Origin of the sequence: Streptomyces sp. BR123, from assembly GCF_013401435.1 — a bacterium.
GTDB lineage: Bacteria > Actinomycetota > Actinomycetes > Streptomycetales > Streptomycetaceae > Streptomyces.
On sequence record NZ_JACBGN010000002.1, the window covers coordinates 1 to 57,671 of the forward strand.

At 75.5% G+C, this 57,671-nt stretch carries 5 protein-coding genes (1 of these 5 running past the window's edge); all 5 read right to left on the bottom strand.

All coding sequences use genetic code 11. The annotated features are described in order from the left end of the window. Positions 1-13,188, bottom strand: a 13,188-nt coding sequence (locus tag HYE82_RS00540) for a type I polyketide synthase (RefSeq protein ID WP_256986796.1), incomplete at its 3' end; no start/stop codon positions are given. Positions 13,189-13,233: 45 nt separating this feature from the next. Further along, entirely contained in the window at positions 13,234-22,899 is a 9,666-nt protein-coding gene (locus HYE82_RS00545) for a type I polyketide synthase (protein WP_179171882.1), read from the bottom strand. A gap of 123 nt (positions 22,900-23,022) precedes the next feature. Further along, a complete protein-coding gene (locus HYE82_RS00550; RefSeq protein ID WP_179171876.1) occupies positions 23,023-39,387 on the bottom strand; it encodes a type I polyketide synthase in 16,365 nt (5,454 codons plus the stop codon). Between the two features lie 88 nt (positions 39,388-39,475). Then, positions 39,476-55,234, bottom strand: coding sequence for a type I polyketide synthase (locus HYE82_RS00555; protein WP_179171877.1), 15,759 nt, complete (start codon positions 55,232-55,234; stop codon positions 39,476-39,478). Between the two features lie 264 nt (positions 55,235-55,498). Then, positions 55,499-57,671: the final stretch of a type I polyketide synthase gene (locus HYE82_RS00560; protein WP_179171878.1), read on the bottom strand. It continues 2,810 nt past the right edge of the window; 2,173 of the gene's 4,983 nt are visible here — the last part of the coding sequence; the start codon falls outside the window, past its right edge; it ends in the stop codon at positions 55,499-55,501.

The following is a 57,671-nucleotide window of genomic DNA, read 5'->3' on the forward strand; positions in this document are numbered from 1 at the left end:
ATAAGAGACAGTTGCCGGGGTGGCGGGGATTTCCGGGGTTTCCGCGGGCTCCGGGAGTTCGACGATGGCGTGGGCGTTCGTACCGCTCATGCCGAAGGAGGAGACGCCTGCGCGGCGCGGGCGGCCGGTCTCCGGCCAGGGGCGCTGTTCGGTGAGCAGGGAGACGGCTCCCGCGGACCAGTCGACGTGCGGGGAGGGCTCGTCCACGTGCAGGGTCTGCGGCAGCACGCCGTGGCGCATCGCCATGACCATCTTGATGATGCCGGCGACACCGGCGGCGGCCTGCGTGTGGCCGAAGTTGGACTTGATGGAGCCCAGCCAGAGCGGGCTGTCCGCGGGCCGGTCCTGCCCGTACGTGGCGAGGAGGGCCTGTGCCTCGATCGGGTCGCCGAGGCGGGTGCCCGTGCCGTGTGCCTCGACCGCGTCGACCTCGGCGGCGGTCAGCCGGGCGTTGGTGAGGGCCTGCCGGATCACGCGCTGCTGGGAGGGGCCGTTCGGGGCGGTGAGGCCGTTGGAGGCGCCGTCCTGGTTGACGGCCGTACCGCGGACGACCGCGAGCACCTGGTGGCCGTTGCGGCGGGCGTCCGACAGCCGCTCGACGAGAAGCATGCCGACGCCCTCGCCCCAGGCGGTGCCGTCGGCGGCGGCTGCGAAGGGCTTGCAGCGGCCGTCGGCGGCGAGGCCGCGCTGGCGGCTGAACTCGGTGAAGACATCGGGCGTGGTGATGATGGTGACGCCGCCCGCGAGGGCGAGCGAGCACTCGCCGGAGCGCAGGGCCTGCGCCGCGAGGTGCAGGGCGACGAGCGAGGACGAGCAGGCGGTGTCGACGGTGACGGCCGGGCCCTCGAAGCCGAAGGTGTAGGAGACGCGGCCGGAGGCGATGCTGCTGGAGCCGCCGGTGCCGAGGTAGCCCTCGACGCCTTCGGGGACGGTGTTCAGCCGGGACACGTAGTCGTTGTGCATCTGGCCGACGAACACGCCGACCTGCCGGCCGCGCAGGCCCGTCGGGTCGATCCCGGCCCGCTCGAAGGCCTCCCAGGAGGTCTCCAGCAGCAGGCGCTGCTGCGGGTCCATGGCGAGGGCCTCGCGCGGGTTGATCCCGAAGAAGGCGGGGTCGAAGTGGTGGGCGTCGTAGACGAAGCCGCCTTCCCGGGCGTACGAGGTCCCGGGGTTGTCCGGGTCGGGGTCGTACAGCGCGTCGGTGTCCCAGCCGCGGTCCTCCGGGAGGTGGGCGATGCCGTCGCGGCCTTCGGCGAGCAGCTGCCACAGCTCCTCGGGGCTGCGGACACCGCCGGGGAAGCGGCAGCTCATGGCGACGATGGCGATGGGGTCGTCCGCGTCGGCGGCGGCGCCGACCGGGTGCCGCGGGAGGGCGGCCGCGGCAGCGGCGGCCTCGGAGCCGAGGAGCTCGTCCTTGAGGAAGCCGGCGAGGGCCGTGGGCGTCGGGTAGTCGAAGACGAGCGTGGCGGGCAGGCGGATGCCGGCGGCGGCGCCGAGCCGGTTGCGGAACTCGACGGCGGTGAGCGAGTCGAAGCCGAGGTCCTTGAAGGCGCGGCCGGGCTCGACCGCGTCGGGGGTGGCGTGGCCGAGGACGGCGGCGACCTGGTCGCGGACCAGGTCCAGGAGCAGGGTGTCGCGCTCGTTCCCGGGGAGCCGGACGAGCTGCTCCACCAGCGGGGTTCCGGTGCCGGCGGCGGTGGTCTCGACGGCGCGGCGGGCCGTGGTGCGCACGAGGCCGCGCAGCAGGGCGGGGACCGTGCTCGCGTCGGCCTGGCGCAGCGGGGCGAGGTCGAGCTGCATGGGGACGAGGTGGGCGTCGCCCGTGCGGTGCGCGGTGTCGAGGAGGGCGAGGCCCTCCTCGGAGGAGAGGCCGAGGACGCCGGAGCGCGTCATGCGGTCCTTGTCGGCGGTGTCCAGCTCGCCGGTCATGCCGCTGGCCTCGGCCCACAGGCCCCAGCCGAGGGAGGTGCCGGGCAGGCCGTGGGCCTGGCGGTGGCGGGCGAGGGCGTCGAGGAAGACGTTCGCGGCTGCGTAGTTGGCCTGGCCTGCGCCGCCGAAGGTGCCGGCGGCGGAGGAGAACAGGACGAAGTCGGCCAGGTCGAGCCGGCGGGTCAGCTCGTGCAGGTGCAGGGCGGCGTCCGCCTTGGGCCGCAGGACGCGGTCGACCCGTTCGGGGGTGAGGGCGGTGGTGATGCCGTCGTCGAGGACGCCCGCCGTGTGGATGACGGCGGTCAGCGGGTGTTCGGCCGGGATGCCGGCCAGGAGGGCGGCGAGTGCGTCGCGGTCGGCGGCGTCGCAGGCGGCGACGGTGACCTCGGCGCCCAGGGTGCGCAGCTCGGCGGCGAGTTCGGCGGCGCCGGCGGCGGCCTCGCCGCGGCGGCTGGTCAGGATCAGGCGGCGGGCGCCGCGGACGGTGACGGCGTGCCGGGCGACGAGGGCGCCCAGAGTGCCGGTGCCGCCGGTGACGAGGACGGTGCCCTCGGGGTTCCAGTCGGCGGGCACGCTGAGGACGATCTTGCCGGTGTGGCGGGCCTGGCTGAGGTAGCGGAAGGCCTCGGGGGCCTGGCGCAGGTCCCAGCAGGAGACCGGGATCGGGTGCAGGGCGCCGGACTCGAAGAGGCCGAGGAGGGCGGTGAGCATCTCCTGGATGCGGTCGAGACCGGCCTCGGTGAGGTCGAAGGCCCGGTACGTGACACCGGGGTGGGCGGCGGCGACGTCCTGCGGGTCGCGGACGTCGGTCTTGCCCATCTCGACGAAGCGTCCGCCGCGCGGCAGCAGCCGCAGCGAGGCGTCGACGAACTCGCGGGCCAGGGAGTCCAGGACGACGTCGACGCCGCGTCCGCCGGTGGCGGTGCGGAAGGTGTCCTCGAAGTCGAGGGTGCGGGAGGAGGCGATCCGGTCGTCGGTCAGGCCGAGTCCGCGCAGGGTGTCCCACTTGGCGGGGGCGGCGGTGGCGTACACGTCGGCGCCCCAGTGGCGGGCCAGCTGGACGGCGGCCATGCCGACGCCGCCGGCCGCGGCGTGCACGAGGAGGGTCTCGCCCCGGCGGAGGCCGGCGAGGTCGTGGAGGGCGTAGTACGCCGTCATGAAGACGATCGGTACGGCTGCGGCCTCGGCGAAGGTCCAGCCCTCGGGCATCGGCGCGATCATGCGGCGGTCGACGACGGCGAGCGGGCCGAACGCGCCGGGCAGCATGCCCATGACGCGGTCGCCGGGGGCGAGGTCGGTGACGCCGGGGCCGGTCTCCAGGACGGTGCCGGCGCCTTCGGAGCCCATCAGGCCCGGGTCGCCGGGGTACATGCCGAGGGCGTTGAGGACGTCGCGGAAGTTGAGGCCGGCGGCGCGTACGGCGACGCGGACCTGGCCGGGCTCCAGCGGGGCTTCGGACTCCGGGCTGGGCAGGAGGGTGAGGTGGTCGAGGGTGCCCTTGTCCTCGATGTCCATGCGCCAGGCGGAGCCGTCGGCGGGCGGGGTGAGCGGGGTGCCGGCCGGGACCCGGGCGAGGCGGGGGGCGTGGACGGTGCCGCGGCGGACCGCGAACTGCGGTTCGCCGGTGGCGAGGGCGGCGTCGAGCAGTCCGGGCAGGGTGTCGTCGTCGGTACCGGTGGCGGTGCCGTCGAGGTCGGCGAGGACGAACCGGTCGGGGTTCTCCGCCTGCGCGGTCCGGACCAGGCCCCAGACGGGGGCGTGGACGGGGTCGGCGAGGTCCCAGTCGCCGTGGACGGCGACGGCGCCGCGGGTGACGAACACCAGGCGGGACTCGGCGAACCGGTCGTCGGCGAGCCAGCCCTGGACCAGGGCGAGGGCCCGGTGGGTCGCGGCCCGGACGGTGTCCGGGGTGAGCGCGCCCTCGGCGCCGACGGCGGCCGAGCAGGGGGCCAGGACGTACGCGGGGGCCGGGGCGCCCGCGTCGACGGCGGCGGCCAGGGCCGCCAGGTCGGCGTGGGTGCGGCCGGGCAGACCGGTGCCGTCGCCGAGGACGGCCCAGCCGTCGCCGGGCTGCTCGTCCGGGGTGCCGGTCGGCAGTGGCAGGGTGGCCCAGTCGATGCGGAACAGGGAGTCGTGGTGCGCGGTGCGGGCGGCGCCGGCCAGGCCGTCGGCGGAGACGGGCCGCACCGTCAGGCGCTCGACGGCGGCGACGGGCGCGCCGGTGGTGTCGGCGACCTGGAGGGAGAGGGTGTCCTCGCCGCCCGGGGTGAGGCGGACGCGCAGCGCGGCGGCGCCGACGGCGTGCAGGGACACGCCCCGCCAGGAGAACGGCAGCCCGGCCCCGCGGTCGCCGTCGGGGGACGGCTGGACGAAGGTGGCGTGCAGGGCGGCGTCGAGGAGGGCAGGGTGCAGACCGAACCGGGCGGCGTCGGCCTGCCGGTCGTCGGGCAGGGCCACCTCGGCGTACACGTCGTCGCCGAGGGTCCAGGCGGCCCGCAGGCCCTGGAAGACCGGGCCGTAGGCGAAGCCGCCCTGGCCGAGGTGCTCGTACAGGCCGTCGACGGTGACGGCCTCGGCGCCGGGCGGAGGCCAGGCGGTCAGGTCGAACGCGGGCCGCGGGGCGCCGGTCGCGAGGACGCCGGTGGCGTGGCGGGTCCACGGCTCGTCGTCGGCGGCGTCCGGGTCGCCGGAGTACAGGTCCAGGGTGCGGCGGCCGTCCCGGCCGGGGGCGCCCACCACGATCTGGAGGCGGACCGCGGCGTGCGGGGCCAGGAGCAGTGGGGCTTCGAGGGTGAGCTCCTCCAGCACGTCGCAGCCGGCCTGGTCGCCGGCCCGGACGGCGAGCTCGACGAAGGCGGTGCCGGGCAGCAGGACGGTGCCCATGACGGCGTGGTCGGCCAGCCACGGGTGGGTGTCGAGGGAGATCCGGCCGGTGAGCAGGAAGCCCTCGCCGTCGGCGAGCGGCACGGCGGCGCCGAGCAGCGGGTGGTGGGCTGCGCCCAGACCGGCCGACTCGACGTCCCCGACGAAGCCGGCGGGGGCTTCGAGCCAGAACCGGCGGCGTTGGAAGGCGTACGTGGGCAGGTCGGTGCGGCGGGCGCCGGTCGCGGCGAAGTACGCGCTCCAGTCGACGGGGACGGTGCGGGTGTGGAGGGCGGCGATCGCGGCGGCCAGCGCCTCGGTCTCGCCGCGGTCGCGGCGCAGGGCCGGGACGAACACGGCGTCGGTGCTGCTGTCGGTGTCGGTGTCGCTCAGGCAGTCGCGGCCCAGGCCCGACAGCACGCCCTGCGGGCCGAGTTCGAGGTAGGTGGTGACGCGCTCGGCGTCCAGGGTGCGGATGCCGTCGAGGAAGCGGACGGCCTCGCGGACGTGGGCGACCCAGTGCTCGGGGGTGCGCAGTTCCTCGCCCGCGACCTCGCCGGTGAGGTGGGTGACGACGGGGAGGGCGGGCGCGTGGTAGGTGAGGGAGGCGGCGACCTCGCGGAAGGCGTCGAGCATGCCGTCCATCAGCGGGGAGTGGAAGGCGTGGCTGACGGTGAGCCGCTTGGCCTGCCGGCCGCGTGCCTCGAACTCGGCGGCGATCTCCAGCGCGAGGTCCTCGTCGCCGGAGATGACCACGGCGGAGGCGGAGTTGACGGCGGCGATGCCGATCCGGTCCTCCCGGCCGGCGAGCAGCGGCCGGACCTCGTCCTCGGTGGCGGCGAGCGCGATCATCGCGCCGCCTTCGGGCAGCTGCTCCATGAGCCGGCCGCGGGCGGCGACGAGCGTGCACGCGTCGTCGAGGGACAGCACGCCTGCGACGTGCGCGGCGGTGATCTCGCCGATGGAGTGGCCGGCGACGAAGTCGGGGCGCACGCCCCAGGACTCGACGAGCCGGTAGAGCGCGGTCTCCAGGGCGAACAGGGCGGGCTGGGTGTAACCGGTTCGGTTGAGGAGTGCGCCGTCCTCGGCGAACAGGACGTCCTTGAGGGGCTGTTCGAGGTGCGGGTCCAGGGCCGCGCAGACCTCGTCCAGGGCGGCCGCGAACACGGGGTGGGCGGCGTACAGTTCGCGGCCGGTACCGGGGCGCTGGCTGCCCTGTCCGGTGAAGAGGACGGCGAGCCGGCCGTCGGAGGCGTCGTGCCGGACGAGCCGGGCGTGGTCGCGGCCCTCGGCGAGTGCGGCGAGCCCGGTGAGCAGTTCCTCGCGGCCGGCGGCGACGACGGCGGCCCGGCGGTCCAGGGCGGTACGGGTGGTGGCCAGCGAGTACGCCACGTCGGCGGGCGCCGCATCCGGCCAGCCGGCGAGGTGGGCGGCGAGCCGGGCGGCCTGGGCGCTCAGCGCGTCGGGGGTCCGGCCGGACAGGACGAAAGGCAGCGGGGTGCCGGCGAGGACGACGGACTCGGGGGCGGAGGATTCGGGGGCGCCGGCTTCGGTGTCCCCGTCGGCGGGCGGCTGCTCGATGATGACGTGCGCGTTGGTACCGCTGACGCCGAAGGAGGATATGCCCGCGCGGCGCGGGCGGCCCGTTTCGGGCCACTGCGTCTGCTCGGTGAGGAGGGAGACCGCGCCGGCGGTCCAGTCGATGTGCGGGGACGGCTCGCCGATGTGCAGGGACGCCGGCAGGACGCCGTGGCGCATGGCGAGGACCATCTTGATGATGCCGGCGGCGCCCGCGGCGGCCTGGGTGTGGCCGATGTTGGACTTGATGGAACCCAGTCGCAGCGGCTGGTCCGCGGGCCTGTCCCGGCCGTAGGTTGCGAGCAGGGCCTGCGCCTCGATCGGGTCGCCCAGGGTCGTGCCGGTGCCGTGGGCCTCGACGGCGTCGACGTCGGCGGCGGTCAGACCGGCGTGGGCGAGGGCCTCTCGGATGACGCGCTGCTGGGACGGGCCGTTGGGGGCGGTGAGGCCGTTGCTCGCACCGTCCTGGTTGACGGCCGTGCCCCGGACGACGGCCAGCACCGGGTGGCCGTTGCGCCGGGCGTCGGAGAGCCGCTCTACGAGGATCATTCCGGCACCCTCGGCCCAGCCGGTGCCGTCGGCGTCGGCGGAGAAGGACTTGCAGCGGCCGTCGGTGGACAGGCCCCGCTGGCGGCTGAAGTCGATGAAGGTGTCCGGGGTGGACATGACGGTGACACCGCCGGCCAGCGCCATGTCGCACTCGCCGCTGCGCAGGGCCTGCGCGGCCAGGTGCAGGGCGACGAGGGAGGAGGAGCAGGCCGTGTCGATGGTGACGGCGGGTCCTTCGAGGCCGAAGGTGTACGAGATGCGGCCGGAGGCGACGCTGCCGGCGGTGCCGGTGCCGAGGTAGCCCTCCAGGCCCTCGGGGACGGCCGGGAGCCGGGTCAGGTAGTCGTGGTACATGACGCCCGCGAACACGCCGGTGCGGCTGCCGCGCACGGCGGCCGGGTCGATTCCGGCGCGTTCGAAGGCCTCCCAGGAGGTCTCCAGCAGGAGCCGCTGGTGCGGGTCCATGGCGAGGGCCTCGCGCGGGTTGATACCGAAGACGTCGGGGTCGAAGTCGGCGGCGTCGTGCAGGAATCCGCCCTCGCGGGTGTACGAGGTCCCGGCGCGGCCGGGGTCGGAGTCGTACAGCGCGTCGAGGTTCCAGCCGCGGTCGGTGGGGAACGGGGAGATCGCGTCGACGGAGCCGGCGACGAGCTGCCACAACTCCTCGGGCGTGCTGACGCCGCCGGGGTAGCGGCAGGCCATGGCGACGATGGCGATGGGCTCGTCGGTGACGGCCGGGACGTGGGCGGTGGCGCCGGTGCCGCCCGCGGGCGCGGCCCGGTCGCCGAGGAGTTCGGTGCGCAGGAAGGCGGCGAGCGCGTTCGGGGTGGGGTAGTCGAAGACGAGGGTGGCGGGCAGCCGGACTCCGGTGGCCGATCCGAGGCGGTTGCGCAGTTCGACGGCGGTGAGCGAGTCGAAGCCGAGTTCCTTGAAGGCGCGGCCGGGGTCGACGGCGTCGGGGCCGGGGAAGCCGAGGACGGCGGCGACCTGGACGCGGACGGTGGCCAGCAGCAGCCGGTCGCGTTCGGCGGCTGTCAGCGGCAGCAGCCGCTCGGCGAGGCCGTCGGCCGGGGCGGGGCCCTGCGCGGCGGCGGTGCGGCGGGCGGCGGGCCGGACCAGGCCGCGCAGCAGCGGCGGGACCATGCTCGCGTCGGCCTGGCGCAGGGCGGCCAGGTCGAGGTGCATGGGGACGGCGGTCGCATCCCCGGTCTCGCGGGCGGTGTCCATGAGGGCGAGGCCCTCGGCGGAGGACAGTGCGGCGACGCCGGCGCGGGAGATCCGCTCCAGGTCGGTGTCGGCGAGGTCGCCGGTCATGCCGCTGCGTTCGGCCCACAGGCCCCAGGCGAGCGCGGTGGCGGGCAGGCCTTCGGCGCGGCGGCGCTGTGCGAGGGCGTCGAGGAAGGTGTTGGCGGCGGCGTAGTTGGCCTGGCCGGCCGCGCCGAGGGTGCCGGCGGCGGCGGAGAACAGCACGAAGGCGGCGAGGTCGAGGCTGCGGGTCAGCTCGTGCAGGTGGACGGCGGCGTCGACCTTGGCGGGCAGGACGTGGTCGATCCGCTCGGAGGTGAGCGCTTCGAGGATGCCGTCGTCGAGGACCCCCGCCGTGTGCACGACGGCGGTCAGCGGGTGCTCGGCCGGTACGGAGGCCAGCAGCGCGGCGAGCGCCTCGCGGTCGGCGGCGTCGCAGGCGGCGAGGGTGACCTCGGCGCCCAGCGCGCGCAGTTCCGCGAGGAGTTCGGGGGCGCCGGCGGCGGCCTCTCCGCGGCGGCTGGTCAGCAGCAGGCGGCGGACGCCGTGCGCGGTGACCAGGTGGCGGGCGACGAGCCCGCCGAGGGTGCCGGTGGCACCGGTGACCAGGGCGGTGCCGTCGGTGTCGAGCGGGCGGGCCTCCCGCCCTTCGGCTGCGGGGACGGCGGGGACGCGGGCGAGCCGGGGTGTGACGGCGCGGCCCTCACGGAGGGCGAGCTGCGCCTCGCCGGTGGCGAGTGCGGCGGGCAGGGCGCGCAGGGACTCCTCGCGGTCGTCGAGGTCGAGCAGGACGAACCGGTCGGGGTGTTCGGACTGGGCCGACCGCAGCAGGCCCCACAGCGGGGCGTGCTCCAGGTCGGGCACGTCGGATCCGGCGGTGGTGGCGACGGCGCCGTGGGTGGTGAACACCAGTCGGCAGCCGGCGAAGCGGTCGTCGGCGAGCCAGGCCTGGGCCAGCTCCAGGGCGTGGTGCAGGGCGTCGGCGACGGCGGCGGGCAGCGCGGCATCGACCGGGGTGGCCGGCGCGCCGCCGACGGCGGGGCCGGACACGGGGACGACGACGGCCTGCGGCACCGGGGCCCCGGCCTCGACCGCAGCACCGAGGGCCGCGAGGTCGGCGTACGTGGCGGCCGTCGGCAGGACGCCGGTGAGGCGGGTGAGGCGGGAGCCGGCGGCGGCGTCGCCGAGCAGCGCCCACTGGCCGGGGGCGACGGTGGTGGCGGCCGGAAGGGGCAGCGGAGTCCAGTCGACGCGGAACAGCGCGTCGTGGAAGGCTGTGCGGGCGGCCCGGACCTGGTCGGGGCTGACGGGGCGGAGCAGCAGGGCGTCGACGGAGGCGACGGGCGCGCCGGTCTCGTCGGCGAGGTCGACGCAGACGGTGTCCCGGCCGGCGGGGGCCAGGCGGACGCGGACGGCGCGGGCGCCGACGGCGTGCAGGGCGACGCCGCTCCAGGAGAACGGCAGCCGGCCGTGCTCGGTGTCCTCCAGCAGGGAGCCCATGCCGACGGCGTGCAGGGCTGCGTCGAGCAGGGCCGGGTGCAGGCCGAACAGGGCGGCCTCGGCGTGGGCCTGCTCGGGCAGGCGGACCTCGGCGAAGACCTCGTCGCCGCGCTGCCAGGCGCCGGTCAGGCCCTGGAAGACGGGCCCGTAGGCGAAGCCGGTGCCGGTGAGGTACGTGTACAGGCCGTCGACGGGGAGGGCGGTGGCGCCCTGCGGCGGCCAGCTGGCCAGGTCGGTGGCGGTCCCCCGGCCGTCCCGGGCGGCGGCCGGGGCGAGGAGGCCGGTGGCGTGCCGGGTCCAGGCGCCTTCGCCCCAGGTGTCGTCGGCGGCGTCCTCTGGCCGGGAGTGCAGGGTGAGCGGGCGCCGTCCGTCGGCGTCGGGCGCGCCGACGGCGAGCTGGATCTGGATGCCGCCGTGCGGGGGCAGGACCAGGGGGGCTTGGAGGGTGAGCTCTTCGAGGAGTTCGCAGCCGGTGTGCTCGCCGGCCTGGAGGGCGAGTTCCACGAAGGCGGTGCCGGGCAGCAGCACGGTGTCCATGACCGTGTGGTCGGCGAGCCAGGGGTGGGTGGCCAGGGAGAGGCGGCCGGTGAACAGGTGGCCGTCGCCGTCGGCCAGGGCGATGGCGGCGCCGAGCAGCGGGTGCTCGGCGGAGCCTATGCCGGCGGCGGTGACGTCGCCGGTCCAGGCGGTGGGCTGCTCGGGCCAGTACAGGCGGCGCTGGAAGGCGTACGTGGGCAGGTCGACGCGGGTGGCGCCGCGGCCGGCGAAGACGGCGGACCAGTCCACGGCGACGCCGTGGGCGTGGGCCCGGGCGACCGCGGCGGCGAACGCGGCCGGCTCGGGGCGGTCGGCGCGCAGGGCGGGCACGAACACGGCGTCGGCGTGGTCGGCGAGGCAGTCCTGGGCGAGGGCGGTGAGGACGCCGCCCGGGCCGACCTCGACGAAGGTGGTGACGCCGAGCGCGCCCAGGGCGCGTACGCCGTCGAGGAAGCGGACGGCCTCGCGGACGTGCCGCACCCAGTAGTCGGCGGTGCAGATCTCCTCGGCGGTCACGGAGGCGCCGGTGAGGTTGGAGACGATCGGGATGACGGGCGGCGCGTAGGAGACGGCTTCGGCGGCTTCGCGGAACGCGTCGAGCATGCCGTCCATGAGCGGCGAGTGGAAGGCGTGGCTGACGGTGAGCCGCTTGGTGCGGCGGCCGCGGGCGCGCAGGGCCTCGGCGACCGCGCCGGCCGCCTCCTCGTCGCCGGAGACGACGACGGAGCGGGGGCCGTTGACGGCGGCGATGGACACCCGGTCGGTGAGGAGCGGGGTGACCTCGTCCTCGGTGGCCTCGACGGCGATCATCGCGCCACCGGAGGGCAGGGCCTGCATCAGCCGGCCGCGGGCGGCGACCAGGGCGGCGGCGTCGGGGAGGGTGAAGACGCCGGAGACGTGGGCGGCGGCGAGTTCGCCGATGGAGTGCCCGATGAGGAAGTCGGGGGCGAGACCCCACTGTTCGAGCTGCCGGTGGAGGGCGACCTCGACGGCGAACAGGGCGGCCTGGGTGTAGGCGGTCTCGTCCAGCAGCGTCGCCTCGGGGGTGCCCTCGGCGGCGAACAGGACGTCGTACAGGGGGCGTTCGAGGTGCCGGTCGAGTTCGTCGCGTACGGCGTCCAGGGCGCGGGCGAAGCCCGGGTGGGTGGCGTACAGGTCGCGGGCCATGCCGGGGCGCTGGCTGCCCTGGCCGGTGAACAGGAAGGCGGTGTTGCCCTCGCCGACGGCGCCGACGACGGCGGTGGCGGGCTGCTCGCCGGCGGCGAGCGCGTCGAGGTCGGCGAGGAGTTCCTCCGCGCCGTCGGCGAAGAGGACGGCGCGGCGGTCCAGCGCGGCGCGGCCGGTGGCGAGGGAGAAGCCGAGGTCGGTCAGGGCCGCCTGGTCGGCGGCGAGTGCGGGGTGGGCGCGCAGGTGGCCGGCGAGGCGGCCGGCCTGGGCGCGCAGGCCCTCGTCGCCGTGGCCGGAGACGGGCAGCGGGACGGGCCCGGTGGCGCCCTCCGCAGCGGCGGCGGCTGTGGCGCCGGTGTTCGTGGTGCCGGTGCCGGTGTCCCCGGGTGCGGCGGGGGTGTCGGCGGGCGGGGCCTGCTCGATGACGGTGTGGGCGTTGGTGCCGCTGACGCCGAAGGAGGAGATGCCGGCGCGGCGCGGCTGTCCGGTCTCGGGCCAGGGCACGGCCCGGGCGAGGAGCTCGACGTCGCCGGTGGTCCAGTCCACGGCGGTGGACGGCCGGTCGATGTGGAGGGACTCGGGAAGGACGCCGTGCTGCATCGCGAGGACCATCTTGATGATGCCCGCGACGCCGGCGGCGGCCTGGGTGTGCCCGATGTTGGACTTGATGGAGCCGAGCCACAGCGGCCGGCCCTCGGCGCGGTTCTGGCCGTAGGTGGCGAGGATGGCCTGGGCCTCGATGGGATCGCCCAGTGTGGTGCCGGTGCCGTGCGCCTCGACGGCGTCGACCTGTGCCGGGGTGAGTCCGGCGTTGGTGAGGGCCTGCCGGATGACGCGCTGCTGGGAGGGCCCGTTGGGGGCGGTGAGGCCGTTGGAGGCGCCGTCCTGGTTGATGGCGCTGCCGCGGACCACGGCGAGCACCGGGTGCCCGTTGCGGCGGGCGTCGGCGAGCTTCTCCACGAGGAGCATGCCGACGCCCTCGCCCCAGCCGGTGCCGTCGGCGCCCTCGGCGAACGGCTTGCACCGCCCGTCGGGGGCGAGTCCGCGCTGTCGGCTGAACTGCACGAAGGCGCGCGGGCTGGACATGACGGTGACACCGCCGGCGAGGGCCAGGGAGCATTCGCCGTTCCGCAGGGCCTGCACGGCGAGGTGCAGGGCGACGAGGGAGGAGGAGCAGGCGGTGTCGACGGTGACGGCCGGGCCTTCGAGCCCGAAGGTGTACGAGAGGCGGCCGGAGACGACGCTCGCCGCGTTCCCGGTGAGGAGGTACTGCTCGACGCCCTGCGGGACGCCGTCGCGCAGCAGGTCGGGGTAGTCCTGGCCGTTCGTGCCGATGAACACGCCGGCCTTGCTGCCCCGCAGGGTGCCCGGATCGATGCCGGCGCGTTCGAAGGTCTCCCAGGAGGTTTCGAGCAGCAGGCGCTGCTGCGGGTCCATGCCGAGGGTCTCGCGCGGGCTGATCCCGAAGAAGGCGGCGTCGAACTCGCCCACCCGGTCGAGGAATCCGCCCTCCCGGGTGTACGAGGTGCCGCTGCGCCCGGGGTCGGCGTCGTACAGGGACTCGATGTCCCAGCCGCGGTCGGTGGGGAAGTCGGTGATGGCGTCCCGGCCGCCCGCGACCAGGTCCCACAGGTCCTCCGGCGACTCGATGCCGCCGGGGAACCTGCAGGACATGCCGACGATCGCGATGGGTTCGGGCTCCTGGGCCTCGACCTCGCGAAGGCGCTGCCGCGTCTGGTGCAGATCGGCCGTCACCCGCTTCAAGTAGCCGAGGATCTTGTCCTGATCCGACGCCTGACCCGCCATTGGAACCTCACCCATGTTCGTCACAAACCCTTGTGCTGCTACTGCCTGCTGTCCGCTGCGCTAGATCCCGAGCTCGTTCTCGATGAAGTCGAAGAGCTCGTCGGGCGTGGCCTCCTGGAGCTTGTCGGCCACGGCCCCGTCCCTCGAATGGGCCTGCGGTTCACCCCATTTCGCCAGGAGGGCCTGCAGGCGCGAGGCGATGTCGGCACGCGTCCCGTCGTCGGGGTCGAGGACGGACAGCGCGGATTCGAGCTTCTCGAGTTCCGCGATGCCGGGGGCTGCCGCGGTGCTGCCGTCCTGGACGATCTCGGCGCGCAGGAACTCGGCCAGGACGGCCGGCGTCGGGTGGTCGAAGACCAGCGTCGCCGGAAGCTTCAGCCCGGTGGCGGCGTTCAGCCGGTTGCGGAGCTCCAGCGCGATCAGGGAGTCGAAGCCGAGTTCCTTGAACGCGCGGCCCGCGCCCACCTCGTCGGTGGTGGGGTGCCCGAGCGCGGTCGCCGCGTGGGAGCGGACGAGTTCCAGGACCGCCAGGCCCTGTTCGGCCTGCGGCATCACCGACAGCCTCCGGCGCAGCGCCTCGCCCGGGGCGCCCTGCGCTTCGGCGCCGGGCCCTCCGCCGTCGGCGGGGGCGGTCTGCGCGAGCCTGCGCACCTCGGGGAGGTCGCCGAGGAACGGGCTGGGCCGTACGGCGGTGTAGCCGGGGGTGAAGAGCTCCCACCGGATGTCGGCGACGGCGACGGCCGGCTCGGCGTGGTCGAGGGCCTGCTGGAGGGCGCTGATCGCTGCGGCCGGGGCCATGGCGGGGACGCCGCCGCGGTCGAGGCGTTCCCCGATGGCGCCGCCCGCGGCCAGGCCGCTCTCGCCCCAGCGGCCCCAGGCCACGGAGGTGGCGGGCAGGCCGTCGGCGTGCCGCTGCTCGGCGAGGGCGTCGAGGTAGGAGTTGGCGGCGGCGTAGTTGGCCTGGCCGGCGTCGCCGAGGGTGCCGGCGACGCCGGAGAACAGGACGAACGCCGACAGGCCGAGTTCGCGGGTCAGCTCGTGCAGGGTGTGCGCCGCGTCCGCCTTGGGGGCGAGTACGGTCGCGAACCGCTCGGGGGTGAGCCCGTCGATGACTCCGTCGTCCAGGACTCCGGCGGTGTGGAACACGGCGGTGAGCGGCCGTTCGGCGGGGACGGCCGCGAGGAGCGCGGCGACGGCGTCCCGGTCGGCCATGTCGCAGGCGGCGATGGTCACCTCGGCGCCGAGTGCGGTGAGCTCCTCGCGCAGTGCGTCCGCGCCGGGGGCGTCGGGGCCGCGGCGGCTGGTGAGGATCAGCTGCTCGGCGCCGTTCTCGGCGAGCCAGCGGGCCACGTGCGCGCCGAGCGCGCCCGTACCGCCGGTCACGAGGGTCGTCCCGCGCGGCTTCCAGGCGGGGGCGGCCGGTGCGTCGGCGAGGGGGGCGTGGGCGAGCCGCCTTCCGTGGAGCCCGGAGGGCCGTACGGCGACCTGGTCCTCGGCGCCGTCTCCGGCCAGGACCCCGACGAGCCGTTCGAGGGTGCGGTCGTCGGCCTGCGGGGGCAGGTCGAGCAGGCCGCCCCAGCGGTCGGGGTGCTCCAGTGCGACGGTCCGGCCGAAGCCCCACAGCAGGGCCTGCGCCGGGTCCTGGAGCCGCTCGGAGCGGGCCACGGCGACGGCGCCGCGGGTGACGCACCACAGCGGGGCGGCCACGCCGGCGTCGCCGAGGGCCTGCACGAGCGCGGCAGTGGCGAGCAGCCCGGCGTGGGCGCGCAGCCCGCCGCCCTCTTCGGTGCCGTCGCCGAGGGCGAGGAGGGAGAGGACCCCGTTCGGGGCGGTCGCCGCGTCCTCGGCGGCCTCGATGGCGGCGGTGAGCGTGCCCCGGTCGGCCGCGTCGGCCGCCACGGTGAGGGTGCGGACCTCGGCGCCGCGGTCGGCGAGGGTGCGCAGGACGGCGGCGGCCGTGTCCCCGGCCGGACCGGACAGTGCCTCGGGCACGACGACCAGCCAGGTCCCGGACAGCCGGGTGGCGGTGGTGTCGGCGAGGGCCTTCCAGGTGATGCGGTAGCGCCAGCCGTCGACCGTGGCCTGCTCCCGGCTCTGGCGCCGCCACGAGGACAGCGCGGGCAGCAGGTCGGTGAAGGGCTGGTCGCCGTCGACGTGCAGCTCGGCGGTGAGCGCGGCGAGGTCCTCGCGTTCGACGGCGTCCCAGAAGCGGGCGTCGACCGTGCTCTGTGCCTGCGGCGCGGCCGGTTCGGCGGGGGCCGCCTCCGGCCAGTACCGCCGGGACTGGAAGGCGTAGGTGGGCAGCTCCGTACGCTGGGCGCCCGTGCCCGCGTACACCGCGTCCCAGTCGACCGCCACACCGCGGACCCAGGCCTCGGCGAGCGACAGCCAGAACCGCTCCAGGCCGCCCTCGTTGCGGCGCAGGGAGCCGAGGACGGCGGCCTCACGGCCGGAGTCCTCCACCGTCTCCTGGATGCCGACGGTCAGCACCGGGTGCGGGCTGGACTCGACGAACACGCCGAAGCCCTGGTCCAGAAGGGCACGGGTGGCGTTCTCCAGCTCCACCGTCTGCCGCAGGTTGCGGAACCAGTACCCCGCGTCCAGTTCCGGACCCTTGACCCACTCACCGGTGACGGTGGACAGGAAGGGAACCTCGGCGGCCCGGGGCTCGATCGGCGCCAGCAGCTCCGCGAGTTCCTCGCGCAGCAGGTCGACCTGCGCGGAGTGCGAGGCGTAGTCCACCGCGATCCGCTTGGCCCGCACACCGTCGGCCTCGCAGGCGGCCAGGAACTCGTCCAGGGCCTGGACCTCACCCGACACCACCACCGAGGACGGCCCGTTGGCGGCGGCAACGGAGATCCGCTCCTCACCCCACGCCGCAATCCGCTCCCGCACCTCACCGGCCGGCAGCGGCACCGACACCATGCCGCCCAGACCGGCCAGCACCCGCCCGATCGCCTGACTCCGCAGAGCCACCACCCGCGCCGCATCCTCCAGGGACAAGATCCCCGCGACGCACGCGGCGGCGATCTCGCCCTGGGAGTGGCCGATCACGGCGCCGGGACGCACGCCCGCGGCGCGCCAGACGTCGGCCAGAGACACCATCACCGCGAACAGGGCCGGCTGCACCACGTCGACGCGGTCGAGCGAGGGCGCGCCCCCGACACCGCGCAGGACATCCGTCAACGACCAGTCGGTGAAGGGCTCCAGCGCCTTCGCACACTCATCCACCCGGGCTGCAAACACAGGTGAAGCGTCCATCAGCATCTCGGCCATGCCCACCCATTGCGACCCCTGTCCGGGGAACACGAACGCGGTCTTGCCCCCGATGACCGACCCCTGCACCAGCAGGGGTGCGGTGCCTCCGGCGGCGAGGGTGGCCAGGCCGGCGAGGTGTTCCTCCCGGTCCCGGCCGATCACCACGGCACGCCGGTCGTGTGCCGTACGGGTGGTGGCCAGGGAGTGGCCGATGTCGGTACGTCGCAGGTCAGGGCTGGCGGCGAGGTGGTTCAGCAGGCGTTCGGCCTGGCCGTGCAGTGCCTTCTCGGTCTTGGCGGTCAGCGGCCAGGGCAGTGGAATCCGCGGATCGGAGTCGGTGCCGCCGGTCGGCGTCGCGGTCAGTAGGGGGTGGGGGGCCTGGGGTGCAGGGGTCCCCTGCCCGTCCGCCCCCTGTCCGTCGGACCCCTGCGCGGCGGGGGCCTGCTCGATGATGGCATGGGCGTTGGTGCCGCTGAACCCGAACGAGGAGACGCCCGCGCGCCAGGGGCGGTCACCGGTGTCGGGCCAGGCCCGCTGCTCGGTGAGCAGGGCGACCTCGCCCGCGCTCCAGTCCACGTGCGGGGTGGGCTCCGTGATGTGGAGGCTCTGCGGCACCACGCCGTGCTGCATGGCCAGCACCATCTTCATCACACCGGCGACACCGGCGGCGGCCTGGGCGTGGCCGATGTTCGACTTGACGGAGCCGAGCAGCAGCGGGCGGTCGGTCGGTCGGTCCTGCCCGTACGTCGCCAGCAGGGCCTGTGCCTCGATCGGGTCGCCGAGGGTGGTGCCGGTGCCGTGGGCCTCGACGACGTCCACCTCGGCGGCCGTCAGGCGGGCGTTGGCGAGGGCCTGGCGGATGACGCGCTGCTGGGAGGGCCCGTTCGGGGCGGTGAGGCCGTTGGAGGCGCCGTCCTGGTTGACGGCCGTACCGCGGATCACGGCGAGGACCGGGTGCCCGTTGCGCCGGGCGTCCGACAGGCGCTCCACCAGCAGCATGCCGACGCCCTCGGCCGGGCTGAAGCCGTCGGCGTCCGCGGAGAACGCCTTGCAGCGGCCGTCGGTGGACAGGCCGCGCTGGCGGCTGAACTCGATGAAGGTGCCGGGCGTGGACATGACCGTGACACCGCCGGCGAGGGCCATGGTGCACTCCCCCGCCCGCAGCGCCCGCACCGCCAGGTGGAGGGCGACGAGGGAGGAGGAGCAGGCGGTGTCGACGGTGACGGCCGGGCCTTCGAGGCCGAAGGTGTAGGAGAGGCGGCCGGAGACGACGCTGCCCGCGCTGCCGGTGGCCAGGTGCCCTTCGAGGCCGTCTGCGGAGCCGCGTACGAGGTGGGAGTAGTCGGAGCCGTTGGTGCCGACGAACACGCCGGACTGGCTGCCGCGGAGGGTTTCCGGGTCGATGCCGGCCCGTTCGAACGCCTCCCACGTGGTTTCCAGCAGGAGCCGCTGCTGCGGGTCCATGGCGAGGGCCTCGCGCGGGGATATCCCGAAGAACGCGGGGTCGAAGGCGGCCGCGTCGGTGAGGAAGCCGCCTTCGCGGGTGTAGGAGGTGCCCTGGGCGTTGGGGTCGGGGTTGTAGAGCGCCTCGACGTCCCAGCCGCGGTCGGCGGGGAACCCGGAGAGGGCGTCGCCGCCGGAGGCGAGCAGCTGCCACAGTTCCTCGGGGCTGCGGACGCCGCCGGGGAAGCGGCAGCTCATGGCGACGACGGCGATCGGTTCGGCGTCGGCCCCGGTGGCGGCGGCCGTGGGCGCGGGGGTGGTGGCCGCGGGGCTCTGGCCGGCGAGTTCGGCGCGCAGGTGCCGGGCGAGGACGGTGGGCGTCGGGTAGTCGAAGACGAGGGTGGGCGGCAGCTTGAGGCCGGCGGCCGCGTTGAGGCGGTTGCGCAGTTCGACGGAGGTGAGGGAGTCGAAGCCGAGTTCCTTGAAGGCTCGGCCGGCCTCGACGGCGTCGGGCCCGGCGTAGCCGAGGACGCCGGCGACGGCAGTGCGGACCAGGTCCAGCAGCAGGCGTTCCTGTTCGGCCTCGGGCTGCCCGGCGAGCTGCCGGAGCAGCGGGGCGGCGCTGCCGCCGTCCTCGGCGGCCTCGGTGCGGGCGCCGTCCATGACCTGGCGGGCCTCGGGCAGGTCGTGCAGCAGCGGCCGGGCACGGCCGGAGGTGAAGGCGAGGACGAAGCGCTTCCACTCCATGTCGGCGACGGTCAGGGTGGTCTCGTCGCGGTCCAGGGCGTGCTGGAGCGCGTTGACCGCCCGGCTCGGGGCCATTTCGATCACGCCGTGGCGGCGCATGCGGTCGCCGACGGCGCCCTCGGCCATGCCGCCGTCGCCCCAGGGGCCCCAGGCGAGGGAGGTGGCGGGCAGGCCGGCGGCCCGCCGGTGCTCGGCGAAGGCGTCGAGGAAGGCGTTGCCCGGCGCGTAGTTGCCCTGTCCGGGAGCGCCGAAGGTGGCGGCGAAGGAGGAGAAGAGGACGAACGCGGACAGGTCCAGGTCCCGGGTCAGCTCGTGCAGGTGCCGGGTCGCGTCGACCTTGACCCGCAGGACCCGCTCGATCTGCTCGGGCGTCAGCGCTTCGATGACTCCGTCGTCGAGGACGGCCGCCGTGTGCACGACGGCGGTGAGCGGCCGGTCGGCGGGGACGGTCGCGAGGAGTTCGGCGAGGGCGTCGCGGTCGCTGACGTCGCAAGCGGCGATCGTCACCTCGGCGCCGAGCGCGGTGAGTTCCCCGGCCAGTTCGGCGGCGCCGGGGGCGTCGGGGCCGCGGCGGCTGGTGAGGATCAGGTGCTCGGCGCCGTTCGCGGCGAGCCAGCGGGCCACGTGCGCGCCGAGCGCGCCCGTACCGCCGGTGACCAGCGTCGTGCCGCTCGGCCGCCATGCGCGTACCGGCGGCGTGTCGGCCAGGCGGGCGCGGACGAGGCGCCGTACGAGGATCCCGGAGGGCCGGACGGCGACCTGGTCCTCGGCGGCGTCCCCGGCGAGGACGCCCACCAGCCGGGCCAGCGCCCGGTCGTCCACGGCATCCGCGTCACCGGGCAGGTCGATCAGGCCGCCCCAGCGCTCGCCGTGCTCCAGTGCGGCCACCCGGCCCAGGCCCCAGACGGGCGCCTGCGCGGGGTCGGGCTGCCGTTCGGCGCGGGCCGCGGCGACGGCGCCGCGGGTGGCGCACCACAGCGGGGCGGCCACATCGGTGTCGCCGAGGGCCTGGACGAGGGCGAGCGTGGCGATCACGCCGACGGCCGCGTCGGTCCCGGCGGGGGTCAGGAGGGAGAGCACGCCCGATACGGCGGGACCGTCGGCGAGGGTCTCGCTGATCCGCCCGGCCAGCTCGGCCCGCGCGTCACGGGTGTGGGGGACGGCCATCCGCCGTGCGTCGGCGCCGTGTTCGGCGAGTGTCCGCAGGACGGCATCGGCGACGCCGTCGTCGGCGGTCCCTGCCGTGGCCTCGGGAACGGCGACCAGCCAGGTGCCGGAGAGGCGGGCGGCGGCGGGCTCGGGTGCCGGCTTCCAGGTGATCCGGTAGCGCCAGCCGTCGACCGTGGACCGCTCCTGGCTCTGTCGCCGCCAGGAGGACAGCGCGGGGAGCAGCGCCGTCAGCGCCTCGTCCGCGTCGATGTCCAGCTCGGCGGTGAGAGCGGCCACGTCGTTGGCTTCGACGGCCTCCCAGAAGCGGGCGTCGGCGGTGTCGGTCGGATACGCGGCTGCGGCCTCGGTCTCTTGGGCGGTGCCGCTCTCCAGCCAGAACTGCTCCTGCTGGAAGGCGTAGGTGGGCAGGTCCACGCGGCGGGCGCCCGTACCGGAGAAGACGGCCTCCCAGTCCACGCCCACGCCCCGGACCCAGGCCTCGCCCAGCGACAGCCAGAACCGCTCCAGGCCGCCCTCGTTGCGGCGCAGGGAACCGAGGACAGCGGCCTCACGGCCGGAGTCCTCCACCGTCTCCTGCATGCCGACGGTCAGCACCGGGTGCGGGCTGGACTCGACGAACACGCCGAAGCCCTGCTCCAGAAGGGCACGGGTGGCGTTCTCCAGCTCCACCGTCTGCCGCAGGTTGCGGAACCAGTACCCCGCGTCCAGCTCCGGACCCTTCACCCACTCACCGGTGACGGTGGACAGGAAGGGAACCTCGGCGGCCCGGGGCTCGATCGGCGCCAGCAGCTCCGCGAGTTCCTCGCGCAGCAGGTCGACCTGCGCGGAGTGCGAGGCGTAGTCCACCGCGATCCGCTTGGCCCGCACACCGTCGGCCTCGCAGGCGGCCAGGAACTCGTCCAGGGCCCGGACCTCACCCGACACCACCACCGAGGACGGCCCGTTGGCGGCGGCAACGGAGATCCGCTCCTCACCCCACGCCGCAATCCGCTCCCGCACCTCACCGGCCGGCAGCGGCACCGACACCATGCCGCCCAGACCGGCCAGCACCCGCCCGATCGCCTGACTCCGCAGAGCCACCACCCGCGCCGCATCCTCCAGGGACAGGATCCCCGCGACGCACGCGGCAGCGATCTCGCCCTGGGAGTGGCCGATCACCGCACCGGGACGCACGCCCGCGGCACGCCACACCTCCGCCAGAGACACCATCACCGCGAACAAGGCCGGCTGCACCACGTCCACACGATCCAGCGAGGGCGCGCCCCCGACACCGCGCAGGACATCCGTCAACGACCAGTCGGTGAAGGGCTCCAGCGCCTTCGCACACTCATCCACCCGGGCAGCAAACACAGGAGAGGACTCCAGCAGCGCCTCGGCCATGCCCACCCACTGCGAACCCTGCCCGGGGAACACGAACACGGTCTTCCCACCGACCACGGACCCGGTCACCACACCCGCAGCCAGCCCGCCCGACGCCACCGCGGCAACACCGGCAGCGTGGTCGCCCAGCACCACGGCCCGGTGCTCCAGGCCGGCCCGGGTCGACGCCAGCGACCAGCCCACGTCGACGGGACGCGCGGCCGTCCCCGCTTCCGCCGCGAGCCAGCCCGACAGGCGCTCCGCCTGCGCCCGCAGTGCGGCCGCGCTCTTGCCCGACAGCACCCACGGCACCATCGGCACCGCCGGCACCGCCGAGAGGGCCTCCGTCTCCGGGGTGTCCGCCTCCGGCGCCTGCTCGACGATCACGTGCGCGTTCGTTCCGCTGAACCCGAACGACGACACGCCCGCGCGGCGCGGGGCTCCGGTCTCCGGCCAGGGGACGGGGTCTCCGATCAGGGAGACGGCGCCCGCTTCCCAGTCGACGTGCGGGGTCGGCTCGTCGAGGTGGAGGGTCTTGGGCACGATGCCGTGGCGGATCGCCTCGACCATCTTGATGATGCTCGCGACGCCGGCGGCGGCCTGGGTGTGCCCGATGTTGGACTTGATGGAGCCGAGCAGCAGCGGCCGGTCCTCCGGCCGGTCCTGGCCGTAGGTGGCGAGCAGGGCCTGCGCCTCGATGGGGTCGCCGAGGGTGGTGCCGGTGCCGTGGGCCTCGACGACGTCCACGTCGGCGGCTCCCAGGCGTGCGTTGGTGAGGGCCTGGTGGATGACGCGCTGCTGCGAGGGCCCGTTGGGGGCGGTCAGTCCGTTGCTGGCACCGTCTTGGTTGACGGCCGAGCCGCGGATCACGGCGAGGACCGGGTGCCCGTTGCGCTGCGCGTCCGACAGGCGCTCCACGAGCAGCATGCCGACGCCCTCGCCCCAGCCGGTGCCGTCGGCGGCGGCCGCGAAGGGCTTGCAGCGGCCGTCGGGGGCCAGGCCGCGCTGGCGGCTGAACTCGGTGAAGGTGGCCGGGGTCGCCATGACGGTGACACCGCCGGCGAGGGCCATGGTGCACTCCCCCGCCCGCAGCGCCTGCACGGCCAGGTGCAGGGTGACGAGGGAGGAGGAGCAGGCGGTGTCGACGGTGACGGCCGGGCCTTCGAGGCCGAAGGTGTACGCCACGCGCCCGGAGGCGATGCTGCCGGAGCTGCCGGTGCCGAGGAAGCCCTCGACGCCTTCGGGGACGGAGTCCAGGCGGGCGGTGTAGTCGTGGTACATGACGCCGGCGAAGACGGCGGTGCGACTGCCGCGCAGGGAGGTCGGGTCGATGCCGGCCCGCTCGAAGGCCTCCCAGGACGCCTCCAGCAGCAGTCGCTGCTGCGGGTCCATGGCCAGAGCCTCGCGCGGGGAGATCCCGAAGGGGGCGGGGTCGAAGCGGGCTGCGTCGTAGAGGAAGCCGCCCTCGCTGACGTAGCTGGATCCGGCGCTGTCGGGGTCGGCATCGTAGAGGGTCTCCACGTCCCAGCCGCGGTCGGCGGGGAAGCCGGAGATCGCGTCGCGGCCGTCGGCGACGAGCCGCCACAGGTCCTCGGGGGTACGGACGCCGCCCGGATAGCGGCAGCTCATCGCGACGATCGCGACGGGTTCCTGGTTCTGCTCCTCGACCTCGCGCAACCGCCTGCGGGCCTGGCGCAGATCGGCGGTCGCCCGCTTGAGGTAGTCGCGAAGCTTGTCCTCGTTCACCATGTGCGTGGGCTCCATGCCAGAGAGGCGGTCGTACGGGTCGGTCTGACCGTGTGGTGGTGTGGTAGGGGGCCGGGCGGGGCCGGGGAAGGCCCCGCCCGGCGGTATCGGGGCGCTCGGCCCGGCTCAGGAAGTGCCGAGTTCGTCGTCGAGCAGGTCGAAGAGCTCGTCGTCTGTGACCGTGTCGAGGTCGTCGTCGGTGTGCTCGTCGGTGCCGGTGGCGCGGCCGGGTTCCTGGCGGGCGGTCCACTTGGCCGCGAGGGCCTGGAGGCGCATCGTGATCCGCGAACGGGTGACGCTGTCCGCGCCCGTCGCGTCGGCGGACGCCAACGCGGCTTCCAGACGGTCGAGTTCACCGAAGACGGTGGGTCCGTCGGGGTCGAGGCGCAGGGCCGAGCGCAGGTATGCGGCGAGCTGCTCGGGGGTCGGGTGGTCGAAGACCATCGTGGCCGGGAGGCGGAGGCCGGTGGCCGCGCCGAGCCGGTTGCGGAGTTCGACCGCGGTCAGCGAGTCGAAGCCGAGCTCCTTGAACGCGCTGCCCGGTTCGATGGCTGCCGCGCCGCTGTGGCCCAGTACCTGGGCGACGTGGGTGCAGACCGTGCCGAGCAGCACCCGGTCCCGTTCGGCGGGCGGCAGTGGGGCCAGCCGTTCGCCCAGCGATCCCCCGCTGTCCGGTGCCGCGCCGGCGCTCGTCCGGCGGCGTACGGGCGTACGGAGCAGGCCGCGCAGCAGGGGTGCGACGCCGTCGCCGGCGCGGGCCTGGAGTGCTGCCAGGTCGAGCCGGGCGGGCACGAGCAGGCTCGCGGCCGCCGGTCCGGCAGGGCCGTCACCGGGGTCTTCCCGGTGGGCCGTGGAGGCCGGCAGGGCCACGTCGAACAGGGCCAGCCCGTCGGTTTCGGACAGGGCGTTCATGCTGCCGCGGCTCAGGCGCTGCCGGTCCTGGTCGTCGAGGGTCGCGGCCATGCCGGCCTCGTCGTCCCACAGGCCCCAGGCGAGCGAGACGCCCGGCAGGTCCTGGGCCCGGCGGTGCTGGGCGAGGGCGTCGAGGAAGGTGTTGCCGGCCGCGTAGTTGGCCTGTCCGGCGTTGCCGAAGACGCCCGCGGCGGAGGAGAACAGGACGAATGCCGCCAGGTCGAGGTCCCGGGTGAGTTCGTGCAGGTTCCAGGCCGCGTCGGCCTTGGGCCGGAGCACCTTCGCGATCCGCTCGGGGGTGAGCGAGGTGACGGTGCCGTCGTCGAGCACCCCTGCGGTGTGGACGACCGCGGTCAGCGGGTGCTCGGCGGGTACGCCGGCCAGCAGCGCCGTGAGCGCGTCCCGGTCGGCCGCGTCGCAGGCGGCCCAGGTGACCTCGGCGCCCAGGTGCCGCAGCTCGGCCGCGAGTTCGCCGGCGCCGGCCGCGGCCGCGCCGCGGCGGCTGGTGAGCAGCAGGTGCCGTACGCCGTGCGCGGTGACGAGGTGCCGGGCGAGCAGCCCGCCGAGGGTGCCGGTGGCGCCGGTGATCAGGACCGTGCCCCCGGGGTCGAGGCCGCGGTCGGCGGGGGTGCCGTCGGCGGGCGGGTCCGTGTGCACGGCGAGGGTCGCGCGGGCCAGGCGGGGCGCCCGTACGGCTCCGTCGCGCAGGGCGAGCTGCGTCTCGTCGGTGGCGAGGGCGGCGGGCAGGGCCCGGTGGGAGGTGTCGTCGCCGTCGAGGTCGATCAGCACGAACCGGTCCGGGTGCTCGGCCTGCGCGGACCGCACCAGGCCCCACACGGCGGCGTGCGCGAGGTCGGTCACGTCCTCGCCGGGGTCCGTGGCGACGGCGCCGCGGGTCACGACCGCGAGCCGGGACGCGGCGAACCGCTCGTCCGCCAGCCAGCCCTGCACCAGTTCCAGGGCCTGCCCGGTCGCGGCGTGCGCGGCCGCGGGGACCGCCGCACCGCGGCCGGCGGTGGCGAGGTCGGGGGCCAGGGAGACGAGGACCGTCTCCGGTGCCGGCTCGCCGAGGGCCTCGGCCAGGTCGAACGCCTCGGCGAGGGCGTCAAGGTCGGGGTGGGTGTGGTCGGCGGCGGCGTCGAGAACGCCGGTCCGTTCCAGGCCCGCGCCCGCCTTGAGCGGGTCGGTGCCGAGCAGCGCCCAGCGGCTGCCGGAATCCGGCCGTGCCTCGGGCAGTGCGAGCGCGGTCCAGTCGACCTGGAAGAGCGCCTCGCGCACGGGTCCGGTGCCGCGGCCGGCGGCGGCAGCGATGCCGCCGGTGGCGAGGGGGCGCAGGACGAGCGAGTCGACGGTGAGGACCGGCCGGCCCGTGCCGTCCCACAGGGTGAGGGCGACCGCGTCCCGGCCGGCCGGTGCCATCCGTACGCGCAGTGCGGCGGCGCCGTCGGCGTACAGCCGTACGCCGTCCCAGGAGAAGGGCAGCCGCGCGCCCTCGGGGCCCTCGGGGAAGAACTCCCCGAGCCCGACGGCGTGCAGGGCGGCGTCCAGCAGCGCCGGGTGCAGCCCGTACGGGGCGGCTTCCGGGAGGCGGTCCTCGTCGAGGGCGACCTCGGCGAACACCGCGTCCCCGAGCCGGTAGGCCCGGCGCAGGTTGCGGAAGGCGGGGCCGTAGCGGAGCCCGACGGCCTCGAAGCCGGGGTAGAGGTCGTCCACGGGGCATGCGAGGGCTCCGGCCGGCGGCCACTCCTCCAGGGCCTGGCCTTCGGTGTCCGCGTCATCGGGCGCCAGGACGCCGTCGGCGTGCCGGGTCCACGGCTCGTCGGGGGCCGCCTGTTCGAGGCGCGAGTAGACCTGGAAGGCCCGGCGCCCGTCCCCGTCCTGCTCGGCCACGGCGAGCCGCAGCTGAAGGCCGCCGCCGGTCTCGGGCAGCACCAGCGGTGCTTCGAGGGTGAGGTCGTCCAGGCGGCCGCAGCCCGCGTGGTCGCCGGCCCGGACGGCCAGTTCCACCAGGACGGCGCCCGGCACCAGGACGGTCCCGGCGACGCGGTGGTCGGCCAGCCAGGGCTGGGTGCGCAGCGAGAGCCGCCCGGTGAAGAGGAACCCGTCCGAGTCGGGCAGGTCGACCGCCGCCCCGAGGAGGGGGTGCGCGGTCGCGCCGAGTCCGGCGGAGGCCACGTCGCCGGCGAGTGCGTGGGCGGGGGCCTCCAGCCAGTACCGCTGCCGCTGGAAGGCGTACGTGGGCAGGTCGACCCGGTGGGCGCCGGTACCGGCGTAGTACGCCGCCCAGTCGACGGCCATCCCGCGCAGGTGGGCCTGGGCGAGGGCGGAGGCCAGGGCGGCGTCCTCCGACCGGTCCGCGCGCAGCACCGGTGCGAAACCGGCGTCGTCCCGGGTGACGCAGTCCTGCGCGAGCGCAGAGAGGACACCCTCGGGCCCGAGTTCGAGGTACGTGGTGACCCCCGCCTCCTCCAGGGCCCGGATCCCGTCGAGGAAGCGGACGGCCTCCCGGACGTGCCGCACCCAGAAATCGGCCGAGGCCATCTCCTCGCCCGCCGGGGCCCCGGTCAGGTTGGACACGACCGGAATGCGGGGGGCGGCGTACGTCAGCCTCTCGGCGACCCGGCGGAAGGCGTCGAGCATGCCGTCCATGTGCGGCGAGTGGAACGCGTGACTGACCGTCAGCCGCTTGGTCTTGCGGTCCGGGAACGACTCGGCGATCGCGACCGCCGCGTCCTCGTCACCGGCGATGACCACCGACTGCGGGCCGTTGACCGCGGCAATGCTCACACCGTCGGTGAGCAGTGGCAGGACCTCGTCCTCCGACGCCTGGACGGCGATCATCACGCCACCGGCGGGCAGGGCCTGCATCAGGCGGCCGCGCGCGGCGACCAGGGCGCAGGCGTCGGCGAGCGAGAAGACACCCGCCGCATGCGCGGCAGCGATCTCGCCGATGGAGTGCCCGGACAGGAAGTCCGGCTTCACGCCCCAGGACTCCAGCAGCCGGAACAGCGCCACCTCGACCGCGAACAGCGCCGGCTGGGTGTACTCCGTCCGGTCCAGCAGGCCCGCGTCCGACCCGAACAGCACGCCCTTCAGCGGCAGTTCGAGATGGGCGTCGAGCTCGGCGCAGACCGCGTCCAGTGCCGCGGCGAACACCGGCTGGGCCGCGTACAGCTCGCGGCCCGCGCCCGGGCGCTGGCTGCCCTGACCGGTGAACAGGAAGGCCAGCTTCCCGGCGACGGGTGTGCCTTCGAGCACGCCGGCCGGCCGGCTGCCTTCGGCGAGGGCGGCGAGGCCTGCCAGGAAGCCGTCGCGGTCCTCGGCGACGACGGCGGCCCTCCGGTCGAGGGCGGTCCGGCTCGTGGCGAGGGAGTAGCCGATGTCCGCGGAGGACAGTTCGGGGTGGTCGGCTGCGTGCGCCGCGAGGCGTGCGGCCTGCTCGCGCAGGGCCTGCGGGTCCTTCGCCGACAGGAGCCACGGCTGGCTGCCGGGCCTGCGCGTGGGCTCGGGCTGCGTCGCGGGCTCCATGGGCTCGGGGGCCTGCTCGATGACGGCGTGGGCGTTGGTGCCGCTGAAGCCGAAGGAGGAGACCGCGGCGCGGCGCGGGCGTCCCGTCTCGGGCCAGGCCGTGGCCGTGTCCAGGAGCGTCACGGCTCCGGCCGCCCAGTCGACGTGCGGGGTGGGCTCGTCCACGTGCAGGGTCTGCGGCAGCACGCCGTGGCGCATCGCCATGACCATCTTGATGATGCCGGCGACACCGGCGGCGGCCTGGGTGTGGCCCATGTTGGACTTGACGGAGCCGAGCAGCAGCGGCCGTTCGGCGGGCCGGTCCTGGCCGTAGGTCGCGATCAGGGCCTGGGCCTCGATCGGGTCGCCGAGGGTGGTTCCGGTGCCGTGGGCCTCGACGGCGTCCACGTCGGCGGCAGTCAGTCCGGCGTTGGCGAGGGCCTGCCGGATGACGCGCTGCTGGGAGGGGCCGTTGGGGGCGGTGAGCCCGTTGGAGGCGCCGTCCTGGTTGACGGCGGTACCGCGGACCACGGCGAGGACCGGGTGGCCGTTGCGGCGGGCGTCGGAGAGCCGCTCCACGATCAGCACACCGGCGCCTTCGGACCAGCCCGTGCCGTCGGCGTCGGCGGAGAACGCCTTGCAGCGGCCGTCGGCGGCCAGGCCCCGCTGCCGGCTGAACTCCAGGAAGGCCCCGGGGGACGCCATCACCGTCACACCGCCCGCGAGGGCGAGCGAGCACTCCCCACTGCGCAGCGCCTGCACGGCCAGGTGCAGGGCCACCAGGGAGGAGGAGCAGGCGGTGTCGACGGTGACTGCCGGGCCCTCCAGGCCGAAGGTGTACGACAGCCGGCCGGAGATGACGCTGGCCGCGGTACCGGTGGCGAGGAGGCCCCCCACGCCCTCGGGCAGGGCGGCGAGCCGGGTGGCGTAGTCGTGGTACATGACGCCGGCGAAGACGCCGGTCGGGGTGCCGCGCAGGGTGCGCGGGTCGATGCCGGCGCGTTCGAACGCCTCCCACGAGGTCTCCAGCAGGAGCCGCTGCTGCGGGTCCATCGCCACGGCCTCGCGCGGGGAGATCCCGAAGAACGCCGCGTCGAAGGCGGAGGCGTCGGAGAGGAAACCGCCCTCGCGGGCGTAGCTCGTGCCCTCCTGGGCGGGGTCGTCGGCGAACAGGCCGTCGACGTCCCAGCCTCGGTCGTCGGGGAATCCGGAGATGACGTCGCGGCCGTCGAGGACGAGCCGCCACAGGTCCTCGGGCGACTGCACGTCACCGGGGTAGCGGCAGCCCAGTCCGACGATCGCGATGGGCTCGTCGTCACGGACCGCGGCGGCGGCCACCGCCTGGGACGACGGCGCCGCGGGGGCCGCGCCGAGCAGCTCGGTGCGGAGGTGGTCGGCCAGGACCGTCGAGGTCGGGTAGTCGAAGACGAGGGTGGCCGGCAGGCGCAGCCCGGTCGCGGCGCCGATCAGGTTGCGGAGTTCGACGGCGGTGAGGGAGTCGAATCCGAGCTCGCGGAAGGAGCGGTCGGCGTCGACCGCGTCGGGCCCGGCGTAGCCGAGTACGGAGGCGACCTGGGTGCGCACCAGGTCCAGGACGAACGCCTGCTGTTCGGCGGCCGTCATGGCGGCGAGCCGAGCGGCGGGGCCGCTCGTGTCGTGGGCGGGACCGCCGGCGCCGGCCCGGCGTACGGGCGTCCGCACCAGGCCGGACAGCAGCGGCGGGAGCGTCCCGCTGCCCGCCCGGGCGCGGAGGGCGGCCGGGTCCAGCTTCACCGGCACCAGCAGCGGCGGCTGCCCGGCGGACGAGGCGGCGTCGAACAGTGCCACGCCCTCGGCGGCGGACAGGGCGTCCGCCCCGCCGCGGCCCAGCCGCGACACGTCCTCGGCGTCCAGGGCAGCGCCCATGCCGCCGGCGGCGTCGGACCACAGCCCCCAGGCCAGCGAGGTGCCGGCCAGCCCCTGGCCCCGGCGGCGGGCGGCGAGGGCGTCCAGGAAGACGTTGCCGGCGGCGTAGTTGGCCTGGCCGGCGTTGCCGAAGACACCGGCGGCGGAGGAGAACAGGACGAACGCGGAAAGGTCGAGGTGGCGGGTCAGCTCGTGGAGGTTCCAGGCCGCGTCCGCCTTCGGGCGCAGCACCGCGGACAGCCGGTCGGCCGTCAGGGAGCCGATGACGCCGTCGTCGAGGACACCGGCGGTGTGCACGACCGCGGTCAGCGGGTGCTCCGCCGGAATCCCGGCCAGGACGGCGGCCAGCGCAGCGCGGTCGGCCACGTCACAGGCCGCCCAGGCGACCTGGGCCCCCAGACCGGACAGCGCGGCCGTCAGGTCGGCCGCGCCCTCGGCGGCCTCACCGCGACGGCTGACCAGCAGCAGGTGCCGTACGCCGTGCTCGGCCACCAGATGCCGCGCGAACAGCCCGCCCAGCGAACCGCTCGCACCGGTGATCAGTACCGTGCCCTCGGCGTTCCACGCGGCGGCGGTCTCGCCGGTCGGGGCCGCGGCGCGGGCCAGCCTCGGCACCAGGGCCACGCCGCTGCGTACCGCCACCTCGGACTCGCCGGAGGCGAGGGCGACCGCGAGGGCGCCCTGCACGTCACTGTTGTCGTCGTCGGTGTCGGTGTCGGTGTCGGTGTCGACCAGGAGGAATCGGCCAGGGTTCTCCGACTGCGCCGACCGCACCAGGCCCCAGACCGCGGCGTGCACCGGATCCGGCAGGCCCTCGCCGGGTACGGCCTCCACCGCGCCCCGCGTCACGAACGCCAGGCGCCCACCCTCGGTCCGGTCCTCGGACAGCCATTCCTGCAGCAGCCCCAGCACCCGCGCCGTCTCGGCGTGCACCGCTTCCGGCACCGCGGCGTGGCCGTCCGTACGCAGGTCGGTGACGACGACGTCGGCCACATCGACCGGAGCCGGAGACGTGGCCGCCCGGTCGGCGGGGAGCGCCGTCCACTCGACCCGGTACAGGGACTCCGGGCGGCCGTCGCGGGTCGCCGCGCCGATCTGCTCGGCCGAGACCGTACGCAGGGCCAGCGCGTCCACGGAGGCGACGGCCTGACCTGCCGTGTCGGCCAGGTCCAGGGACACCGCGCCGGGGCCGGCCGGAGCAAGGCGGACACGCGCCGCCGAAGCCCCGGTGGCGTGCAGCCGTACGCCGCTCCAGGCGAACGGCAGCCGCGCGGCACCGGCCTCGGCACCGGCCTCGGCGTCGTCGGCCGGGGTGGTCAGGAGGTCGCCGTCCAGCGCCAGAGAGTGGAGGGCGGAGTCGAGCAGGGCCGGGTGCAGCCCGAACGCGTCGGCGTCGTGCTGCGCGCGTCCGTCCAGGGCGAGTTCGGCGAAGAGGGCGCCGTCGCGCCGCCAGGCCGCCCGCAGGCCCTGGAACAGGGGGCCGTAGCGGAGCCCGGAGGCGTCGAGCAGTGCGTACGCGTCGTCCACCGGGACGGGGGCGGCGTCGGCCGGCGGCCAGACGCCCAGGTCGGCGGTGGCCGCGCGGACCTCGTCGGTGAGCAGGCCGGCGGCGTGCCGGAGCCACGGCTCGTCCTCGCCGTCGGCCGGGCGGGAGTACACGGCGACCGGGCGGCGGCCGGAGGGGTCCGGGGCGCCGACGGTGACCTGGACCTGCACCGCGTCGCCGGTGTCCGGCAGGACCAACGGTGCCTGGAGGGTCAGCTCGTCCAGGGCCGGGGCGCCGACGCGTTCGCCGGCGTGCAGCGCCAGCTCCACGAACGCCGTGCCCGGGACGAGGACGGAGCCCATGACCGCGTGGTCCGCGAGCCAGGGGTGGGTGCGCAGCGAGAGGCGGCCGGTGAGGACGCAGCCGTCGGCGTCCGCGAGGGACACCGCCGCCCCCAGGAGGGGGTGACCGGCGGTGGCGAGGCCGAGCCCGGTGGCGTCACCGGGCAGCGGGGTACCGGTCTCCGGCCAGTAGCGCTCCCGCTGGAAGGCGTACGTGGGCAGGTCGACGCGCTGCGTGGTCGTCCCGGCGAAGTACCCGGTCCAGTCGGCTTCGACGCCCCGGCAGTGGGCCTGGGCGAGCGCGGTGGTGAGGGTCTCCGCCTCGGGGCGGTCCGCGCGCAGCGTCGGGGCGAAGGAGGCGGTGGTGCCGTCGGTGAGGCAGTCCTGGGCGAGGGCGGACAGGACTCCGTCGGGGCCCAGTTCGAGGTAGGTCGTGACCCCGGCGGCCTCCAGGGCGCGGACGCCGTCGAGGAAGCGGACGGCCTCGCGGACGTGCCGGACCCAGAACTCGGCCGAGCCCATCTCGTCCGAGACGAGGGCGCCGGTCAGGTTCGACACGACCGGGATGCGCGGGGCCGCGTACGCGAGCCCCTCGGCGACCTTGCGGAAGGCGTCGAGCATGCCGTCCATGTGCGGCGAGTGGAACGCGTGGCTGACCGTCAGCCGCTTGGTCTTCCGGTCGGGGAACGCTTCCGCGATGGCCACGGCGGCGTCCTCGTCACCGGCGACGACCACCGACCTCGGGCCGTTGACCGCGGCCATGCTCACCCGGTCGGTCAGCAACGGGAAGACCTCATCCTCCGACGCCTGGACCGCGATCATCACGCCCCCGGCGGGCAGGGCCTGCATCAGGCGCCCACGGGCCGCGACCAGCGTGCACGCGTCGTCCAGCGAGAAGACACCCGCCACGTGCGCGGCAGCGATCTCACCGATCGAATGCCCGGACAGGAAGTCCGGCTTCACACCCCACGACTCCAGCAGCCGGAACAGCGCCACCTCGACCGCGAACAGCGCCGGCTGGGTGTACTCCGTCCGGTCCAACAGCTCCGTATCCGACCCGAACAGCACGTCCTTCAAGGGCAGTTCGAGATGGGTGTCCAGCCCGGCGCAGACCGCGTCCAGCGCGGCGGCGAACACGGGGTGGGTCGCGTACAGCTCGCGCCCGGCGCCCAGGCGCTGGCTGCCCTGTCCGGTGAACAGGAAGGCGGTCCGGCCGCTCCTGGCGGCCGTGCCCCGGACCAGCCCGGGGGCGGTCCGTCCGGCGGCGAGGGCGGCGAGGACGGTGACGGCCGTGTCGCGGTCCTTCGCGACGACCACGGCGCGGTGGTCGAAGGCGGCGCGGGTCGTGGCCAGGGCGTGGGCGAGGTCCGTGAGCGCGAGGCCGGGCCGGTCCTCCAGGTGGGCGTGCAGGGCCCGGGCCTGGGCGGCGAGGGCGTCCGCCGTGCGGCCGGAGAGCCGCAGGGGCAGCACGGCCGGCGCCGGCGGGGAGCCGGCATCGGCGGCCGGGTCGGCGCCGTGTTCGGTGTCCCGGTCGGTGTCCCGCTCTGTGGCCGGGGCGGCCGGTGCCTGCTCGATGATGGTGTGGGCGTTGGTGCCGCTGATGCCGAACGAGGAGACGCCGGCCCGGCGCGGCCGGCCCGTCTCCGGCCACGGAACGGACTCGGTGAGCAGGCTGACGGCGCCTTCCGACCAGTCGACGTGCGGCGACGGCCGTTCCGCGTGCAGGGTCTGCGGCAGCACGCCGTGCTGCATGGCGAGGACCATCTTGATCACGCCGGCCACGCCGGCCGCGGCCTGGGTGTGCCCGAGGTTCGATTTGATGGCGCCGAGGAGCAGCGGCTGCCCGTCGGGCCGGTCCTGGCCGTAGGTCGCCAGGATCGCCTGGGCCTCGATGGGGTCGCCGAGGGTCGTACCGGTGCCGTGGGCCTCGACCGCGTCCACGTCGGCGGCCGACAGGCCGGCGCTCGCCAGGGCGGCACGGATGACGCGTTGCTGGGACGGGCCGTTGGGCGCCGTCAGGCCGTTGCTCGCGCCGTCCTGGTTGATCGCGGAGCCGCGGACCACGGCCAGCACCGGGTGGCCGTTGCGGTGGGCGTCCGACAGGCGCTCGACGAGCAGCATGCCGACGCCCTCGCCCCAGCCGGTGCCGTCTGCGTCGGCCGAGAAGGCGCGGCAGCGGCCGTCGGCGGACAGGCCGCGCTGGCGGCTGAACCCGACGAAGGTGCCCGGGGTGGCCATGACGGTGACACCGCCCGCGAGGGCCAGGTCGCATTCGCCGCTGCGCAGGGCCTGGACGGCCATGTGGAGGGCGACCAGGGAGGACGAGCACGCCGTGTCGATGGTGACGGCGGGGCCTTCGAGGCCGAAGGTGTACGAGATGCGGCCGGAGGCGATGCTGCCGGTGCTGCCGGAGCCCAGCGAGCCGTCCGCGCCGTCGGCGGAGCGCTCCAGCAGGGTGGCGTAGTCGTGGTACATCACGCCGGCGAAGACGCCGGTCCGGCTGCCGCGCACGTCGGCAGGGTCGATGCCGGCCCGTTCGAAGGCCTCCCAGGTGGTCTCCAGCAGCAGCCGCTGCTGGGGGTCGGTGCCGACGGCTTCGCGCGGGCTGATCCCGAAGAACGTCGGGTCGAATCCGGCGACGTCGTGCAGGAAACCGCCGTGGCGGGTGTAGGAGGTGCCGGGGTGGTCGGGATCGGGGTGGTACAGCGACTCGACGTCCCAGCCACGGTCGGCCGGGAAGCCTGCGATGGCGTCGCCGCCGCTCTCCAGCAGCCGCCACAGCTCCTCGGGCGTGGTGACGCCGCCGGGATAGCGGCAGCTCATCGCCACGATCGCGATCGGGTCGTCGGCACCGGCCGCGCCGCCGTGTCCGGGGGCGGGTGCGGGCACCGTGCGGGACGCCCGGTCCTCGTCCGCGCCGAGTTCGGCGGCCAGGTGGCGGGCGAGGACGAGCGAGGTGGGGTAGTCGAAGACCAGCGTGGCGGGCAGTCGGCGGCCGACGGCCGCGCCGAGCCGGTTGCGGAGTTCGACGGCGGTGAGGGAGTCGAAGCCCAGTTCGCTGAAGGCCTGTTCGGGTTCGACGGCGTCGGGGGTGCCGTGGCCGAGTACGCCGGCGACGTGGCCGCGGACGAGGTCGAGGAGCAGCCGCTCCCGCTCGCCGGCGTCGAGGCCCCGCAGGCTCCGTTCCAGGCCGGACGGCTCCGTGGCGCTGCGGCCGACCGGGCCGGTACCGGCGGCGGTGCGCCGTACGGGGGTGCGGACGAGGCCGCGCAGCAGCGGGGGTACGCCCGGACCGCCGGTGGGCAGGGTGAGCCGCATCGGCACGAGCAGGGCCCGCCCCGCGTCGCCGCTGTCGACGCCGGCGGAGGCGCCGGCTGCGGTGTCGGCCGCGGCGAGGGAGTCGGCGAGGTCGAGGAGGGCGAGTCCGTCGGCGGCGGTGAGCCCCTGCACGCCTCCGCGCTTCATCCGTTCCAGATCGGCCCGGTCCAGGGCGCCGGCCATCCCGTCGACGTCCTCCCACAGGCCCCAGGCCAGGGAGAGGGCCGGGAGGCCCTGGGCTCGGCGGTGCTGGGCGAGGGCGTCCAGGAAGGAGTTGGCCGCGGCGTAGTTGCCCTGGCCGGGCGCGCCGAACACGCCGGCGGCCGAGGAGAACAGCACGAAGGCCGACAGGTCGGCGTCGCGGGTCAGCTCGTGGAGGTGGAGGGCGGCATCGGCCTTGGGCCGCAGGACGGTGTCGAGGCGTTCGGGCGTGAGCGAGTCGATGACGCCGTCGTCGAGGACGCCGGCCGTGTGGACGACACCGGTCAGTGGGTGCTCCGCCGGGATGCCGGCCAGGGCGGCGGCGAGCGCCTCCCGGTCGGCGGCGTCGCAGGCCGCCCAGGTGGTCTCGGCGCCCAGTTCGGCCAGTTCGCGGGTCAGCTCCGCCGCGCCGGGCGCGGTGTCGCCGCGGCGGCTCAGCAGCAGCAGGTGCCGTACGCCGCGCTCGGCCACGAGGTGCCGGGCGACGAGCCGGCCGAGGGTGCCGGCCGCCCCGGTGACCAGGACGGTGCCTTCGGCGGCGTACGCGGGGGCCTTGGCCGGGGTGTCGGCGGGCGTCCTGGCCAGGCGGGGTGCGTGGAACGTGCCCGCGCGCAGGGCGAGCTGCGGCTCCGGGGAGGTCAAGACGGCGTCCAGGACGGTTCCGGGCAGCTCGGCGAACGGCTCCTCGCTGTCGACGCCGACGTCGACGAGGACGAAGCGGCCCGGGTGCTCGGACTGGGCGGAGCGCACCAGGCCCCAGACGGCGGCGTGCACGGGGTCGACCGCACGGTCGCCGGATTGCACGGTGACGGCGCCCTGCGTCAGGAGGACGAGGCGGCTGTCGGCGAGCCGGTCATCGGAGAGCCAGTGCCGCAGCAGGCGGAGCGTGCCGTGCGTGGCCGTGTGTACGGCCTCGGGGGTGAGCTCGGCCGGGGCGGGGAGGCGTACGAGGACGGCGTCCGGGGCGGGGGTGTCGGTATCGGTGTCGGTGTCGAGGGCTGCGGCCAGCGCCTCGGTGGCGTCCGGCGCGTCGAGGACGAGCGTGCGCGGCTCGGCGGCGCCGGGGGCGTGGTCGGCTGGTTCGGGGAGGGTGAGCGGGGGCCATGCCACGTGGAACAGGTGGTCGTGGGGGCCGCCCGTCCCGCTGTCGAGGTGCTCGGTGGAGACGGTGCGCAGGGTGAGCGCGGCGATGTCGGCGACGGGCTGTCCGGTGGCGTCGGCGAGGGCCAGCGCCACCGTGTCCGGTCCGGCCTTGGAGAGCCGTACGCGGAGGGTGGAGGCGCCGACGGCATGCAGGGACACGCCGGTCCAGGAGAACGGCAGCCGGCCGCTGCCGGTGTCCTCGACGAGTCCGGCGAGGCCGATGGTGTGCAGGGCGGCGTCGAGCAGGGCGGGATGCAGGCCGAACAGGCCGGTGTCGGGCTGCAGTTCCTCCGCCGGCTCGATCTCGACGTAGGTCGCGTCTCCGCTCGTCCAGGCCGCGCGGACGCCCTGGAAGGCGGGCCCGTAGTGCAGCCCGGCCTCGGCGAGGCCGGCGTACAGCTCGTCGACGGGGAGCGGGGTGGCGTCGGCCGGCGGCCAGGACTGCGGGGCGAACGACGGCTGCGGGGCGCCCGCGGCGAGGACGCCGTCGGCGTGGCGGGTCCACGGCGCCTCGGCCGCGTCCGGGCCGGCCGCGGCGCCGTCGGCGACGGGTTCGGGGCGGGAGTGCACTCCGAGGGAGCGGCGGCCAGTGGCGTCGGGGGCGCCGACCCACAGCTGCACCTGGACACCCCCGGCCGGGGGCAGGACGAGCGGTGCGTGGAGGGTGAGTTCCTCCAGGAGGTCGCAGCCGACCTGGTCGCCGGCCCGGATCGCCAGCTCCACGAAGGCGCTGCCGGGCAGCACGGCCGAACCCATGACGGCGTGGTCAGCGAGCCAGGGGTGCGTGTCGAGGGAGAGGCGGCCCGTGTAGAGGAAGCCGTCGAGGTCGGCGAGGGCGACGGCGGCACCGAGCAGCGGGTGTCCGGCGGTGCCCAGGCCGACCGCGGAGACGTCGCCGGGCGGGCGTCCGGCGTCGAGCCAGTACGGCTCGCGCTGGAAGGCGTACGTGGGGAGGTCGACGCGCCGGACACCGGTGCCGGCGTAGTACGCGTCCCAGTCGACGGCCGCGCCGCGGACGTGCAGCCGCGCGAGGGCGCCGGTCAGGGTCTCGGTCTCCGGCCGGCCGGCGCGGAGGACGGGGACGAAGGCGGCCGTGTCGGTGTGGTCGGGCAGGCAGTCCTGGGCGAGGGCGGAGAGGACGGCATCCGGGCCGATCTCCAGGAAGTGGACGGTGTTGCGGGCGGCCAGGGCGCGCATGCCGTCGAGGAAGCGGACGGCCTCGCGGACGTGCCGCACCCAGAAATCGGCCGAGGCCATCTCCTCGCCCGCGAGGGCACCGGTCAGGTTCGACACGACCGGGATGCGCGGGACGGTGTACGTCAGCCCCTCGGCGACCCGGCGGAAGGCGTCGAGCATGCCGTCCATGTGCGGCGAGTGGAACGCGTGACTGACCGTCAGCCGCTTGGTCTTGCGGTCCGGGAACGACACGGCGATCGCGACCGCCGCGTCCTCGTCACCGGCGATGACCACCGACTGCGGGCCGTTGACCGCGGCCATGCTCACCCGATCGGTCAGCAACGGGAGAACCTCGTCCTCCGACGCCTGGACCGCGATCATCACGCCCCCGGCGGGCAGGGCCTGCATCAGTCGGCCGCGGGCCGCGACCAGCGTGCACGCGTCGTCCAGCGAGAAGACACCCGCCACGTGCGCGGCAGCGATCTCACCGATCGAATGCCCGGACAGGAAGTCCGGCTTCACACCCCACGACTCCAGCAGCCGGAACAGCGCCACCTCGACCGCGAACAGCGCCGGCTGGGTGTACTCCGTCCGGTCCAGCAGCTCCGCGTCCGACCCGAACAGCACCTCCTTCAACGGCAGTTCGAGGAGCGGCGCGAACCGCTCGCACACCGCGTCCAGCGCGGCGGCAAACACGGGGTGGGTCGCGTACAGCTCACGGCCCGCGCCCAAGCGCTGGCTGCCCTGACCGGTGAACAGGAAGGCCACCTTGCCGGCGACCGGGCGGCCGCGGGTGACACCGGGGGCGGGGGTGGATTCCTCCGGGCCGAGGGCGGCGAGGGATTCCAGCGCGCGGACGAGTCCGGGCTGGTCGGCGGCCGTGAGGACGGCCCGGTGCTCGAAGTCGGTGCGTCCGCTCGCGAGGGAGTGGGCGACGTCCCCGGCGCGCAGCCCGGGGTGGGCCGCGAGGTGCGCGTGCAGCTTCTCGGCCTGGGCGCGCAGGGCGGCCGGTGACTTGGCCGACAGGTTCCACAGCGGCGGTACGGGGGCGGCCGGGGCCGCGGGGGCGGCGGACGGCGCGTCGGGCTGCTCGGCGGTTTCCGGGGCTTCGACGGCTTCCGGGGCCTGTTCGATGACGGTGTGGGCGTTGGTTCCGCTGATGCCGAACGAGGAGACGCCGGCCCGGCGCGGGGCGCCGGTCTCGGGCCACGGCACGGACTCGGTGAGCAGGCGGACGGCGCCTTCCGACCAGTCGACGTTCGGGGTGGGCTCGTCCACGTGCAGGGTCTGCGGCAGCACGCCGTGGCGCATGGCCATGACCATCTTGATGATGCCGGCGACGCCGGCGGCGGCCTGGGTGTGCCCGATGTTGGACTTGATCGACCCGAGCAGCAGCGGCCGTTCGGCGGGCCGGTCCTGGCCGTACGTGGCGAGCAGCGCCTGGGCTTCGATGGGGTCGCCCAGCGTCGTGCCGGTGCCGTGGGCCTCCACGGCGTCGATCTGGGCGGGCGAGAGGCGGGCCCCGGCGAGTGCGTCGCGGATGACGCGCTGCTGGGAGGGGCCGTTGGGGGCGGTCAGGCCGCTGCTGGCGCCGTCCTGGTTGACGGCGGTGCCGCGGACCACGGCGAGGACGGGGTGGCCGTTGCGGCGGGCGTCGGAGAGGCGTTCCAGGACGAGCATGCCGGCGCCCTCGCCCCAGCCGGTGCCGTCGGCTGCGGCGGCGAAGGACTTGCAGCGGCCGTCGCCGGCCAGCCCCCGGTGACGGCTGAACTCGGTGAACGTGCCCGGCGTCGACATGACGGTGACGCCGCCGGCGAGGGCGAGGGTGCACTCGCCGCTGCGCAGGGCCCGGGCCGCGAGGTGGACGGCGACGAGGGAGGACGAGCAGGCCGTATCGACGGTGACGGCGGGGCCTTCGAGGCCGAGGGTGTAGGCGATGCGGCCGGAGGCGATGCTGCCGGAGCTGCCGTTGCCGAGGAAGCCCTCGATCTCCTCGGGGACGCTGAACAGCCGGGCGGCGTAGTCGTGGTACATCAGGCCGGCGAAGACGCCGGTGCGGCTGCCGCGCAGCGACGCCGGGTCGATGCCGGCCCGTTCGAAGGCCTCCCAGGAGGTCTCCAGCAGGAGCCGCTGCTGCGGGTCCATGGCGAGCGCCTCGCGCGGGGAGATCCCGAAGAAGCCCGGGTCGAAGTGGTGGGCGTCGTGCAGGAATCCGCCGACCTGCTCGTACGCGTCGATGCCGCTGTCCGGGTCGGGGTCGAAGAGGACCTCGGCGGGCCAGCCGCGGTCGGCGGGGTACGGGGTGGCGGCGTCCCCGCCGCGGGCGACGAGCTCCCACAGGGCTTCGGGGGTGTCGACACCCCCGGGGTAGCGGCAGCTCATCGCCACGATCGCGATCGGTTCCTGCTCGCGTTCCTCCACCTCACGCAGCCTGCGTCGCGCCTCGCGGAGATCGGCCGTCGCCCGCTTGAGGTAATCGAGGTACTTCTCCTCGTTCACCATGTCTTACGCCATCCCCGTGCTCGAAGTGGTCAGAGTCGTCAAGGTCGTCGGAGCGGTCACGGCCGTTCCGTGCCGGTCGTGGTGGTGGTCAGGACAGGCCGAGTTCGTCGTCGAGGAGGTCGAAGAGCTCGTCGGCCGTGGCGTCCTGGATGTCCCGCTCGTCGGCGGCGCTGTCCGGTGCACTGTGCGTGTCATTCCACTTCGCCAGGAGGTCTCGCAGCCGGGCGGTGATGCCGGCGCGGTCGGCGTCGTCGGGGGCGACCGCCGAGAGGAGGGCTTCGAGCTTGTCGAGTTCGGTGTGGACGGACGGGCGGCCGCCGCGGTCGCCGCCCCGGCCGATGCGCTCCCCGATGTACGCGGCGAGGGCCGCCGGTGACGGGTAGTCGAAGATCAGCGTGACGGGCAGTCGCAGCCCGGAGGCGGCGGTGAGCCGGTTGCGGAGGTCGACGGCGGTGAGGGAGTCGAAGCCGAGGTCGAGGAAGCCGCGGGCGGCGTCGACGTCGTCGGCCGTGCCGTGGCCGAGTACCGCGGCGACCTGGCCGCGGACCAGCTCGTCGAGCGCCTGCTGCCGTTCGGCGGCCGGCAGGGCCGCCAGCCGCTCCGTCAGGGAGCCGGCCGGTTCGGCGGCGGGCCGGGCGGCGGCCCGGGCCGCGGGGGCGGCGGCCCGGCGCGCGGGGGTGCGGACGAGTCCGCGCAGCAGCGGCGGCAGGGTGCCGTCGGCGGCCTGGGCGCGCAGGACGGCCGGTTCGAGGTGCATCGGGACGAGGACGGCGTCGTCCAGGGTGCGGGAGGTGTCGAAGAGGGCCAGGCCCTCCTCGGGGGCGAGCCCGGTGACACCGGCGCGGGCCATGCGCGTCAGGTCGGCCTCGTCGAGGGCACCGGCCATGCCGTCCGCGGTGGCCCACAGACCCCAGGCGAGGGAGCTCGCGGCCAGGCCGCGGGCGGTCCGGTGCTGGGCGAGGGCGTCCAGGAAGGCGTTGGCGGCGGCGTAGTTGCCCTGGCCGGGGGCGCCGAAGGAGCCGGCGACCGAGGAGAACAGGACGAACGCGGAGAGCCGGTGGCCCTCGGTCAGCTCGTGCAGGTTCCAGGCCGCGTCGACCTTGGGCCGCAGGACCGTGTCGAGGCGCTCGGGGGTGAGCGAGTCGATGATGCCGTCGTCCAGGACGCCGGCCGTGTGGACGACCGCGGTCAGCGGCCGCTCGGCCGGTACGGCGGCCAGGACGGCGGCCAGGGCCTCCCGGTCGGCGGCGTCGCACGCCGCCCACGTCACCGCGGCGCCGAGCGCGGTCAGCTCGCCGGTGAGATCGGCCGCGCCGGGTGCCGCGTGGCCGCGGCGGCTGAGCAGCAGCAGGTTCCGTACGCCGTGGGCTTCCGCGAGGTGGCGGGCGAAGAGCCGGCCGAGGGTGCCGGTGGCGCCGGTGACGAGGACCGTGCCGGCGGTGTCGAGCGCGGGCCGGACCGGGTCCGGCGCGGCAGCGGTGTCGGCGTTGGTGCCGGCGTCGGTATCGGTATCGGTGCGTGCGATGCGGCGGAGGCGGAAGGCGTACGCCTCGCCCGCCCGCAGGGCGAGCTGCGGCTCGTCCCCGGCGAGGGCGGCGGCCAGGGCGCCGAGGGAGGCGTCGGTGCCGTCGGTGTCGGCGAGGACGAAGCGGCCGGGGTTCTCCGACTGCGCCGACCGCACCAGGCCCCACACCGGGGCGTGGGCCAGGTCGGTGACGTGGTCGCCCGGTACGGCGGCCACCGTGCCGCGGGTGAGCAGGACCAGCCGGGAGGCGTCGAGCCGCTCCTCGGCCAGCCACTCCTGCACCAGGGCGAGCGCGTGGTGCGCGGCCGTCCGGGCGGCGGTGGCCCGGCCGGCGGCGGTGGCGGTGCCGTACAGCGGGACGATCACGACGTCCGGTGCGGGGGCGCCCGCGGCGAGCTGCTCGCGCAGGGCGGCGAGGTTCGGGTGGGCGTCGAGCGGTGCGCCGCCGATACGGAGATCCGCCCGGTCCTCGCCGAGTACGGCCCAGCGTTCACCGGCCGGGACCGGGCCGGCGGTCAGCGGCAGCCTGGTCCATTCGACGCCGAACAGGGACTCGTGGTGTGCGGTCCGGTCGGCACCGCCGAGTGCGTCCGCGGAGACGGGCCGCAGGATCAGCGAGTCGACGGAGGCCACCGGGGCGCCGGTGGTGTCGGCGACGTCGAGGGCCAGGCCGCCGGACGCGCCGGGGGTGATCCGGACCCGCAGGGCGGCCGCGCCGGCTGCGTACAGCCGGACGCCGGTCCAGGCGAACGGCAGCCGGGCCCCTTCTGCGGGCTCCGTACCGCTGTCGGAGCTGTCGGTGCTGCCGGGGGCGCCGAGGCCGATGGCCTGGAGGGCCGCGTCGAGAAGGGCGGGGTGCATGCCGTAGCCGGCGGCGTCGTTCTCGTACGCCTCGTCGAGCGCGACCTCGGCGAACAGTTCGCCGTCGCGCCGCCAGGCGGCGCGCAGCCCCTGGAACACCGGCCCGTAGCCGAGGCCGGCCGCGGCCGCGGCCGGGTAGAAGCCGTCGGTGGGGACCGGTTCGGCGCCGGCCGGCGGCCACTCGGCCAGGTCGACGGCACGCTGCGGGGCGGCCGGGGTGAGCACGCCGGTGGCGTGCCGGGTCCACGGCTCCTCCGCCGGGGCGTCGGCCGGCCGCGCGTGGAGGGCCAGGGTGCGGCGGCCCGCCTCGTCGGCGGCGTCGACGGCGAGCTGGAGCTGCACGGCCCCTTGGTCGGCGAGGGTGAGCGGAGCCTCGATGGCCAGCTCGTCGAGGGTGTCGCAGCCGACTTCGGCGCCGGCGCGCAGGGCGAGTTCGACGAAGGCGGTGCCGGGCAGCACGACGGTGTCCATGACCGTGTGGTCGGCCAGCCAGGGGTGGGTGGTCAGGGCCAGGCGTCCGGTGAGGACCAGGCCGTCGGAGGCGGGCAGCGGGACGGCGGCGCCGAGCAGCGGGTGGTCGGGGATGTCGAGGCCGGCGGCCAGCACGTCCTCGACGGACACGCCCACGTCGAGCCAGTAGCGCTTGCGCTGGAAGGGGTACGTCGGCAGGTCGACGGTGCGGGCGCCGGTGCCGGCGAAGTACGCCGGCCAGTCGACGGAGACGCCGTGGACGTGGGCCCGGGCGAGGGCCGAGGTGAGCGCCTCGCCCTCGGGACGGTCCTTGCGCAGCACGGGCACGCACAGGGCGGCGGGCTCGGTGCTGTCGTCGGCCAGGCAGTCCTGGGCGAGCGCGGAGAGGGTGCCGTCGGGGCCGAGTTCGACGTACGCCGTCACCCCGGCCGCCTCCAGGGCGCGGATGCCGTCGGAGAAGCGGACGGCCTCGCGGACGTGCCGGACCCAGAAGTCGGCGGAGGCCATCTCGTCGGTGACGAGGGCGCCGGTGAGGAGGGAGACGACGGGGATGCGCGGGGCCCCGTAGACGAGGCCCTCGGCGACCTTGCGGAAGTCGGCCAGCATGCCGTCCATGTGCGGGGAGTGGAAGGCGTGGCTGACGATCAGCCGCTTGGTCTTGCGGCCCTGCGCCTCGAAGGTGTCCGCGATGGCGGTTGCTGCGTCCTCGTCGCCGGCGACGACCACCGACTGCGGGCCGTTGACGGCGGCGATGCTCACCCGGTCGGTCATCAGCGGCAGGACCTCGTCCTCGGCCGCCTGTACGGCGATCATCACGCCGCCGGCCGGGAGCGCCTGCATCAGCCGGCCTCGGGCGGCGACCAGTTCGGCGGCGTCCTGGAGGGACAGGACCCCGGCGACGTGCGCGGCGGTGATCTCGCCGATGGAGTGGCCGGCGAGGACGTCGGGGCGCAGGCCCCAGCCGTCCAGCAGCCGGAACAGGGCCACCTCGACGGCGAACAGCGCCGGCTGGGTGTACCCGGTCCGGTCCAGGAGGGCGGCGTCGGATCCGAACAGCACGTCCTTCAGGTGGAGTTCGAGGTGCCGGTCGAGCTCGGCGCACACCTCGTCCAGGGCGTCCGCGAAGGCGGGGTGGGCGTCGTACAGCTCACGCCCCATGCCGAGGCGCTGGCTTCCCTGTCCGGTGAACAGGAAGGCCGTCTGGTTCTCGCGGGCGGTCCCCCGGACCAGTCCGGGGGTGTCCTCGCCGCGGGCCAGTGCGTCCAGGCCGCGGAGCAGCCCGTCGCGGTCCGTGGCGACGAGCGCGGCGCGCTGCTCCAGGGCGGAGCGGCCGGCCGCCAGGGACAGGGCGAGGTCGGCGGTGCGCAGGCCGGTGTCGGTGTGGAGGCGGGTGTGGAGGCGGCGGGCCTGGGCACGCAGGGCGTCCTCGCCGCGGGCGGACAGGACCACGGGCGGGAACGCCGCCGGGGCGGCCTCCCCACCCTGCTCCGTTTCCCCACCCTGCTCCGTGTCCGCATCCTGCACCGGCTCGGCGGCCGGCTGCTGCTCCGCGGCCGGCTGCGGGGCCTCCTCGATGATGGCGTGGGCGTTGGTGCCGCCTATGCCGAAGGAGGAGACACCGGCGCGCCGCGGGCGGCCGGTCTCGGGCCAGGCGACCTGCTCGGTGATCAGGGACACGGCGCCCGCCGACCAGTCGACGTGCGGGGTCGGCTCGTCCACGTGCAGGGTCTTCGGGACCACACCGTGGCGCATCGCCATGACCATCTTGATGACGCCGGCCACACCGGCGGCGGCCTGGGTGTGCCCGAGGTTGGACTTCACGGAGCCGAGCAGCAGCGGCCGGTCGTCGCTGTGTTCGCGGCCGTAGGTGGCGAGGAGGGCCTGGGCCTCGATCGGGTCGCCGAGGGTGGTGCCCGTGCCGTGGGCCTCGACCACGTCGACCTCGGCGGCCGTCAGGCGGGCACTGGCGAGGGCCTGACGGATGACGCGCTGCTGCGAGGGGCCGTTGGGGGCGGTGAGACCGTTGCTGGCGCCGTCCTGGTTCACGGCGGAGCCGCGGAGCACGGCCAGCACCTGGTGGCCGTTGCGGCGGGCGTCGGAGAGCCGCTCCAGCAGGAGCATGCCCGCGCCCTCGCCCCAGCCGGTGCCGTCGGCGGCGGCCGCGAAGGACTTGCAGCGGCCGTCGGCGGCGAGGCCGCGCTGGCGGCTGAACTCGATGAAGGTGCCCGGTGTGAACATCACGGTGACACCGCCGGCCAGGGCCAGCGCGCATTCGCCGCTGCGCAGGGCCTGCGCCGCGAGGTGCAGGGCGACCAGCGAGGAGGAGCAGGCGGTGTCGACGGTGACGGCCGGGCCCTCCAGCCCGAAGGTGTAGGCGACACGGCCGGAGACGATGCTGCTGGAGCTGCCGGTGCCGAGGTAGCCCTCGACTCCGTCCGGCACGGCGTGCAGGCGGGCGCCGTAGTCGTGGTACATGACGCCGGCGAAGACGCCCGTACGGGTGCCGCGCACCGAGGACGGGGCGATGCCGGCCCGTTCGAAGACCTCCCAGGTGGTCTCCAGGAGGAGCCGCTGCTGCGGGTCCATGGCGAGGGCCTCGCGCGGGGAGATCCCGAAGAAGGCGGCGTCGAACTCGGCGGCGTCGTGCAGGAAGCCGCCCTCGCGGGCGTACGAGGTGCCGGGGTGCTCGGGGTCGGGGTGGTAGAGGGCCTCGGTGTCCCAGCCGCGGTTCTCGGGGAGGCGGGTGATGCCGTCCTCGCCGGCGGCCAGCAGCTCCCACAGCTCCTCGGGGGTCCGGACGTCACCCGGGTAGCGGCAGCTCATCGCGACGATCGCGATGGGCTCGTCGTCGGCCGCGGCCACCGTGTCCGCGGGGGCCGCGGACCCGGCGGCGCCGGTGCCGGTGCCGGTGCCCGGCTCGGTGTCGCCGATCAGCTCGGTGCGCAGGTGGCGGGCCAGGACGGTCGGGTCCGGGTAGTCGAAGATGAGGGTGGCGGGCAGGCGCAGGGCGGTGGCCGCGTTCAGCCGGTTGCGGAGCTCCACGGCGGTGAGCGAGTCGAAGCCCAGCTCCTTGAAGGCCCGCCCCGACTCGACGGCTGCCGGGCCGGCGTGGCCGAGCACTGCCGCGACCTGCGTACGGACCAGGTCCAGCAGGGCGCGGTCCTGCTCGGCGGCGGTCATCCCGGCCAGCCGGGCCCGCAGCTCGGATTCGCCGCCGGCGGCGACGGCCGCGGCAGCCGCGGACCGGCGCGCAACGCCCCGTACGAGGCCGCGGAGCAGCGGGGCGATGGTGCCCGCGGCGGCCTGCGGGCGCAGGGCGTCGGTGTCCACGCGCATCAGGGCCACGGCCGCCTCGTCGAGGGAGACGGCGGTGTCGAACAGCTCCAGGCCGTCGGCGGCCGTGAGCGGGGGCAGTCCGGCCCGGCGCATCCGGTTGACGTCGGCGGCGTCCAGGGAGCCCGCCATGCCGTCGGCGACGGACCACAGGCCCCAGGCGAGCGCGGCGGCCGGAAGGCCCCTCGCCCGGCGGTGCTGGGCGAGGGAGTCGAGGAAGGAGTTGGCCGCGGCGTAGTTGCCCTGGCCTGGGCCGCCGAACAGGCCGGAGGTGGAGGAGAAGAGCACGAACGCGGACAGCTCGGGGGCCAGGTCCCGGGTCAGCTCGTGCAGGTTCCAGGCCGCGTCCACCTTGGGGCGCAGCACCGCCGACAGCCGGTCGGGCGTCAGCGAGGAGAGGATGCCGTCGTCGAGGACGCCGGCGGTGTGGACGACCGCGGTGAGCGGGTGCTCGGCCGGGATGCCGGCGAGCAGGGCGGCCAGGGCGTCCCGGTCGGCGACGTCACAGGCCGCCCAGGTGGCGGTGGCGCCCGACTCGGCCAGCTCGGCGGTCAGTTCGGCCGCACCGGGCGCGTCGGCGCCGCGCCGGCCGACGAGCAGCAGGCGGCGTACCCCGTGGGCGGTGGCCAGGTGGCGGGCGATCAGCCCGCCCAGCGCGCCGGTGGCTCCGGTGATCAGGACCGTGCCGTCCGGGCCGAAGGCCGGGGCACGGTCATCGGCGCCGTCCTGCTCCTGCACCTGCTGCTGCTCCCCGGTTTCGACGCGGGCGAGACGCGGGACGAGCACGACGCCTTCGCGCACCGCGAACCGCTCCTCGTCGGAGCCGAGGGCGGCCCGCAGCGCGTACGCGCCACCGGTCTCCGCGTCGGTGTCGACGTCGGCGTCGACGAGGGCGATCCGGCCCGGGTTCTCGGTCTGCGCCGAGCGCAGCAGGCCCCAGACGGTGGCGGCGGCGAGGTCGGTCACGTCCTCGCGGGGTGCTGCGGCGACCGCGCCGCGGGTGACGCAGACCAGCCGGGCGGCGGCGAACCGCTCGTCCGCGAGCCACTCCTGGGCGAGGGCGAGGGCGTCGTGTGCCGCCGTGTGCACGGCCTCGGCGGTGAGGGGCTCGGGCGTCGGCGCGAGGACGTGGAACACCTCGTCCGGTACGGGTGCCCCCGCCTCGACCGCGGCGGCCAGTGCCGCCAGGTCCGCGTACTGTTCGGCGTCCGCGGGGCACACCGGGTGCGCTGCGCCGAGGACGGCGTACCGGGCCGTGGGGGCCGGGTCCGGGGCGGCGAGGCCGGTGGGTTCGGTCCACTGCTGGCGGAACACGGACTCGTGGTAGGCGGTACGGGCGGCGCGCAGCTGGTCGGCGGTGACCGGGCGCAGGCCGAGCGACTCGACGAGCGCGACCGGGGCGCCGGTGGCGTCGGCGATCTCCAGCCGGACGCTTTCGGCGCCGGCCGGGGTGAGGCGGACGCGCAGTGCGCCCGCCCCGCCCGCGTACAACGAGACCCCGCTCCAGGCGAAGGGCAGTCGGCCCCGGCCGTCGTCGGCGCCGATGCCGTCGAGGCCGATGGCGTGCAGGGCGGCGTCGAGCAGCGCGGGGTGCAGGCCGAACCGTCCGGCCTGGTCCTCGGTGCCCTCGGGCAGCCGGACCTCGGCGTACACGGCGCCGTCCAGCTGCCAGGCGGTGCGCAGGCCGCGGAAGACAGGGCCGTAGGCGAAGCCGATGGCGTCGAGCGCCTCGTAGCGGCCGTCGAGCGGCAGCTCGGCGGCGCCGGCCGGGGGCCAGGCGGTCAGGTCGAAGTCGGCGGAGGGGCGGGCGGCCTCGGCGAGGAAACCGGTGGCGTGCCGGGTCCAGGGCTCCTCGGCGGCCAGGCCATCGGCCCGCGAGTGCAGGGCGCACGGCCGTCGACCGGCCGCATCGGCGGCTCCGACCCAGACGCGCAGCCGGACGCCGCCGCGCTCGGGCAGCACCAGGGGCGCTTCGAGGGTCAGCTCCTCCAGGTGGTCGCAGCCGAGCTGGTCGCCGGCGCGGGTCGCGAGCTCCACGAAGGCGGTGCCGGGCAGCAGGACGCTGCCGAGGATGGCGTGATCGGCCAGCCAGGGGTGGGTGGAGAGGGCGAGGCGCCCGGCGAAGACCATGCCGTCGGAGTCGGGGAGTGCGACGCCGGCGGTGAGCAGCGGGTGGGCGGTGTCGTCGAGGCCGATCGCCTCGACGTCGCCGAGGTAGAGCGCGGAGGAGACCGCGGGCCAGTAGCGCTGCCGCTGGAAGGGGTAGGTGGGCAGGCCGACGCGTCGGGCGCCGGTGCCGACGGCGGCGAAGTACGCCTGCCAGTCGACGCGGATGCCGTGGACGTGGGCCCGGGCGAGGGCGGCGGCGAGCGCCTCGGCCTCGTCGCGGCCCTTGCGGAGCACGGGTATGAAGACGGCGTCCTCGGTCACGCACTCCTGGGCGAGGGCGGACAGCACCCCGTCCGGCCCGAGCTCGACGTACGCGGTCACACCGGCCGCCTCCAGGGCGCGTACGCCGTCGAGGAAGCGGACGGCTTCCCGGACGTGCCGCACCCAGAACTCGGCGGAGCCCATCTCGTCGGTGACCGGGGCACCGGTCAGGTTCGACACGACCGGGACGCGCGGGGCCTCGTACGTGAGGCCTTCGGCCACCCGGCGGAAGGCGTCGAGCATGTCGTCCATGTGCGGCGAGTGGAAGGCGTGGCTGACGGTCAGCCGCTTGGTCTTGCGGCCCTGCGCCTCGAAACCGGACGCGACGGCGACCGCCGCGTCCTCGTCACCGGCGATGACCACCGACTGCGGGCCGTTGACGGCGGCGATGCTGATCCGCTCCTCGGTCAGCAGCGGGAGGACCTCTTCTTCCGATGCCTGCACCGCGATCATCACGCCGCCGGCGGGCAGTTCCTGCATCAGCCGGCCGCGGGCCGCGACCAGGGCACACGCGTCGTCCAGGGAGAACACGCCGGCCACATGGGCGGCGGCGATCTCGCCGATGGAGTGCCCGGCCACGAAGTCCGGCTTCAGGCCCCACGACTCGACCAGCCGGTACAGCGCGACCTCGACGGCGAACAGGGCCGGCTGGGTGAACTCGGTCCGGTCCAGCAGCCCGGCGTCCGACCCGAACAGGAGGTTCTTCAGGGGGAGTTCGAGGTGGGCGTCCATGCGGGCGCAGATCGCGTCCAGCGCGTCCGCGAACACCGGGTGGGTGTCGTACAGCTCGCGCCCCATGCCGAGGCGCTGGCTGCCCTGCCCGGTGAACAGGAAGGCGGTCTTGCCCGCGACCGGCGTGCCCTCGACGAGGGCGGCGGCCGAGCCGCCCTCCGCCAGCGTTTCCAGTGCGGCGAGCAGCGAGTCGCGGTCCGCGGCGACCACGGCGGCGCGGTGCTCGAACGCGGACCGGCCGACGGCCAGGGAGAGGCCGAGGTCGGCGGGGCGCAGTTCGGGGTGCCGGACGGCGTGGGTGTGCAGCCCGCGGGCCTGGTCGCGCAGAGCGTCCCGGGTCCGGGCCGACAGGACCCACGGCAGCGGTACGTCGGCCGGTGCGGGGGCCGGTACGTCAGCCGGCTCAGGGGCCGGTCCGGCCGCCGGTACGGCGTCCGGGGCCTGCTCGACGATGGTGTGGGCGTTGGTGCCGCTGATGCCGAAGGAGGAGATGCCGGCCCGGCGCGGGCGGCCGGTCTCGGGCCAGTCCACGGCTTCGGTCAGCAGGGTGACGTCGCCCGCCGTCCAGTCGACGTGCGGGGTGGGCTCGTCCACGTGCAGGGTCTGCGGCAGCACGCCGTGCTGCATGGCGAGGACCATCTTCATCACGCCGGCCACGCCGGCCGCGGCCTGGGTGTGCCCGAGGTTCGACTTGATGGAGCCGAGGAGCAGGGGCTGCCCTTCGGGGCGGTCCTGGCCGTAGGTTGCGAGCAGGGCCTGGGCCTCGATGGGGTCGCCGAGCCGGGTGCCCGTGCCGTGGGCCTCGACGGCGTCCACGTCGGTGGCGGACAGGCCGGCGCCGGCCAGGGCCTGGCGGATGACGCGCTGCTGCGAGGGCCCGTTCGGGGCGGTGAGGCCGTTGCTGGCGCCGTCCTGGTTGACGGCCGAGCCGCGGACCAGGGCGAGGACCGGGTGGCCGTTGCGGCGGGCGTCGGACAGCCGCTCGACGAGGAGCATGCCGAGGCCTTCGCCCCAGCCGGTGCCGTCGGCCGCGGCCGCGAAGGCCTTGATCCGGCCGTCGGCGGCGAGGCCGCGCTGGCGGCTGAAGTCGATGAAGGAGGCGGGCGTGGACATGACGGTCACACCGCCCGCCAGGGCCATGGTGCACTCGCCGGCCCGAAGCGCCTGGATCGCCCAGTGCAGGGCGACCAGCGAGGACGAGCAGGCGGTGTCGACGGTGACGGCCGGGCCCTCCAGGCCCAGGACGTAGCTGACGCGTCCGGAGACGACGCTCGCCGCGTTGCCGGTGCCGAGGAAGCCCTCGGTGCCGTCGGGGGCGGCGAGGATGACGTCGAGGTAGTCCTGGCCGTTGGTGCCGGTGAAGACGCCGATCCGCTCGCCGCGCACGGTGGCGGGGTCGATACCGGCCCGTTCGAAGACCTCCCACGAGGTTTCCAGGAGGAGCCGCTGCTGCGGGTCCATGGCGAGGGCCTCGCGCGGGGAGATCCCGAAGAAGGCGGGGTCGAACCCGGTGGCGTCGGCGAGGAAGCCGCCCTCGCGGACGTAGGTGGTGTTCTCGGTGAGGGACTCCGGGTCGTACAGCCCCTCCAGGTCCCAGCCGCGGTCGGCGGGGAAGCCGGAGATCGCGTCGCGGCCGCCCACGAGCAGTTCCCACAGCTGCTCGGGGGTGTCCACCCCGCCGGGGAAGCGGCAGCTCATGGCGACGATGGCAATGGGGTCGTCGTCGGTGGCGGCGACGGGGCCGTGCGCCGCGTCGGCGACGGCCCCGTCCGGGTACGCGCCGCCGAGGAGTTCGCCCTGCAGGAAGGCGGCCAGGGCGAGGGAGTTGGGGTAGTCGAAGATCAGGGTGGCGGGCAGGCGCAGGCCGGTCCGGGCGGTGAGGAGGTTGCGGATCTCGACGGCGGTGAGGGAGTCGAAGCCGAGGTCGCGGAAGGCGATGGCCGGGTCGACGGAGGCCGGGCCCGGGTAGCCGAGGACGGCGGCGATCTGGGTGCGGACGAACTCCAGGGCTAGCGCGTCGCGTTCGCCGGCCGGGGCCCGGTCGAGCTGCCGGGCGAGGGAGTCCGCCGGGGCGTCTGCCGCCCCGGCGTCCGGGGCGCCGGCCGAGGCCAGGGCGTGTACGGCCTCGGGGAGGTCGGTGATCAGCGGGCAGGGGCGTACGGCGGTGAGGCCGGGTGCCAGCCGGTCCCAGTCGATGTCCGCGACGACGGACGCGGTCTCGTCGAGGGAGAGCGCCGTGTGCAGTGCCGACAGGGCGAGTTCGGGGGCGAGCGCCGGGAGTCCGGCGGCCCGCAGACGGTCGGCGACGGCCTCGTCGGTGGCCATGCCGCCCTCGGCCCAGGCACCCCAGGAGATGACGGTGGCGGGCAGGCCCTCGGCGCGGCGCTGTTCGGCGAGGGCGTCCAGGGAGGCGTTGGCGGCGGCGTAGTTGGCCTGTCCGGCGGCGCCGAAGGCGGCGGCGACGGAGGAGAACAGGACGAACGCGGACAGGTCCAGGTCGCGGGTCAGCTCGTGCAGGACGTCGGCCGCGTGCGCCTTGGGGCGGAGGACTCCGGCCAGGCGGCGCGGGGTCTGGGCGTCGAGGACACCGTCGTCGAGGACACCGGCGGCGTGGACGACGGTGGTCAGCGGCAGGTCGGCCGGAATGCCGGCGAGCAGCTCGGCGACGGCGTCGCGGTCGGCGGCGTCGCAGGCCGCGAGGGTGACCCGGGCGCCCAGGTCGCGGAGTCCGGCGGCGAGTTCGGCCGCGCCGTCGGCCTCGGGGCCGCGCCGGCTGACGAGGAGCAGGTGCTCGGCGCCGTTGCGGGCGAGCCAGCGGGCCACGTGGCCGCCGAGGGCGCCGGTGCCGCCGGTGATCAGGGCGGTGCCGGAGGCGGTCCACTCGGTGGCGGGATCCTGCTCCCGGGGGGCGCGGACCAGCCTGCGGGCGAAGACGCCGGTGGAGCGGACGGCGAGGTGGTCCTCGGTGCCGATGCCGCCCAGGACGTCCGCGAGACGGGCGGCGGAGCGCTCGTCGGGGGCCGGGGGCAGGTCGACGAGGCCGCCCCAGCGGGCGGGGAGTTCGAGCGCGGCGGTGCGTCCGAAGCCCCAGACGGCGGCCTGGGCGGTTCCGGTGAGGCGGTCGGAGCGGCCGGTGGACACCGCCCCCTGGGTGGCGGCCCAGAGCGGGGCGTCGACGTCGGCGTCGCCGAGGGCCTGGACGAGGGCGAGGGTGGCGGCGAGGCCGGCGGTCAGGGCCGGGTCCTCGGGATGCGGCTGCTCGTCGAGGGCGAGCAGGGAGAGCACTCCGGCGGGGGTGTCCGTCCCGGCCGGGGTCTCACGGATCCGGTGGGCGAGGGCGGCCCGGTCGTCGGCCGTCGTGTCGACGGTGAGAGTGCTGACGGTGACGCCGCGGGCTGCCAGGGCTCCGGCGGCGGCGACGGCCCAGGGGGCGTCGGCGTGGCCGGCGGGCACGGCGAGGAGCCAGTGGCCGGCCGGGGGCGCGGGCTCGGTGTCGGTGAGCGGCTTCCAGGTGATCCGGTAGCGCCAGCCGCCGACGGTGTCGCGGTCGCGGTGGCGGCGGTGCCAGGCGGAGAGGGCGGGCAGCACACTGCTGAGCGGCTCGTCTCCGGCGACGCCGAGGGTGTCGGCGAGCGCGGCGAGGTCCTCGCTGTCGACGGCCTCCCAGAACCGGGCGTCGGTGGCGCCGAGTTCGCGGCCGTCGGCAGGTTCGGTGAAGTCGGTGAAGGGGTCGCGGGGCCAGTACAGCTCGCGCTGGAAGGCGTACGTGGGCAGCTCGACGCGACGGGTGCCGGTGCCCGCGAAGCGGGCGGCCCAGTCGGGGGAGAGCCCGCGGACGTGGGCGCCCGCGACGGCGGCGGCGAGGGTCCGGGCCTCGGGGCGGTCGGCGCGCAGGGCGGGCAGGAAGGCGGCGGCGCGGGGGCCGGTGGCGGTCTGGCAGTCCTGGCCGAGGGCGGAGAGGACGCCTCCGGGGCCGAGTTCGACGTACGCGGTGACGCCGCGGCTCTCCAGCCAGCGGACGGCGTCGAGGAAGCGGACGGCCTCGCGGACGTGCCGCACCCAGAAGCCGGCAGAGGCCATGTCGCCGCCGGCGAGGGCGCCGGTCAGGCAGGACACGACGGGGATGCGCGGCACCTCGTACGCGATCCCCTCCGCCACCCGGCGGAAGGCGTCGAGCATGCCGTCCATGTGCGGCGAGTGGAAGGCGTGGCTGACCGTCAGGCGCTTGGTCTTGCGGCCCTGTGCCTCGAAACCGGACGCGAGGGCGGCGGCCGCGTCCTCGTCGCCGGCGACTACGACCGACCGGGGGCCGTTGACGGCGGCGATGCCGACGCGGTCGGTGAGGAGCGGGAGGACCTCGTCCTCCGACGCCTCGACCGCGATCATCGCACCGCCGGCGGGCAGTTCCTGCATCAGCCGGCCGCGGGCTGCGACCAGCGTGCACGCGTCGTCCAGGGAGAACACGCCGGCCACATGGGCGGCGGCGATCTCGCCGATGGAGTGCCCGGCCAGGAAGTCGGGGCGCAGACCCCAGCTCTCCACGAGCCGGTACAGCGCGACCTCGACCGCGAACAGCGCGGGCTGGGTGTGGCCGGTGCGGTTCAGCAGCTCTGCGTCCGTCCCGAACAGCACTTCCTTCAGCGGAAGTTCGAGGAGCGGGTCGAGCCGCTCGCACACCGCGTCCAGCGCGGCGGCGAAGACCGGGTGGGTGTCGTACAGTTCCCGGCCCATCCCCAGCCGCTGGCTGCCCTGTCCGGTGAACAGGAACGCCAGTTTGCCTTCCGTGGCGCTCCCTTCGACCACGTCGGCCGACGGCCGGCCCTCGGCGAGGGCGGCGAGCCCGGCGAGGAGTCCGTCGCGGTCGTCCGCGATGACCGCGGCACGGCGGTCGAGGGCGGCGCGGGTGAGCGCCTGCGCGGAGGCGACGTCGCCGATACGGAGCCCGGGCCGATCGGTGAGGTGGGCGTGGAGGGCTGCCGCCTGGGCGCGCAGAGCGGCCTGGGTCTTGCCGGACAGGACGACGGGCCAGACGGCAGGCTCGGCGGTCGGCTCGGCGGTCGGCTCGGCGGCCGCGGGCAGGCCGTCGGCGGCCTGTTCCTCCGCTGCGGGCTCGTCGCCGCTCTCCAGGATGACGTGGGCGTTGGTGCCGCTCATGCCGAAGGACGAGACGCCGATCCGGCGGGGCCCGTCGTGCCGCGGCCAGGGCCGTGCCTCGGTGAGCAGGGCCACCTCGCCCGCCGTCCAGTCGACGTGCGGGGTGGGCTCGGACACGTGCAGGGTGCGCGGCAGCACGCCGTGCCGCATCGCCATGACGCTCTTGATGACGCCGGCGACGCCGGCGGCGGCCTGTGCGTGGCCGATGTTGGTCTTCAGCGAGCCGAGCCACAGCGGGCGGCCGTCGGGCCGGTCCTGGCCGTACGTGGCGATGATCGCCTGGGCTTCGATGGGGTCGCCGAGTCCGGTTCCCGTACCGTGCGCCTCGACGGCGTCGACCTGGTCGGGGGTGAGCCGGGCGTTGGACAGCGCCTGGAGGATGACCCGCTGCTGGGAGGGCCCGTTGGGGGCGGTCAGGCCGTTGCTGGCGCCGTCCTGGTTGACGGCGGTGCCGCGGATGACGGCGAGGACGTGGTGGCCCTTGCGGCGGGCGTCGGAGAGCCGCTCGACGAGGAGGATGCCGACGCCTTCGGCGAGGCTGAAGCCGTCGGCGTCCGGCGAGAACGCCTTGCAGCGGCCGTCGACGGCGAGGCCGCGCTGCTTGCTGTAGTCGATGAAGGTGCCGGGCGCCGCCATCAGGGTGGCGCCGCCGGCGAGGGCGAGCGAGCATTCGCCGTTGCGCAGCGCCTGCACGGCCAGGTGCAGGGCGACGAGGGAGGAGGAGCAGGCCGTGTCGACGGTGACGGCCGGGCCTTCGAGGCCGAAGGTGTACGACAGGCGGCCCGAGGCGACGCTCGCCGCGTTGCCGGTGCCGAGGTAGCCCTCCACGTTCTCCGATGAGCTCAGCAGCGCGGTCAGGTAGTCGTGGCTGCTGGTGCCGACGAACACGCCGACCTGCTTGCCGCGCATCGACGTCGGGTCGATGCCGGCGCGCTCGAACGCCTCCCACGAGGTTTCCAGGAGGAGCCGCTGCTGCGGGTCCATGGCGAGGGCCTCGCGGGGGGAGATCCCGAAGAGCGACGGGTCGAAGCGGGCGAAGTCCCGGACGAAGCCGCCCTGGTCCGCGTAGCTGGTGCCGGGGTTCTCGGGGTCCGGGTGGTAGACGGTGTCCATGTCCCAGCCGCGCTCGGCGGGGAACCCGGTGATGGCGTCGGCCTCGTCCACGACCAGCTGCCACAGGCCTTCGGGCGAGGTCGCGCCGCCCGGGTAGCGGCAGCCCATGCCGACGATGGCGATGGGGTCCTGGTTCTTCGCCTCGACGTCGCGGAGCCTCTGACGCGTCTGGTGCAGATCCGCTGTGACCAGCTTCAGGTAGTCCCGCAGCGTTTGTTCGTTCGCCATGTAACGCAACCACCCAATTTGCAGCAGACGGCATCGGAAAGACTGAGCGCAGAGCCGAGAATTGACATCGGAAATGCGGAGCTTCGCATAGCGAGCGAAGCGATTGCTCGGCGGCAGGCTATTTGCCGCTCAATCTCCCCGACAACCCCTAACTGCCCCCTACGCACCCCAGGGAGCCGGAGTGCGCAGGGGGCAGCGACCCCCGGACGTATTACCGTCGATTACGCGGGGGGCTGGCCATCTTCACCAATAATCGGCAGGCCGTCAATAACGGCCGAGGCCCTTGTTGATAAAGGCGAACAGCTCCTCGTCGGTCGCGTCCTGGAGGTGCTCGACGCCGTCGGGGCCGGCGTCCGGGTCGTCTTCCGTGCCGCCGAGGCCGGGCGCGGAGCCGTCCGCGGCGGCCGTGCCGGTGTGTCGGGCGGCCGCGGCCGGGTCGTCGCCTGCGTTCCACTTGGCCAGCAGTGCCTGGAGCCGCATGGTCACCCGGGCCCGTACGACGTTGTCGGCGGTGCCCTGTTCGAGGACGGACTCCAGCCGGTCGAGTTCCTCCAGCAGCGGGGCCCCTCCGGCCACCGCATCGGGCACGATCCCGGCACGCAGGAAGGCGGCGACGGCGGCCGGGGTGGGGTGGTCGAAGACCAGGCTGGCCGGCAGCTTCAGCCCGCTGACCGCGCCGAGGCGGTTGCGCAGTTCGACGGAGGTGAGGGAGTCGAAGCCGAGCTCCTTGAAGGCGCGGCCGGCTTCGACGGCCGTCAGGTCGGCGTGTCCGAGGACGGCGGCGACGGCCGTGCGCACCAGGTCGAGCAGGAGGCGTTCCTGCTCGACCCCGGGCAGTCCGGCGAGCTGCCGGCCGATCGGTACTCCCCCGGTCAGGTCCTCGGCGGACTCCCGCTCCGCGCTCTCGATGACCCGCCGGGCTTCGGGGAGGTCCAGGAGCAGCGGCCGGGCCCGGTCGGCGGTGAAGGCGAGCGTGAACCGCTTCCAGTCCATGTCGGCCACGGTCAGGGTGGTCTCGTCGCGGTCCAGGGCGTGCCGGAGCGAGGCCAGGGTCTGCTCGGGCCGCATGGCGAGGATGCCGTGGCGGCGCATCCGGTCGCCGGCGGCGCTGTCGTCCGGGTCCGCGCTGCCCCAGGGGCCCCAGGCGAGGGAGGTGGCGGGCAGGCCGACGGCCCGCCGGTACTCGGCGAAGGCGTCGAGGAAGGCGTTGCCTGGTGCCTGGTTGCCCTGTCCGGGGGCGCCGAAGGTGGCGGCGAAGGAGGAGAAGAGGACGAACGCGGACAGGTCGAGGCCGAGGTCGCGGGTCAGCTCGTGCAGGTGCCGGGTCGCGTCGACCTTGACCCGCAGGACGGCGGCCACCTGCTCGGGGGTGAGCGTCTCGATGACCCCGTCGTCGACGGCCGCGGCGGCATGGAACACCGCGGTGAGCGGCCGGTCCGCGGGGACGGCCGCGAGGAGTTCGGCGAGGGCGTCGCGGTCGCTGACGTCGCAGGCGGCGATCGTCACCTCGGCGCCGAGTGCGGTGAGTTCCTCGCGCAGTTCGGCGGCGCCGGGGGCGTCGGGGCCGCGGCGGCCGGCGAGGACGAGGTGCTCGGCGCCGTTCGCGGCGAGCCAGCGGGCCACGTGCGCGCCGAGCGCGCCCGTACCGCCGGTCACGAGGGTCGTGCCGCCGGGGCGCCAGTCCCGTACCGGCGGAGTTCCGTCGAGGCGGGCGCGGACGAGGCGTCGTACGAGGAGCCCGGAGGGCCGTACGGCGACCTGGTCCTCGGCGCCGTCTCCGGCCAGGACCCCGACGAGCCGTTCCAGGGACCGGTCGTCGGCCTGCGGGGGCAGGTCGACCAGGCCGCCCCAGCGGCCGCCCTGCTCCATGGAGGCGACGCGTCCCAGACCCCAGTGGAGGGCCTGCTCCGGGTCGTCGACCCGGTCGGAGCGTCCGGCGGCGACCGCGCCGCGGGTGACGCACCACAGGGGTGCGGTGACGTCGGCGTCCCCGAGGGCCTGGGACAGCGCGAGTCCGGCCCCGAAGTGGTTGCCGTCGCCGAGGGCGAGGAGGGAGAGGACCCCGTTCGGGGCGGTCGCCGCGTCCTCGGCGGCCTCGATGGCGGCGGTGAGCGTGCCCCGGTCGGCCGCGTCGGCCGCCACGGTGAGGGTGCGGACCTCGGCGCCGCGGTCGGCGAGGGTGCGCAGGACGGCGGCGGCCGTGTCCCCGGCCGGACCGGACAGTGCCTCGGGCACGACGACCAGCCAGGTCCCGGACAGCCGGGTGGCGGTGGTGTCGGCGAGGGCCTTCCAGGTGATGCGGTAGCGCCAGCCGTCGACCGTGGACTCCTCACGGCTCTGCCGCCGCCAGGAGGAGAGGCCGGGCAGGACCGAACCGAGCGACCGGATCGCGTCGGGGGTGTCGAAGGCGAGGGCTTCGGCCAGGGCCGTGATGTCC

What these genes read in the sequence shown, in the direction of transcription:
- HYE82_RS00545 (WP_179171882.1), bottom strand. Translation starts at nt 22,899, where the DNA reads ATGGTGAACGAGGACAAGCTTCGCGACTACCTCAAGCGGGCGACCGCC.
- HYE82_RS00550 (WP_179171876.1), bottom strand. Translation starts at nt 39,387, where the DNA reads ATGGTGAACGAGGAGAAGTACCTCGATTACCTCAAGCGGGCGACGGCC.
- HYE82_RS00555 (WP_179171877.1), bottom strand. Translation starts at nt 55,234, where the DNA reads ATGGCGAACGAACAAACGCTGCGGGACTACCTGAAGCTGGTCACAGCG.